48 protein-coding genes and 14 pseudogenes (2 of these 62 running past the window's edge) are annotated in these 57,671 nt (G+C 40.5%); 24 read left to right on the forward strand and 38 right to left on the reverse strand.

The features are described from left to right. The 4 genes and pseudogenes from PN838_RS21555 to PN838_RS21570 form a co-directional block, all read right to left on the reverse strand. A protein-coding gene (locus PN838_RS21555) for a sensor histidine kinase (RefSeq protein ID WP_272181935.1) crosses the window boundary here: on the reverse strand, positions 1 to 279 show its 5' end (the start). It extends 429 nt beyond the left edge of the window; the window shows 279 of its 708 coding nt (coding positions 1–279); its start codon is at positions 277 to 279; its stop codon lies beyond the left edge, outside the window. An 8-nt stretch (positions 280 to 287) separates the two neighbouring features. Continuing rightward, positions 288 to 984, reverse strand: a pseudogene (locus tag PN838_RS21560) (response regulator). A gap of 58 nt (positions 985 to 1,042) precedes the next feature. Next, positions 1,043 to 1,348 (reverse strand): DUF3019 domain-containing protein, encoded by a 306-nt coding sequence (locus PN838_RS21565; RefSeq protein WP_272181936.1) that lies wholly within the window; start codon positions 1,346 to 1,348, stop codon positions 1,043 to 1,045. A 90-nt stretch (positions 1,349 to 1,438) separates the two neighbouring features. Next, positions 1,439 to 2,365: a MipA/OmpV family protein gene (locus PN838_RS21570; protein WP_272181937.1), complete on the reverse strand. Its 927-nt coding sequence runs from the start codon at positions 2,363 to 2,365 to the stop codon at positions 1,439 to 1,441. Positions 2,366 to 2,532: 167 nt separating this feature from the next. Between PN838_RS21570 and PN838_RS21575 the strand changes: the two genes are divergently transcribed. Both PN838_RS21575 and PN838_RS21580 read left to right on the forward strand, forming a co-directional pair. Continuing rightward, positions 2,533 to 3,969: a beta-propeller domain-containing protein gene (locus PN838_RS21575; RefSeq protein WP_272181938.1), complete on the forward strand. Its 1,437-nt coding sequence runs from the start codon at positions 2,533 to 2,535 to the stop codon at positions 3,967 to 3,969. Beyond that, complete coding sequence (locus PN838_RS21580; protein WP_272181939.1) at positions 3,966 to 4,574, forward strand: beta-propeller domain-containing protein; 609 nt, start codon at positions 3,966 to 3,968, stop codon at positions 4,572 to 4,574. The genes PN838_RS21575 and PN838_RS21580 overlap by 4 nt, the downstream gene beginning before the upstream one ends. 85 nt (positions 4,575 to 4,659) lie before the next feature. Here the strand turns inward: PN838_RS21580 and PN838_RS21585 are convergent. From PN838_RS21585 to PN838_RS21595, 3 genes and pseudogenes are all read right to left on the reverse strand, one after another. Beyond that, a pseudogene (locus PN838_RS21585) lies at positions 4,660 to 5,770 on the reverse strand (prephenate dehydratase domain-containing protein). Between the two features lie 437 nt (positions 5,771 to 6,207). Then, positions 6,208 to 7,044, reverse strand: coding sequence for a penicillin acylase family protein (locus PN838_RS21590; protein ID WP_272181940.1), 837 nt, complete (start codon positions 7,042 to 7,044; stop codon positions 6,208 to 6,210). Then, a pseudogene (locus PN838_RS21595) lies at positions 7,008 to 8,483 on the reverse strand (penicillin acylase family protein). The gene PN838_RS21590 and the pseudogene PN838_RS21595 overlap by 37 nt, the downstream one beginning before the upstream one ends. 261 nt (positions 8,484 to 8,744) lie before the next feature. Here PN838_RS21595 and PN838_RS21600 point away from each other — a divergent pair. The 4 genes from PN838_RS21600 to PN838_RS21615 all read left to right on the forward strand — a co-directional run bounded on the left by PN838_RS21600 (position 8,745) and on the right by PN838_RS21615 (position 11,349). Next, the gene (locus PN838_RS21600; RefSeq protein ID WP_272181941.1) at positions 8,745 to 8,984 is read left to right on the forward strand and encodes a hypothetical protein; all 240 of its coding nucleotides are present in this window, start codon (positions 8,745 to 8,747) and stop codon (positions 8,982 to 8,984) included. Between the two features lie 220 nt (positions 8,985 to 9,204). Beyond that, positions 9,205 to 9,480: a hypothetical protein gene (locus PN838_RS21605; RefSeq protein WP_272181942.1), complete on the forward strand. Its 276-nt coding sequence runs from the start codon at positions 9,205 to 9,207 to the stop codon at positions 9,478 to 9,480. Positions 9,481 to 9,781: 301 nt separating this feature from the next. Next, positions 9,782 to 9,958, forward strand: a complete 177-nt coding sequence (locus PN838_RS21610; RefSeq protein WP_272181943.1) for a hypothetical protein — start codon at positions 9,782 to 9,784, stop codon at positions 9,956 to 9,958. Next, positions 9,934 to 11,349, forward strand: a complete 1,416-nt coding sequence (locus PN838_RS21615) for an EAL domain-containing protein (RefSeq protein ID WP_272181944.1) — start codon at positions 9,934 to 9,936, stop codon at positions 11,347 to 11,349. Before PN838_RS21610 ends, PN838_RS21615 begins: the two co-directional genes overlap by 25 nt. A 546-nt stretch (positions 11,350 to 11,895) precedes the next feature. Here PN838_RS21615 and PN838_RS21620 read toward each other — a convergent pair. The 7 genes and pseudogenes from PN838_RS21620 to PN838_RS21650 all read right to left on the reverse strand — a co-directional run bounded on the left by PN838_RS21620 (position 11,896) and on the right by PN838_RS21650 (position 19,018). After that, positions 11,896 to 13,593 (reverse strand): BatD family protein, encoded by a 1,698-nt coding sequence (locus tag PN838_RS21620; RefSeq protein ID WP_272181945.1) that lies wholly within the window; start codon positions 13,591 to 13,593, stop codon positions 11,896 to 11,898. Next, positions 13,587 to 15,005: a tetratricopeptide repeat protein gene (locus PN838_RS21625; RefSeq protein ID WP_272181946.1), complete on the reverse strand. Its 1,419-nt coding sequence runs from the start codon at positions 15,003 to 15,005 to the stop codon at positions 13,587 to 13,589. Before PN838_RS21625 ends, PN838_RS21620 begins: the two co-directional genes overlap by 7 nt. Positions 15,006 to 15,034: 29 nt before the next feature. Beyond that, the gene (locus PN838_RS21630; protein WP_272181947.1) at positions 15,035 to 15,577 is read right to left on the reverse strand and encodes a vWA domain-containing protein; all 543 of its coding nucleotides are present in this window, start codon (positions 15,575 to 15,577) and stop codon (positions 15,035 to 15,037) included. Beyond that, a pseudogene (locus tag PN838_RS21635) lies at positions 15,578 to 16,590 on the reverse strand (vWA domain-containing protein). It lies immediately after the preceding gene. Positions 16,591 to 16,646: 56 nt separating this feature from the next. Further along, on the reverse strand, positions 16,647 to 17,087 hold the full coding sequence (locus PN838_RS21640; protein WP_272181948.1) for a DUF4381 domain-containing protein: 441 nt from the start codon (positions 17,085 to 17,087) through the stop codon (positions 16,647 to 16,649). Positions 17,088 to 17,158: 71 nt separating this feature from the next. Beyond that, positions 17,159 to 18,052, reverse strand: a complete 894-nt coding sequence (locus PN838_RS21645) for a DUF58 domain-containing protein (protein WP_272181949.1) — start codon at positions 18,050 to 18,052, stop codon at positions 17,159 to 17,161. Positions 18,053 to 18,061: 9 nt separating this feature from the next. After that, entirely contained in the window at positions 18,062 to 19,018 is a 957-nt protein-coding gene (locus PN838_RS21650) for an AAA family ATPase (RefSeq protein ID WP_272181950.1), read from the reverse strand. Between the two features lie 261 nt (positions 19,019 to 19,279). On the opposite strand from PN838_RS21650, the gene fadI reads away from it, so the two are divergent. Together fadI and fadJ are read left to right on the forward strand one after the other, a co-directional pair. After that, positions 19,280 to 20,590 carry an acetyl-CoA C-acyltransferase FadI gene (fadI, locus tag PN838_RS21655; RefSeq protein WP_215965107.1) on the forward strand — a complete coding sequence of 437 codons (1,311 nt, stop codon included), beginning with the start codon at positions 19,280 to 19,282 and terminating at the stop codon, positions 20,588 to 20,590. Positions 20,591 to 20,648: 58 nt separating this feature from the next. After that, positions 20,649 to 22,815: pseudogene (fadJ, locus tag PN838_RS21660) on the forward strand (fatty acid oxidation complex subunit alpha FadJ). Between the two features lie 164 nt (positions 22,816 to 22,979). On the opposite strand, the gene PN838_RS21665 reads toward fadJ, so the two are convergent. The 4 genes from PN838_RS21665 to msrA all read right to left on the reverse strand — a co-directional run bounded on the left by PN838_RS21665 (position 22,980) and on the right by msrA (position 25,472). Further along, complete coding sequence (locus PN838_RS21665; RefSeq protein WP_215965105.1) at positions 22,980 to 23,432, reverse strand: transcriptional repressor; 453 nt, start codon at positions 23,430 to 23,432, stop codon at positions 22,980 to 22,982. A 157-nt stretch (positions 23,433 to 23,589) separates the two neighbouring features. After that, positions 23,590 to 24,486: a ketopantoate reductase family protein gene (locus PN838_RS21670; protein ID WP_272181951.1), complete on the reverse strand. Its 897-nt coding sequence runs from the start codon at positions 24,484 to 24,486 to the stop codon at positions 23,590 to 23,592. After that, a complete protein-coding gene (locus tag PN838_RS21675) occupies positions 24,476 to 24,793 on the reverse strand; it encodes a VanZ family protein (RefSeq protein WP_272181952.1) in 318 nt (105 codons plus the stop codon). Before PN838_RS21675 ends, PN838_RS21670 begins: the two co-directional genes overlap by 11 nt. A gap of 142 nt (positions 24,794 to 24,935) precedes the next feature. After that, a complete protein-coding gene (gene msrA / locus PN838_RS21680) occupies positions 24,936 to 25,472 on the reverse strand; it encodes a peptide-methionine (S)-S-oxide reductase MsrA (protein WP_215965102.1) in 537 nt (178 codons plus the stop codon). 164 nt (positions 25,473 to 25,636) lie between these two features. Between msrA and PN838_RS21685 the strand changes: the two genes are divergently transcribed. The 3 genes from PN838_RS21685 to PN838_RS21695 all read left to right on the forward strand — a co-directional run bounded on the left by PN838_RS21685 (position 25,637) and on the right by PN838_RS21695 (position 27,149). Continuing rightward, a complete protein-coding gene (locus tag PN838_RS21685) occupies positions 25,637 to 26,311 on the forward strand; it encodes a DUF2982 domain-containing protein (RefSeq protein WP_272181953.1) in 675 nt (224 codons plus the stop codon). Positions 26,312 to 26,414: 103 nt separating this feature from the next. Next, a complete protein-coding gene (locus tag PN838_RS21690) occupies positions 26,415 to 26,744 on the forward strand; it encodes a hypothetical protein (RefSeq protein WP_215965100.1) in 330 nt (109 codons plus the stop codon). A gap of 201 nt (positions 26,745 to 26,945) precedes the next feature. Beyond that, complete coding sequence (locus PN838_RS21695; RefSeq protein WP_215965099.1) at positions 26,946 to 27,149, forward strand: hypothetical protein; 204 nt, start codon at positions 26,946 to 26,948, stop codon at positions 27,147 to 27,149. Positions 27,150 to 27,302: 153 nt separating this feature from the next. Here the strand turns inward: PN838_RS21695 and PN838_RS21700 are convergent, their stop codons facing one another. From PN838_RS21700 to PN838_RS27640, 7 genes and pseudogenes are all read right to left on the reverse strand, one after another. Continuing rightward, positions 27,303 to 28,592 (reverse strand): putative bifunctional diguanylate cyclase/phosphodiesterase, encoded by a 1,290-nt coding sequence (locus PN838_RS21700; RefSeq protein ID WP_272181954.1) that lies wholly within the window; start codon positions 28,590 to 28,592, stop codon positions 27,303 to 27,305. Next, on the reverse strand, positions 28,579 to 28,926 hold the full coding sequence (locus tag PN838_RS21705; protein ID WP_272181955.1) for a PAS domain-containing protein: 348 nt from the start codon (positions 28,924 to 28,926) through the stop codon (positions 28,579 to 28,581). The genes PN838_RS21700 and PN838_RS21705 overlap by 14 nt, the downstream gene beginning before the upstream one ends. A gap of 26 nt (positions 28,927 to 28,952) precedes the next feature. Further along, complete coding sequence (locus PN838_RS21710; RefSeq protein ID WP_334313550.1) at positions 28,953 to 29,222, reverse strand: PAS domain-containing protein; 270 nt, start codon at positions 29,220 to 29,222, stop codon at positions 28,953 to 28,955. Next, positions 29,138 to 29,518, reverse strand: a complete 381-nt coding sequence (locus PN838_RS21715) for a hypothetical protein (RefSeq protein ID WP_272181956.1) — start codon at positions 29,516 to 29,518, stop codon at positions 29,138 to 29,140. Before PN838_RS21715 ends, PN838_RS21710 begins: the two co-directional genes overlap by 85 nt. Positions 29,519 to 29,672: 154 nt before the next feature. Beyond that, positions 29,673 to 31,733, reverse strand: a complete 2,061-nt coding sequence (locus tag PN838_RS21720) for an insulinase family protein (RefSeq protein WP_272181957.1) — start codon at positions 31,731 to 31,733, stop codon at positions 29,673 to 29,675. Then, entirely contained in the window at positions 31,672 to 31,926 is a 255-nt protein-coding gene (locus PN838_RS27635) for an insulinase family protein (RefSeq protein WP_370661125.1), read from the reverse strand. Before PN838_RS27635 ends, PN838_RS21720 begins: the two co-directional genes overlap by 62 nt. Before the next feature lie 45 nt (positions 31,927 to 31,971). After that, positions 31,972 to 32,336, reverse strand: a pseudogene (locus tag PN838_RS27640) (insulinase family protein); the annotation flags it as partial. A gap of 226 nt (positions 32,337 to 32,562) precedes the next feature. On the opposite strand from PN838_RS27640, the gene sixA reads away from it, so the two are divergent. Further along, the gene (sixA, locus tag PN838_RS21735) at positions 32,563 to 33,045 is read left to right on the forward strand and encodes a phosphohistidine phosphatase SixA (protein ID WP_272181960.1); all 483 of its coding nucleotides are present in this window, start codon (positions 32,563 to 32,565) and stop codon (positions 33,043 to 33,045) included. A 23-nt stretch (positions 33,046 to 33,068) separates the two neighbouring features. Here the strand turns inward: sixA and smrB are convergent, their stop codons facing one another. Continuing rightward, positions 33,069 to 33,668, reverse strand: coding sequence for an endonuclease SmrB (smrB, locus tag PN838_RS21740; protein WP_252736642.1), 600 nt, complete (start codon positions 33,666 to 33,668; stop codon positions 33,069 to 33,071). 95 nt (positions 33,669 to 33,763) lie between these two features. Here smrB and prmB point away from each other — a divergent pair. The 7 genes and pseudogenes from prmB (at position 33,764) to PN838_RS21775 (ending at position 39,152) form a co-directional block, all read left to right on the forward strand. Beyond that, positions 33,764 to 34,698: pseudogene (prmB, locus tag PN838_RS21745) on the forward strand (50S ribosomal protein L3 N(5)-glutamine methyltransferase). Between the two features lie 55 nt (positions 34,699 to 34,753). Next, positions 34,754 to 35,855: pseudogene (gene aroC, locus PN838_RS21750) on the forward strand (chorismate synthase). 27 nt (positions 35,856 to 35,882) lie between these two features. Next, positions 35,883 to 36,338, forward strand: coding sequence for an MFS transporter (locus PN838_RS21755; protein WP_272182683.1), 456 nt, complete (start codon positions 35,883 to 35,885; stop codon positions 36,336 to 36,338). A 189-nt stretch (positions 36,339 to 36,527) separates the two neighbouring features. Beyond that, positions 36,528 to 37,448, forward strand: coding sequence for an elongation factor P hydroxylase (locus tag PN838_RS27645; RefSeq protein ID WP_272181961.1), 921 nt, complete (start codon positions 36,528 to 36,530; stop codon positions 37,446 to 37,448). Beyond that, a complete protein-coding gene (locus PN838_RS27650; protein ID WP_272181962.1) occupies positions 37,414 to 37,674 on the forward strand; it encodes an elongation factor P hydroxylase in 261 nt (86 codons plus the stop codon). The genes PN838_RS27645 and PN838_RS27650 overlap by 35 nt, the downstream gene beginning before the upstream one ends. A 105-nt stretch (positions 37,675 to 37,779) precedes the next feature. After that, positions 37,780 to 38,863, forward strand: a pseudogene (locus PN838_RS21770) (ATP-NAD kinase family protein). Positions 38,864 to 38,873: 10 nt separating this feature from the next. Then, a complete protein-coding gene (locus PN838_RS21775) occupies positions 38,874 to 39,152 on the forward strand; it encodes a YfcL family protein (RefSeq protein WP_215965091.1) in 279 nt (92 codons plus the stop codon). A 177-nt stretch (positions 39,153 to 39,329) separates the two neighbouring features. Here PN838_RS21775 and PN838_RS21780 read toward each other — a convergent pair whose 3' ends face one another. The 4 genes and pseudogenes from PN838_RS21780 to nhaB form a co-directional block, all read right to left on the reverse strand. Beyond that, the gene (locus PN838_RS21780; RefSeq protein WP_272181963.1) at positions 39,330 to 43,202 is read right to left on the reverse strand and encodes an EAL domain-containing protein; all 3,873 of its coding nucleotides are present in this window, start codon (positions 43,200 to 43,202) and stop codon (positions 39,330 to 39,332) included. A gap of 140 nt (positions 43,203 to 43,342) precedes the next feature. Next, positions 43,343 to 44,080, reverse strand: a complete 738-nt coding sequence (locus tag PN838_RS21785; protein WP_272181964.1) for a hypothetical protein — start codon at positions 44,078 to 44,080, stop codon at positions 43,343 to 43,345. A 231-nt stretch (positions 44,081 to 44,311) separates the two neighbouring features. Then, positions 44,312 to 44,842, reverse strand: coding sequence for a disulfide bond formation protein DsbB (gene dsbB / locus PN838_RS21790; RefSeq protein ID WP_272181965.1), 531 nt, complete (start codon positions 44,840 to 44,842; stop codon positions 44,312 to 44,314). 3 nt (positions 44,843 to 44,845) lie between these two features. After that, positions 44,846 to 46,427: pseudogene (gene nhaB, locus PN838_RS21795) on the reverse strand (sodium/proton antiporter NhaB). Between the two features lie 205 nt (positions 46,428 to 46,632). Between nhaB and fadR the strand changes: the two are divergent. Together fadR and PN838_RS21805 are read left to right on the forward strand one after the other, a co-directional pair. Beyond that, on the forward strand, positions 46,633 to 47,346 hold the full coding sequence (gene fadR, locus PN838_RS21800) for a fatty acid metabolism transcriptional regulator FadR (protein ID WP_215965086.1): 714 nt from the start codon (positions 46,633 to 46,635) through the stop codon (positions 47,344 to 47,346). 115 nt (positions 47,347 to 47,461) lie between these two features. Beyond that, positions 47,462 to 47,719 (forward strand): DUF1289 domain-containing protein, encoded by a 258-nt coding sequence (locus PN838_RS21805; RefSeq protein ID WP_215965085.1) that lies wholly within the window; start codon positions 47,462 to 47,464, stop codon positions 47,717 to 47,719. A 125-nt stretch (positions 47,720 to 47,844) separates the two neighbouring features. Here PN838_RS21805 and argH read toward each other — a convergent pair. The 8 genes and pseudogenes from argH to PN838_RS21840 form a co-directional block, all read right to left on the reverse strand. Then, positions 47,845 to 49,476: pseudogene (argH, locus tag PN838_RS21810) on the reverse strand (argininosuccinate lyase); the annotation flags it as partial. A 19-nt stretch (positions 49,477 to 49,495) separates the two neighbouring features. After that, positions 49,496 to 49,705: a hypothetical protein gene (locus tag PN838_RS27655; RefSeq protein WP_370661126.1), complete on the reverse strand. Its 210-nt coding sequence runs from the start codon at positions 49,703 to 49,705 to the stop codon at positions 49,496 to 49,498. 169 nt (positions 49,706 to 49,874) lie between these two features. Next, positions 49,875 to 51,115 (reverse strand): annotated as a pseudogene (locus PN838_RS21815) (argininosuccinate synthase). A gap of 53 nt (positions 51,116 to 51,168) precedes the next feature. Continuing rightward, a pseudogene (locus PN838_RS21820) lies at positions 51,169 to 52,089 on the reverse strand (ornithine carbamoyltransferase). Between the two features lie 16 nt (positions 52,090 to 52,105). Further along, the gene (locus tag PN838_RS21825; protein ID WP_272182684.1) at positions 52,106 to 52,561 is read right to left on the reverse strand and encodes an amino acid kinase family protein; all 456 of its coding nucleotides are present in this window, start codon (positions 52,559 to 52,561) and stop codon (positions 52,106 to 52,108) included. Further along, positions 52,513 to 52,878, reverse strand: a complete 366-nt coding sequence (locus PN838_RS21830; RefSeq protein WP_272181966.1) for an amino acid kinase family protein — start codon at positions 52,876 to 52,878, stop codon at positions 52,513 to 52,515. Before PN838_RS21830 ends, PN838_RS21825 begins: the two co-directional genes overlap by 49 nt. Next, positions 52,878 to 53,935 (reverse strand): annotated as a pseudogene (gene argC / locus PN838_RS21835) (N-acetyl-gamma-glutamyl-phosphate reductase). The gene PN838_RS21830 and the pseudogene argC overlap by 1 nt, the downstream one beginning before the upstream one ends. 112 nt (positions 53,936 to 54,047) lie before the next feature. After that, positions 54,048 to 54,725 carry a hypothetical protein gene (locus PN838_RS21840; RefSeq protein ID WP_272181967.1) on the reverse strand — a complete coding sequence of 226 codons (678 nt, stop codon included), beginning with the start codon at positions 54,723 to 54,725 and terminating at the stop codon, positions 54,048 to 54,050. Between the two features lie 106 nt (positions 54,726 to 54,831). On the opposite strand from PN838_RS21840, the gene PN838_RS21845 reads away from it, so the two are divergent. The 3 genes from PN838_RS21845 to PN838_RS21855 form a co-directional block, all read left to right on the forward strand. Further along, entirely contained in the window at positions 54,832 to 55,287 is a 456-nt protein-coding gene (locus PN838_RS21845) for a hypothetical protein (RefSeq protein ID WP_272181968.1), read from the forward strand. Between the two features lie 2 nt (positions 55,288 to 55,289). Beyond that, a complete protein-coding gene (locus PN838_RS21850; RefSeq protein ID WP_272181969.1) occupies positions 55,290 to 56,921 on the forward strand; it encodes a TonB-dependent receptor plug domain-containing protein in 1,632 nt (543 codons plus the stop codon). Between the two features lie 491 nt (positions 56,922 to 57,412). Then, positions 57,413 to 57,671: the 5' portion of a hypothetical protein gene (locus tag PN838_RS21855; protein WP_272181970.1), read on the forward strand. Its footprint extends 179 nt past the window's final position; only the first 259 of its 438 coding nucleotides appear in the window; the start codon lies at positions 57,413 to 57,415; the stop codon falls past the right edge of the window.

Here is a 57,671-nt window from a genome sequence, read left to right on the forward strand (position 1 = left end):
TTGTGCCATTTGACTTGGTGCAAACGCGAAGTCGTCAATGGAATGTTGACTATAAGCTGCAAATTCACTTTGATTTAATCGAGCCAGTTGTTCTGATGGTGAGTATTCACTCACCAACTTAATATTTCCTGCTGCTAATTGCGCTAGCGCATTAAGTTCTTTGTTTTTAAGGGACTGTTGAGTGCTTTGTAGTTCCTGCCAAACATATTCACTGGCCCAGTTTATAATGAGTAAACCTAAGGTAATAACTATGTATAGGCTAAAGAACAATCTCCGCATGACGACCCTTAATCATTCCAAGCATCGGGGCATAACATGTAACCTTTGCCCCAAACGGTAATAATACGGAAAGGGGTTTTGCAATTGTCGTGCAGTTTTTTCCTAAGTCGAGAGACCCTGACGTCAACTGTACGGTCTAAACCATCGTATTCGCGACCGATCATACGCTTATGAATGTCGTCGCGTTTCATGGGCTCACCCGCGTTTTCAGCTAATAACCATAAAAGTTCAAATTCATGACTGGTGAGTTCCACCAGTTCGTTATTTAAATATGATTTTCGAGTACTTTTGTTGATGGCCAGTTTACCAAATTCTAATATTTTATTTGGCTGGCTAACTTCGCTTTTATTACGCCTTAATGCGACGTTGATACGGGCAAGAAGAACATGGGGATCGATAGGTTTGATAATGTAATCATCGGCGCCTATTTCAAGGCCCATAACATGATCAATTGGACTGTCTTTGGCGGTTAGAAATAATATTGGGTTGTGATAATTGGCTCTTACTTCGCGACAGATAGAGAAACCATCTAGTCCAAGGTAACATTATATCGAGAATGACGAGATCTGGTTGTTGCGCGAGAATGGTTTTGACCGCCTGCTCGCCGTCATGCAATACGGTCACAGTAAAGCTATTTTGCTGTAAGAAATTGGTGACTAGCTTTGCCAAGCGCAGATCATCTTCGACTAATATAATGTGTCGCATTAAAAAATACTCCATTGCGGTTTAAGCCGACGTCGGTATTTGTTGATAAAGTTGATTGTCACTCGTTTGGACACAAGTATTTTTTGTCTTCATTTCGAATCAAGGAAAAGTCAGTGGATTGTTGCAAATTAATTACCAAACGTTCGTTTACTGAATCCTGCTGTTGCCAGCACTTTAACTTAGTATCCGATTGCATTAAGCACAAATCATCAGGTGAACTTGTTTGCCATTTCACTGATATTACCATTTCGCATTCTTGACCAATATACTCTGCAATACACGCAACTGGCTTGAGTTCAAAATTGAGTAGAGCAAGTTCGTCGTTGCTTTTTGCCATCGTTGAGAACTGACATGTAACCAACAAAAGCATAATACCAAATTTAAGAAATGAATTTATATTGAGACTAAAATGCATACAGCAGTCCCATAAAATAGGTATTCGACTCGGCGCTGGTTACTCTAGGGAATGAGCTATTGTGTCATCCAAAAATTCTTTTTTCCAATACAGGATCATGTTTAATTTATTGGTAATGGGTTTTCTCAAACTCATTCGTACGGTTTTGTTAATCGCAGAATCGGTCCGGTATTGATAGCTTTGTAAATGAATGTGGCGTTCGTCAATACCATAAAAGTACTGCGTAGTTTGACGACTTAACATGCTTAAACCAAATTGAAAATTAAATTGCCAATTTGCCAAAAAAGTATTGTCCCCGCGCAATTGGTAGCGATACGAGAAATTAATATCCGCACGCTTACCGTTATGGACGTTTGAAACGTCGGTAAAAATCTTACTGATAATAGAATAGCGATTTGAAATAAACCAATTGTGTTGCAAGCCAAGATCAATGCTCCACTGAGGTTTCGTCAGCTCTAGGTTAGTTTCTATTTTTTGTTGTTCATCATCTCTGCTGTCGAGTGGTTGAGATGGTAATGCGACACCGGTATCGACGTCGTTGACGATATCAGAATAATCTTTGCTTGCTTCGGCATCAGAAAAGTCATTACTAACTGAAGAGTCGAATAAAAATACGTTAAGTGGATGATAGTCGTAATATTGAGCTGAGAAAGGGTTGATCTCTGTGACGACACTTAATGCGTACTTGGGTTTCTCAATAAAGGAATAACCTAGAGTCCCGTTATCAAAGAACCACTTTTGACCATAGTAAGAAACTGTTGGAACTAAGTATATGTTTAGGTCTGACTGGCCTAATATAATATTCTGTTGTTTACCAAAACCGAGGGCGAGTCCAAAGTTCCATTGGCTAACAGATGCAAGTTGAGGTTGTTTACTTGACTCAAGCGTGGCTGCACGAGGGCTTCCAACAAATAGAGTTAGAAAAATAGCGCAACAGAGGATAAAAAATCGTCGGAAAAGTGTCATTACATAAATAGACTATTAATGAATTAGGATATAACGTCAATTTAGCATGCTTTGTTGTCAGTTTTAACTTCGATTACAATTGATTACATTGAGTAGCAGATTGAAACAGCTATTTATTATCAAGCCGTTATTCTTAAACTCACAACAAACTTTAAGGAGTAGTAACAATGACTTTACATTCGTTACGGATTGCACTTATTTTCGCCATAGGAGCGTCTGTTACTGCATGCGGCAGCGATGGCCTTTTTGGTTCGTCTTCAAAAAACAACGTGGACGTGGAAGAATTAGAAATCATCGCGAGTTCAGGAAATCGGTTAGTTAAAGCGTCGAGTTTATTAACTGAACAAGTCGTTAAAAACGGCATGTTATTGCAAGGGAATGTGAATCGATGCAATGAATGTGATTTTACTGCTGAAGCAAGTACTGACGTATCGGCACCAACAACCGGTGACTATTCACAAACCACCACACAGGAGTCTGGTATCGACGAGTCTGACCGAGTCAAATACGACGGCGACCGAGTGTATTTAGCCAGCAATAACTATTACTGGTATGAAACTTTAGACAATGGTACTGACAACGACGAAAGTCGTCCGCATGTTCGTATTTTGCAGAAAAACCAAGATGATAGTTTAACGTCTGTGTCAAAATTAATGTTGACCGATAAAGCATCTAACGTAAATGACCTTTATGTAAACGACAATAAGCTAATGGCCATTTATAACGTTTTTGGCGAGCAGTTGTATAGCCATGGTTTTGTTTCCGACTTGGCAATGACGACAGATATTTGGTATCCCTATAAACAGCAGTTTGGTTTAACGGTGGCCGATGTGACCAACGCCGCGGATATTCAAGTAGACGTGAGTTATACCATAGATGGTTACCCAATTTCGTCGCGACGCATCGGTAATAAAATTTATTTATTAAGTAGTTACAGCAACCAAACTGACTTTGTTTTAGACACTGAGTCTAAGTTTACTGCTCAGGCTCAATATAACGATTTTATCGAAAACAATGAAATCCAGTTTTTACCAAAACTTTATACAGATGGCGCCGAGCAAGATCTAGTTTCGGCAGAAGATTGTTACCTACCAAGTGACAGCACAGAATCGTCTGGTTATTCGTCAGTTGTTACATTAACGACAATCGATTTAACTCAGCCAGACAAACTAGAGTCAATTTGTGTTGTAACACCTATCAATGGATTTTATGCCTCACATGATGGTTTGTATCTTTATTACAGTGGTTATGAGTTTATCGAAAATGAAAATAAGTGGGTATCGAATACAGCGGTTCACAAATTTGATTTTGAAGGCTCGACGGTTAATTACAGTGCCTCAGCTGAAGTTGATGGGGATTTAGGTTGGAGTAACCCACATTTGCGATTAAGCGAATATAACGGCGATTTACGAATTGTGACTTCGAGCAACAATTGGAACGGAACCGATGTCGAACACAAGCTGTTTGTATTGCGTCCAGATGAGGCTAATGCACAATTCAATGTGATATCCACTTTACCAAATGCCCAACAGCCAGCCAAAATTGGTAAGCTAGGGAAAGTATTTATGCTGTGCGATATTATGGTGATAAGGCATATATCGTGACGTTTGAGCGTCGAGATCCACTTTATGTCGTCGACTTGTCAAACCCAATATCACCAAAACTGGCAGGGGAGTTAGACATCCCTGGATATTCAGCCTATCTACATCCGATTAATGAAAACTTTATCGTTGGTATTGGCATGCAGGTTGACCCTAATGTAAATACCCAAAGTGCTGATCCTAATTTTGTTAGTGGCGCTAAAATAGAATTATACGATGTCTCAAACCCAAATGAGCCAGTAGTTGTCGACACCTTAGTTTATGAAGATGGGTACTCAGTCGTTGAATGGGACTACCACGCGCTATCGGTATTAAAAGACTCTGATTCACATTATCGTTTTTCGTTTCCTGTAAACTCATGGCAAACGATAGAACAGCAAGATGGCTCGCAAATTTGGAATAATAATAACAGTTTAAAAATGGTCGACATCGATTTACTGCAAGGTGGGTCAATGACTCAACAAGGCTCAATTAACGTTGATTCAGGTTATTACGGTTCATTTGGTGATCGGTCGATATTGCACGGAGACATCGTTTATTATATTCGTAACAATTCTATTTGGCAGAGTTATTGGTCGATGCCTGACGTGTTAAATGGTCCTTATTAGGATCTGCTGTTGGAACGACAATTAATTTAAGCTTACAAAAAAGCCAGCTACTAAGCTGGCTTTTCTATGTGTAATCCCTTTTGATTTAGTTGCCTAAATCAACCTGAGCAGGTTGAATGTCTTCACTCGGATAACATCCTAATACTTTGAAGTAGCGCGTAATCGGTTTTAATTCATTAATTGCATTAATCAAGTTCTGATCACGTAAGTTCGCTTCTACATCTACGTAAAACATCTCTTCCCACGGATTGCCGTTAATTGGACGGGACTCTAGACGGCACATGTTCACGCCGTGTTCTTTAAGAATAATAAGGGCGTCAACTAACGCATCAGGTTTTTGCTCAGTTGACATGATCCAAGTGGTTTTTGATGGAATTTGAGTCGATACCGATACTGAATTATTGGCTAATACGATAAACCGACTGAAATTTTCTTTTGATTCGCTAAGGCTTCTGCAATAACTTGCAAGCCATATAGGCGCGAACCTTCGCCACTGCCTAGCGCTGCAATTTCACCGGTTGTATCGTGTTGCACTGCTTCAAATGCCGCTGATGAAGCGTCACAGATTTCAATTTCGACATCTTGAAATTGTGCTAAAAAGTTACTGCACTGGGCATAAACTTGAGGGTGGGCATAAAGTTTTTTAATTTTATCTGGCGTTGTTTCAACGGCAGTGACCATACAATGATTTACCGGATGAGTTAGCTCACCAACTATTGATAAGCTGGTATGTTGCAGCAAGTCGTAAACTTCATTGATGCTTCCTGAGGAAGTGTTTTCAATTGGCAATACACCGTGGTCAGCTTGGCCTTGTTCGACCTTGTCGATGATCTCTTTAAAACTTGTGCAGCCAATTTGTTTTAATTCTGATGCATGACGAGAGAAATATTTTTGTGTCGCTAAATCGCTATAAGATCCCTGCGAGCCTAAATAGGTCACGCGATTTACCGGTAACTCTCCAGTCGCTCGATTTGTATGTTTTTGCAATAACGCCTGTTGATGTAAAACGGAGTCTTCAATAACCGTTTGAAACACTTGTTTGACAAAATAAGCATCCAAATTGAGTGATTTACCCCCTTAATTAACTCGACCAACATTTGCTCTTCGCGTTTAATGTCACGGACAGGTTTATTTTGAATGATTTTAGCCTCTGCGACTAAATTCGAAACGCGGCGACGTTTCGCCAATAAGATCATTAATTCGTTGTCAATTTCGTTAATGTCTTTTCTAAGTTGAGATAGCTCGGTCAAGGTCGTGTCCTCGTGCAAAAAAAAGCCTTCCGCTGGTGGAAGGCTTTTAAGATCAGTTTGCTTTATCTACTGGTCACCGCTGCCTTCTACACTGAGTGTGGAAACAGAAAGAAACAAAAGTAAGCAAATCGAAAATTCATATTCATGCTGCCAATCTATTTTTGTTTGGCTCATAAGTCAATCAAGAATTAAAGTTTTTACTTTAAATTTTCGCAATCTTAAATTGCTGTATTTGGGATCATCTGCAATTTGTATTTTGTTGCTCCTAAGTAGTGGGGTTGCTCTAGCCTTCAATCCATTCTTTATGGCCTTGTTGAAAATATGGTGATAGTGGGTGACCTGCTTGACCAGAAGGCATCTGCATGATGCCCTCAGCCTCGTTACTAAGGCGATACAACCATACGTTGTGACGAACCAAAGGACTTGCCTTGAACTCTTGGCATATAAGAATCGCCTGCAGCTTTAAGCCTTGGCATATCCAGTAAAAAGCTTAATGCTGGAACCGCTTTAGCTAATGGATGCTGAATATGGGTATTGTTATAGTTTCCCCATGTGGCTTGGCTCAAATCGCCAAATTGGGTAAGTAGTTGACTGTGAGTCCGGATAATCATTTGCTCTAAAAACATGTTCCAACTCGGATAACCACTTGGAATCAAGTGGGCCGGTTGTTGCGTTATCATTTGCCACATAGGGACTTCCAACTGATGGCGAATGAGGCTCAATTTGGCACGTTTGTTTAAGCTTGCATTATCTAAGTTTTCCTCTAGCGAACTAAATAATTGGTCACGAACTGTTAGCCTAAATTGGCGCACAAACAAATAACCGACAGAGTCTATGTCTGCACTTGCGCCCCAGTTGTTTAAATAATCAGGCAATTGCGTTAGCTGGTGGTTTTCAACGAAATCCGGTGTTAAAAGTTCGGTTGTCAATAATTGATGCCAACGGCTCAGAAAATCCGCTTTAGTGTCGTTTTGAATGGCAAATAGATCGGCTTCAGAAAATGACTCTTTTTCGAATAAACGGTGTTTAATCTGTTGGCTTCTTGCACCGAGTGCATACCCACCATCACCTATGATGTCAAAAAACTCACCACCGACTACACGACTATTTGCCGTCCAAATTCGGTGATCTTTGGGGTTTTTAACAACTGGGTATTTGTTCGATGCGATATAACCTTGCCAGCCTAGGTCACCATTACTCCAATCTTGGGGGTTAACCAACTGCGTTCTAATTTAGGATTATGGTCAAACTTCGCTGGCATCACACCGGCAATGGTCCATGCAATATTACCAAGCTTGTCACCTATCACTATGTTCTGGGCCGGAATGCCGGCGCCATTTGCGACTGCAATAGCATCGTCAATGGTTGTTGTTTTCTCAAAGTCGAGTAAATCAAAGTTTATCCCTTGAGGATCATGTGCGACCCAACGAAGGGCGATTAACGAACCATCATGATCGCGACCTATTACCGGACCCCAAATGGTTCTGCGGATTTCAATGCGTTCTGGTTTATTGCCACTGACTAAGATTGTTTCAGTTTCGATATCAAAATTGCGATAACCTTCTTTTGTTTTATATTGAGTTCCTGAGTCGTCGAGTTGCAATTTTACAACGTCATTCCAGTCACCGTAGCTATTGGTAAATCCTCAGGCGATGTGACGATTTGAACCAATTACAATAGAAGGCGTGCCGGGCAAAGTAACGCCGTCGATAGCAACCGAATAATCACGTTGAGTAGATTGAGCAGCAGTCGTATTTGCTGGGTTGTAGCGAAGGCTTGCACGATACCAAATATTTGGCACGGCTAAACCTAAGTGCATATCGTCGGCGACAATAGCCGCACCATTATAAGATAATTGACCACCCACAACCCAGTTGTTACTGCCTTTTAGGGCTTCATGGTCATTATCAAATAACTCAAAACTGGTGGCGTTATCTGTTAACAAATTAAGAATAGGCGCAAGTTCTATAGTGTTACTTGGTACCGGTGATGATGTGAATGTTGTGCCATCAATACTGGCATCCCAACGTGAACCTTTTGGCGTCAGAAATTGATAAACATCAGGCAGTAAATTACGTTGAAGATGGCCTAGCAACCTTTCTCGTTCACCGTTTGCGTATTGGAGGTCCAAATACATACTATAGATAACGAGCAGGCTGTCGGCAGGACGCCATTTCTGAGGGGTTTTATTAAGCATCCAATATTCAAGTGGTCGCGATGTTAAATCGTCAATTCCTTGATTCACCCCGGCGGTATATTGCGTCAATATAGCGAGGTGTTCTGGCTTTAATAATTTAACATATTGCTCTGCTCGATTTCTAAATTGATGGTTACGAACATTGGTATCGTGTGATAATGCAAGCGGGCCAAATAGCTCAGAAAGTTCACCCGCGGAATTACGGCGTAATAAATCCATTTGAAATAATCGTTCTTGGCCGTGTAAATATCCGAGTGCATAACTAAGATCTTTTCGATTTTGTGCCATAATAGTTGGAATACCAGCGCGGTCGCGTTCTATTGTGACTGTATCTGAAACCGGTGAGTGAACAGTGCCGTCCAACGTTGCAAGACTATTACTCAAAGTAAAGTAAACAGTTATTGCAGTAATAATAAGTAACGTTATGATTAACTTTGAAATATAAATCAAAAATTTTGTCACTGTTTTGGCCTATGTATTTTTATTTATGGCTCATCATGACAGATAAATTTGGGAAATTTAATACTATTTCGTTTAGCTAGTCTGATATATTGGCTAATTTAGCGCATAATCAATCGAATTCAATTTTTGGAAGGGTATTAGTGGGTTTATTTAAGTTTCGCAGTCTGACCTTCAAGATAAGCTTAATCGTGCTGATAGTCGCAGCTATGCTTGGCAGTTATTTTTTAGTGAATTTGAATAAACAAATTCACCAAACAGCGATTGAACGATGGCAAACAAGCCCTAAATGAGGCGGCAATTCGTCAACAAATCGATCTTCAATACGCCTTTTCCTTTCTAAGAAAAAATATCGACAGTTTAGCAAGTGTGTTTCAACGTCAGTTGGAAAAAGCTTCCTATGATCAGAGTTGGGAGAATATCGAAGCCGCTTTAACCTCCAATGTTGAACTCACTTATTATGTAGGCGAGGATCACACTGTATTTTCCAGCGATAAAACCTAGCAACAGGAAATTCTTACGGATCTTGATTTAGATAACAATATTTTTTATCGAATTGCCCGTGATCCCATAATAAGAAGAGGACAGTGGTCACAAGTTTATAGAGACGACATTTTGGATATGTGGGTCGTCTATTACACGGTACCGATCTATAAAAGGGGAGTTTGTTGGGGTATTTGGCGGGGCAATAGATATCGACCCAATAATTGAAAAACTAGAACTAATGTATGACAACTCTATAGGGCAATTTTTCATTTACGACAACCGCCTGAAAATGATATATCACCCAGATTATGGCTCTCGTTTGATTAGGCAGGAAAACAATAACTTAAGTGCAGGATACATTCGCGACTCACTCAAGTCGTATATTGAATCAAAACGGCCTTTTGGTAGTTTAACTGAATTCATTGATTGGAATAAAAAGTTTATGCCATTAGCAATAGAATTGACTCTATTAACTGGACAATTGTCACTTATCAAAATGAGACAGGCATTTTAAAAGGTGAGGATGAACGCTTTTATAAATACTTAATTTGGATTACTTTTAATATTTCACTTTTGTGCAGTGTGGTTTATTTTTCCTGCAAATTGTTTATAGCCAGAAAACTGACCCAGACGGCACAGGCTGTAGCAAATGTAGACCTGAATAATCCGCAACTTAACTTCAAAGGTCATATTGAAAGTGAAATAGAGGATTTGCATTCACAATTAACGTTATTGGTAAAAAATTCGAATACAAATTAAACGACAAAAATAAGAACCTTGCGTTACTTAAAGAGGAAGTTGAGTCGAATAAAGCCTTGGCTCAAGCCGTAAGTTATTCAGACAACGCAGTGATCATTCTTGAGTTGGATTTTGCTATTAGTTATGTCGACTCCAAAGCAATCGCGATGCTTAAATGTGACCGTGAAACCTTATTAGGTAGTCGTTTTTCAGTTTTATCCATGAACATATGGCATTTATTTCAGAACAAATAGTAAATGAAATTCGTCGTAAGAAAAGCTGGCATGGTGAGCTTGTTTTGAAGGAACAGTCAAACGGACAACAGGTCTGGGTGAACAGTACGATTACGCCGATGCGGGACGAAAATAGTAATGTCACTAAATACGTATTGTCGATGCAAGACATATCGTTTATCAAAGACTCGCAAAACAAAATAGAAAAACTCGCGTATACCGATGAATTGACTGGATTAGCGAATCGCACGTTTTTTATTGCTCAATTAGAGAAACTTGTGGAAATCAGTAAACGTGGTCGTTATGAGTTTGCCTTGTTCTACTTTGACGTTGATGACTTCAAACGCGTAAATGATATTTATGGTCATGAAAATGGTGACTTGCTGTTAGTAGAAATTGCGAATCGATTAAATAAAAATTTACGAAATGAAGATGTATTGGCGCGAATGGGCGGCGATGAATTTGCACTTATTATGGGCGGTGCCCGAAACGAACAAGATGCACTAAATATTGCCCACGATATTTTAACCGCAGCCAACCGTCCGTTTGAACTGCGCGGCGAAGAGGTTGTATCGGGCACAAGTATTGGTATTACACTCTCAACTAAAGACACTAAAGAGGCCGAAACTTTATTGCAACATGCTGACTTGGCAATGTATGAAGCTAAGGCTACGGGTAAAAATACCTATCATTTCTATACCAAAGAGCTAAACGAAGCCGCAAAAGAGCGTCAGGAAATAGAATCGGCTCTGAAACTCGCAATTCTTAATGATGAACTAGAGTTGTATTATCAGCCTAAAGTACATAGCTTAACGAAAGATTTAGTGGGTTTTGAAGCTCTATTAAGATGGAGCAACGATAAATTGGGGTTTGTCTCACCAGCTAAATTTATTCCTATTGCCGAGCAAAGTTCTCTTATTCTGCAAATTGGCAGCTGGGTTATGCGTCAAGCGTGTACGTTTGCAGCAAGTGATGATATTCACGTCCCTGTTTCGATTAATTTAAGTGCCTGTCAGTTTGAGTCTGGTGATTGTATTAGCGAACTCAAAACTATTTTACAAGAAACTGGTGTATCGCCGTCACGTATTGAATTGGAGATCACAGAGTCACACCTCATGTCGGATGTTGAAGATGCAATTAGGCAACTTAATGCGATTAAAGAATTGGGTGTTGCCATTTCAATCGATGATTTTGGTACAGGTTATTCTTCGCTGAGCTACTTAAAACGTTTCCCTGTTGATACGCTAAAAATAGACAGGTCTTTCATCAAAGACATACCAGAGGATGTAAATGATCTCGAAATTACCGGAGCGATAATCGCTATGGCGCACAAGCTAGGGTTAGAAGTCATCGCTGAAGGGGCAGAGACGCAAGCGCAAGTCGACTTTTTGGAAAAAATGGATGTTATTTAGTTCAAGGGTATTTCTTTAGTAAGCCAATCCCAGCGACTCAAGCACGGGTTTGGAAATACACAACACCAAGCCAAGTTGAACCTAGTTAGTGTCTTAATTTCAATTTAGAGCTCTACGGTGGCGGTAAAATTAGTCACATATTTTCCTAAGATAAGCCGTTCGGCTTTGTCTCCTGAGTCGCTTAATCTGCTGCCAATAAATAGTAATTTATAGAGGAAATTAGGTTCGCCTTTTTCCTTTATGAAATACCTGCCACGCTCCTGAATGAGTGTGGTTATATCTGATTAGTTGTAATCTCCTGTGATAGAGAAACCATTATTATTGTATTAAAGCGCTTTGGTGTGGATACGTCGTTTGAAAGCTATTCGTTCTCGTTTAATAACCAATACATTGTGGAGATAGGTCTAATACAAGCAAATCCCCGTTAGTGTGAAAAAATGCAATAATTTGAATCAAATAATTGTTTAAAGAAGATAAATTCGACGTAAAAAAAACGCTTAGTGGCGTTCGTCACTAAGCGTTTTATGATGCGCTAAATAAGCCGAGTTAGTTTAGAGGAGGCAGGTCTTCTTTATCGGTATTTTGTTGTGTTACCGTGCCGTCAAATTGCACTATCGCCTTCCACATGCCATCACCTTGCCAAGTTGTTCGTTCAGTCGAATACTGACTCAGATTTAGTCGACGGATCTCTCTTTGCAGATTAGCGGGGACTTTGTCATGCAATTGGTCGAGCGTTCTAACATCACTAAATTTATACTGAGCCCACGCCAATAAATTAATGCGGGCGAGTTTAGGATCGTTGTTTTTACAAGCCTGTTTCAGTTGGTATATATCAAAACGTTTCTCTGTTTTTTCCGCGGATACAACCGATGCTGAGCGAGTACGATTTATCAACCAAAGCGCTACTGTTATTAACCATAATAACCAGCCCACAACGGCAAAGGATGTATTTTGATACCATTTAGGCTCTGTTAGTTCCGCGGCGGGGCCGGTTTCAGCTTTGCATTCAGCGGCGTTAATCGTTTCCATTTGGTTAGGTAAGAGGTTAGTAACACCAGATTGCTCGGACTGCCCAGAGGCCGCAACAACGGTAATTTGCTTTTCCGGTAATATCGCAAACTCCTGACGTTTCATTTTGGTATTAAACCAACTGATCTTAATCTCAGGTAGGGTATACGTACCGGCTTTATTTGCGACAATTGCTTCTGAACTCACGCGTTGTGCAACTAAGGCATTTTGACGTAAAACTTCGTGGGCTTCAGATTGGTCAGGATAAACTTTAAACGCATCTGGGTATATGCCATTAACGGTGGGTAGCTGTTCTTCATTGACATTTAAAGCGGTCAACGTGAACGTACGAGTTATGGCTTCACCTACTTCAATTGTTGAGTTGTTTGGTTGCCATTCTTCGTTTAATTGCACTAACTCACTGGCCAGCCAAGTTCCTGTATAGGACTCAGGAATAGGATTAACTGTGATTGAAATGTCTTCGCCAAAAGCAGTTACGGGCTTGGTTTGACTAAAGCCCGAGAAGAACCGACGACGGTTACCAGTGGCTATTTCACCATTAAATGCTGGCGATTTAATGACAAATTGGCCGCTGGCCTGCGGGGTGACCGTATATATTCGTTCAATAACGCGATACCGAACACCCATTATTATTTCACTGGTCTCGTTGTCTTTTCCCTGTTGCTTGATAAATGCGCCTTCAAGCACAGGTTCGGTCAAACTGCCGCTTTGCAGCTCGACGTTCGGAGAAAAATACAATCGACTCACAAGCTTTACAGTTTGTTGTAAATAAAGATCGGTGGATTCAATATTATTCTTAAGAAAAATAGGTTCGTTGTTCTGGCCTGTTTGTTTACTGGCTTTTATAACACTAATTGCAATAGGTTTGGTGCTTAGATTATTAGCAGATAGGGCGGGAATAACATATTCACCGGCCTGTTTGGCTGTTAATACCACAGTCCAAGTTGTCGTTTTGGAAATGCTGCCATTAACAATTTGTGTTTGACTGCTCGTTGCTGTGCGTCCAACGATAAAGTCGGTTTTATCGAGCGGATTTAGGTTTAGGTCAGAGCTGTCGAGGGAGTCATTTGCCACAATTTCTAACACAAAGGCTTCCCGTTCCATTACTGGATTACGGTCGACGCTGGCTGATAACTGTGTGGCCGCCTCGCTATACATTGTCCACATGAATAAAATTGAGGTTATCAATATGAGTTTTAGTGATTTACTTACCACGACTTTTTCGCTCCCTTAGGTGCACGGTTAGACTGCTGTCGTTTACGATTTTCCAAGATCATCTTATTACGTAATAAGGTAGCTGGATCGTCAGATACTTTTCGTAATAATTGTTCGATTTTTTGCTGCTGTTCTTGTTCTGCGATTTGCTCCGCGGTTAACGGTGTCATAGCCGCTTCTTGTTCAGATTCTTCGCCCTGTTGTTTTTCCTGCGCTTCTGCCGCTTGAGCTTCTTGTTGCTCTTGTTCAGATTCACTTTGTTCAGCTTGTTGCTGTTCACTTTGCGAATCCTCCTGTGGTTCGGCGGACGGCTCCGATTGTTGACTATTTTTTTGCTGACCTTGCTCACTCTCAGAATCGGACTCTGATTGGCTATCACCTTCAGATTGCTGTTGGTCATCAGACTGTTGTTGCTGATCAGATTGCTGCTGCTCGCCATCTTGTTTTTGATCAGATTGTTGTTCCTGTTGTTCTTGCTGTTGCTTCATTTGCTCTAACAGGGCTTTGTTTTCTTTTGCCTGTTGATGATTTGGCTGTATTTTTAATGTGTTGTCATACGCCTCAATCGCTTCGTCAATTTTTTGTAATTGCGCTAATGTATTACCGCGGTTGTACCATCCGCTAGCCGATTCATCTTGAGAGAAATAACTTAAAGCGGTTTCATAATCTCCTGCTTTATAGGCCGCACTGCCTTTCCATTGTGGATCTTTAAAATCGGTGGTTGCCTGTAAGTAATTTTCTTCGTTATAGGCTTCTTGACCATGTTTATCTGCGGTTTTAAAAAGCGTGTCATACCAAGGGCGTGGTGGCGGGAGCGTAATAGTAGCGTCACTATCAATTTTATTAGATTGCCCAAGCCCTCCAGAAACGTCGCTTTCGGTGGGGTTTAAAGTGTCTGCTGTTACTTGATTTGGGTTAGCCAATAAACCAAAGACCAACAAAGCAGAAAACACGGAACCTCGACGGAACTTAGAAGCGAAAAACGGTAGGATTAGTAATACTAGATAGGGCCCAAATTCATGCCAGTCATCGCCGGTTAACTTTTTATCAGGATCGTCTGAGTCGCCGTTTTGGTCCTCTTTTGGGGTTACAGTTAATGACGCCAACGTTTTGATGTCGCGGTCATTTGCCGTTGTGGTAACAAACAATCCGTTGGTCATATCTGCGATTGTGATTAGCGGTGCCGTTGCCAATTTAGGGATGACAATGCTGCCTGTTCCATCTTTTAGTAAACTGCCATCAGCGAGTTTAATCGGAGCTCCTGTGCTGGTTCCTAAGGCGATAATGTTAATTCGATATGCCGTATTAGCCGCAAAGGTTCGTATTTGCTGAAGATCAAAGTCGTCGATTCCATCGGTAAACCAGAATATATCACCGGTAAGGTAACCTGCTCTGGACCAGTAATTCAGCACTACGTTCTAAACCTAACAAGGGGTAACTGCTAAGGTTCAGGCATAATTTCCGGGGTTAAGCTTGGAATTAATGCTGTTAAATTGCGAGCGTCAGGGGTTAATGGAGAAATTGTAAATGCGTCACCAGCGTAGGCTACGAGAGCCACTTCGCCATCACCTATCGCTTCAGCGAGATCAATTGCTTTAAATCGAGCACGGCTCAGTCTATTAGGTTTGATATCGGTGGATCGCATAGAAAGTGACATGTCGAGTAAGATGACACTCGCACGTTTAACCTGAAATACCGGCTTTTCAATTTTTTGCCACGTAGGCCCGGCCATCGCGATAGCGGCGATTAACCAAAAGCCGATTAATACTTTACCTCGTCGGGCACTGTTTTTTGGGGATTCCGAGCTGTTTAGTAACACCTGGGCCAAATGAGGCGGTAGTACGTTACGCCAATGGGATTGTTTATTCATTTGATTGCGTAACAACCATACTGCAACGAGCAACAGAATTGACCACAACCATTGCGGACGGATAAAGTGAAATTGATGTAATTGACTAAAACTCAATTGTAAAAAATCGTCCATTTATTGGTCCTCCCTGCGAATTTTGTTGATCCCCAATTTAGCTAAATAATGCTGTAATAAAGGGAACAATGTGGTTAAAAATGAAAGTAACAAAGCCAATCCCAACGGAAAATGGAACAAGGCTTGCTGCGGCCTAAGTTGGATCGGATCGTCTTCTACAGGTTCAAGTTCATCCAATAGCTCGTAGATTTTTTGTAACTCTTCGGTGTCACGAGCCCGGAAATATTTACCACCCGTTTGTTCGGCAATTTGAGTCAACAAGTTTTCGTCAAGGTCGGCAGAAGGATTTACTTTGCGGGTGCCAAAAATGCTACGCACCATCATTTCGTCGGCGCCAATACCTATGGTATAAACGCGCACTCCAGCTTCTTTTGCAATCTCAAGGGCTTCTAAAGGCTCTATATTGCCAGCGGTATTTTGACCGTCTGTTAATAAAATAAGAATACGGTTGGATTCGCCTTTTTCATTAAATCGTTTTGCTGCTAATCCAAGTGCGTCACCGATGGCGGTTTTTCGCCGACCAAACCTAAAACGGCTTCATTTAATAGCTGTTTTACAGTCGCACGGTCGTAAGTCAAAGGGGTTTGAACATAGGCTGTGTCGGCAAATAATATTAAACCGAGTCGGTCACCAACTCGTCGCTCAATAAAGTCGTTTAACACATATTTTAGCATGGTGAGTCGGTTAACTTGTTGTCGACCAATAACCATGTCTTTTTCATCCATAGAACCAGATAAATCGACCGCCAACATCATTTCACGGCCTTCCTGTGGGATGGTAATAGGGTCACTCAACCACTGAGGTTTTGCGGCGGCGGAGACTAACAATATCCAAATTAGATATGTGAACCATGGAAATCCGCCACGAGAAATTGGCTTTACAGAATCGGCGACTAAACCAAATGTTGGTAAATAAAGAGGCATGTCGGGACTGGCGTTTTTGGCTTTAATTAATCGAGCGATAAACGGCAACACTAATAGGGCAAAAACCCAAGGTAAAGCAAAACTAAACATGGTTTACCTCACGTGTTTGATTATTATCAGTCACTTTTGGCAGAGGTAAATTGTACTCAATCCAAGGCACGAGCCTGTTGTTGATAACGTTCAGAATGTGCTTCGTCACAGGTCGCTTTGTAGGCTAGGGTCAATAAATCTGAATCTATAGTATGTCCTTTGGTGCCCTGACTATTTAACCATTCAGCCCATTGAGAACCGGTTAAGTTGGCAACATCTTGTCTTGGCGCATAGGCTAATACTACGCGCTTTAATATATTGTTGATCACGGTAACCTGTTGCAATGGAGTTAACGTTTTATCCATTGCGGTTAATTCACGAAGTGCTTGTTTTTTAGCTTTAGATTGCTCAAATTTTGTTTTTATCAATTTAAAAAGTATAAACGAAGCGGTCAGTAGCAATATTAAAACCAGATACCAACCCCAGGCTAATGGCCACCATCCGATAGGATCCGGTGTTTGTATGTCGTTTAATTGAGATAATAAATCGGGTTGCATTGTTGTTCTCTATAACTGTTCGTGCAGTGGTGTGCCAGCACAAATGGGTAACCAACGAATTTTGAATTGAGTTAAATTCTGTTTTTGTTGGTTAAACCTACTTTTGCAAGATTCTGATACTGTTCAAGTTGCGAGTCAGAGTCGATTTGCTTAACCAATTGGCCATCGGTAACGGATATGGAGCCAGCAGCAAGTTTAGGTAAGCTATGTTCAATAGGGTCATTAACCCAACAGGCAACAACTTCACAGTGTTTTTGCAACTGAAATAAATGTTGCAGGGCAGTATCGTTGACATGCTGAAAGTCACTGATTAGATAAACTAAGCTACCAGTGTGGGCTACCCGGCGTAAGTGAGCACATGCTTCGGTAAACTTGGTTTCAAGCTCTGTCTGATCAAAAGCGTGTTTGTGATCAAGTGGCAGTAAGTTATGGGTTTTCTGCAAACCGTCCAACCATTTTAAAACCGCTTGCTGTCGACTTTTTGGTTTACTTTCCAGTAGGCCGTTTTCAGACAGCACTAAGCCACCGATTTTGTCGCCATTTTGCATTGCTTTCCAAGCTACCAATGCACTTAAATGGCAGGCCTGAACAGACTTAAATAGTAGCTGACTGCCAAAGCGCATACTGGGTAATAGGTCGCAAAAAACAAAAATAGGTCGGTCTTTTTCTTCCCTAAATATTTTTGTATGGGTTTTACCTGTGCGGGCGGTGACTCGCCAGTCGATTGTACGGACATCGTCGCCGGGTTGATAATGCCTAGCTTCGTCAAACTCCATACCTCGGCCTTTAGTTTTAGCCATGTATTGCCCAGACATGTGGTGTTTCACCTTGCTGCCGGGTTTATTGTTTAACAAGTGGGTGTATTTTTGATACATCACAAGTTCAGCAAAAGATAGCTGCCAACCGCTTAGTTCGTTTTGTTTTAGCCAGTCTAAATAGTGGCTATTTACATCTACGGATGCCATGTTGCTTTCCTAAGGTACCGCGACTAATTCGAGTATCCGGGCCAATATTTGATCAGCAGAAATGCCAGCCGCTTCGGCTTCATAACTTAATAGTATGCGATGTCTTAAGCTATTAAAAAATACACCTTGAATGTCGTCTGGTGTGACAAAGTCGCGACCATCTAGCCATGCTGTAGCGCGTGCGCATTTGTCTACCGATATTGTTGCTCTAGGTGACGCACCAAAACTGATCCATTTTGCTAATTGCTCGTCGTACTTTTCAGGTTGGCGCGTGGCAATGATTAAATCAACTAGATACTGCTCAAGTTCCGGAGCTAAGTGAATTGATAAAATTTCTTTCCGCGCAGCAAAGATATCCGCCTGACTTAACGGGGTTGGTTTAGGCACTTGTTTATCTAACGCCTCACCACGGGTTAAGCGTAAAATTTCAATTTCTGTTTCGGCGCTAGGGTAGTCAATATTCAGATGCATTAAAAAGCGGTCTAGCTGAGCTTCAGGAAGCGGGTATGTACCTTCTTGTTCCAGCGGGTTTTGGGTGGCCATTACCAAAAATAATTCTGGTAGTTCGTATGTGGTTTTACCGACCGTAACTTGGCGTTCCGCCATAGCTTCTAATAAAGCTGACTGAACTTTTGCCGGCGCTCGGTTAATTTCATCGGCTAACACTATGGTTGTAAAAAGAGGTCCTTTTTCAAAAACAAACTCACCAGTTTCAGGGCGATAGATATCTGTACCTGTTAAATCGGCTGGGAGCAGGTCTGGGGTAAATTGGATACGGTGAAATTCACCTTCTAATCCGTTTGCCAATGCGTTTATTGCGCGGGTTTTTGCAAGACCTGGAGGGCCTTCTACCAATAAATGTCCATCTGCCAACAGGGCAATCAATATTGCCTTAGTAAAATCGGGTTGGCCAATGACTTGTGAATCCAAATATTTTTTTAATTGTTCGAATCGCGATACCGACATTTGTCCTACACTTCCTATTAAGATTTACTGGAGTTTGGGATTAACACTTTTTAATATAAAAGTGTTATTACGCCCTATACGACTAATCTGTAGTTATATGGTTCCATATAAAAAAACAAGTGATGTTTTTTCGACCGAACGGAAATTAAGCAATAAATAACGGTATTCGTTAAAAAATATGAGTTTTCTCTTTTACTTTTGAAAAGATATGGTTAGAATCTGCCTTAACTAGAGGTCTGACCAGATAAAATTGGATATAACATGACAGCAAAAAGATTAGAAACAAGAAACGGTGACCGCATAGCGGTTGTTGCAGGTTTACGTACGCCATTTGCAAAACAAGCAACGGCTTATCACGGAGTACCCGCATTGGATCTTGGCAAAATGGTTGTATCAGAAATGTTGCAGCGCTCAGAACTCGATCCTAAAGCAATAGAGCAATTAGTATTTGGACAAGTTGTGCAAATGCCAGCTGCACCCAATATTGCCCGGGAAATAGTGTTGGGCACAGGTATGGATGTTCATACAGATGCTTATTCAGTGTCTCGAGCATGTGCGACGAGCTTCCAGTCAACTGTTAATATCTGTGAGTCAATTATGGCTGGCCATGTTTCTATTGGTATTGCCGGTGGCGCCGATTCCTCGTCAGTATTGCCAATTGGTGTGAGTAAAAAGCTAGCCCGTGCATTAGTTGATTTAAATAAGGCGCGAACACTCGGTCAACGCTGGAACATCATTAAAAAAATTAGATTTAAAGATTTGGCTCCTGTGCCGCCAGCGGTAGCTGAATATTCAACGGGCTTGTCAATGGGACAAACAGCTGAACAAATGGCAAAAACTCATAACATCAGCCGTGCTGACCAAGACGCTATGGCTCATCGTTCGCATTCTTTAGCGACTAAAGCGTGGGAAAGTGGCGTTATGCAAGATGAAGTTATGACAGCACACCCAGAACCGTTTAAACAATTTATCGACATGGATAACACCATTCGAACCAATTCAACGGCAGATGGATATAGCAAGTTGCGCCCAGTTTTCGACCGTAAACACGGTACTGTGACAGCAGCTAACTCTACCGCGTTAACTGATGGCGCTTCCGCTATAATGTTAATGTCAGAAAGCAAAGCAAAAGCCCTTGGTTATGTGCCACTTGGTTACATTCGTAGCTTTGGTTTTGCCGCTATTGATGTATGGGAAGACATGTTAATGGGTCCTTCATACGCAACACCAATTGCATTAGAGCGTGCTGGCATGAACTTGGGTGATTTAGACTTAATCGAAATGCATGAAGCATTTGCAGCGCAAGCATTAGCAAACATGAAAATGTTTGGAAGCAAAAAGTTTGCGGAAGAGAAGTTAGGTCGTAAATCGGCAATTGGCGAAATTGATATGGCGAAGTTTAATGTTAATGGCGGTTCATTGGCTTATGGTCATCCGTTTGCTGCGACAGGGACACGTTTAATTACGCAAACTATTAATGAATTGCGCCGCAGAGGCGGTGGTGTTGGTCTAACGACAGCATGTGCAGCTGGTGGTCTAGGCGCTGCAATGATTGTAGAAGTTGACGGCTAACAGATTTAATTAGAACAAATTCGAGATTCACCAAATTCGAGAACGAATAGGAACTCACATGACAGAACAAAATTCAAAATCCGCGTTTAACTTAGAAGTGTTAGACAACGGAGTTGGCATCATTCGTATCGATGTGCCAAACGAGTCAATGAACGTTTTAAAAGCAGAATTTGCCGAGCAAGTAGAAGCAATATTTGCTGAAGTAAAATCAAACAGTGCGGTTAAATCGCTAGTACTAACGTCTGGCAAAGACAATTCGTTTGTTGCAGGGGCCGATGTAAAAGTCCTTGATTCTTGTTCAACACAAGACGAAGTCAAAGCGATAGCGCAAACAGGGCAACAACTATTTGATCAAATCGAAGGCATGAAAATGCCAATCATTGCGGCTATTCATGGTCCTGCATTAGGCGGTGGCTTGGAATTGGCAATGGCGTGTCACGGACGTGTTGTTTCTGATTCGTCTAAAACGGTTTTGGGGTTACCTGAAGTGCAACTTGGCTTGCTTCAGGCTCGGGGGAACACAGCGTTTACCTAAACTTGTTGGATTGCAAAAGGCACTTGATATGATGTTAACTGGCAAGCAATTACGTGCTAAACAAGCCCTTAAAGCCGGTCTTGTTGATGATATGGTGCCTGTCAGTATCTTGCTCGAAACCGCAATTGAAATGGCACTTAAAGGTAAACCTAAACGTAAACCAGTAAAACGCGGTTTAATGTCGACTTTGTTAGAAAATAACCCGTTTGGCCGAAAGGTCGTATTTGACCAAGCAGCTAAGCAAGTTATGCGTCAAACCAATGGTAATTATCCTGCGCCGATTAAAATTATTGAATGTATTCGTACGGGTATAGAAGTCGGTTATCGACAAGGTTTAGATATTGAAGCGCAACGTTTTTCTGAACTTTGCATGACGGCTGAATCAAAAGCATTGCGCAGTTTGTTTTTTGCGACCACAGAAATGAAAAAAGAAACCGGTGTTGCTGGTGTCGAGCCATTAGTGATTCAAAAAGCAGGTGTGCTAGGTGGTGGGTTAATGGGCGGCGGTATTGCGTTTGTTACCACGACGAAAGCTGGCGTACCGGCTCGAATAAAAGATATTGCCCACGAGGGGATACGCAACGCATTTAAGTACAGTTACGACATTTTAAATAAAAAGGTTAAACGTCGTTTTATGTCATCTTCGGAAATGCAAAAACAACTGTCGTTATTATCTGCAAGCACTGACTTTGTAGGTTTTAAAGACAGCGACATTGTTGTAGAGGCTGTGTTTGAAGATTTAACTCTAAAACAGAAAATGGTTGCAGATATCGAAGAGAACTGCAAAGAGTCAACCATATTTGCATCTAATACATCTTCATTGCCAATTCGAGAAATTGCGGCCAAAGCCGCGCGTCCTGAAAACGTAATTGGTCTACATTACTTTTCGCCGGTAGATAAAATGCCACTGGTTGAAGTCATTGCAACAGATAAAACTTCTGACTTAACCATTTCTACTACCGTTGAATTTGCGCGTCGTCAGGGTAAAACACCAATTGTTGTAAAAGATGAGGCTGGATTTTTTGTAAACCGTATACTTGGTTTATACATGAACGAAGCAGCAAACATTGTGATGGAAGGTGAGCCGGTTGAGAAAATCGACAAGGCGTTAACTAAGTTTGGATTCCCTGTGGGCCCTATGACTTTGCTTGACGAAGTTGGTATTGATGTTGGCGTGAAAGTATCAAGCATTCTATTTGATGCCTTTGGTGAGCGCTTTACGCCGCCAGCGGCGATGGAAAAGCTTATGGCCGACGACCGTAAAGGCAAAAAGAACCAAAATGGGTTTTATCTTTACGGTAAAGCAGCCGCACCTAGCTTAGTGGATAAGTTAACGTTTAAACGTAAATCGAAACAAGTTGATGAATCGGTATACCGTGTCTTGGGAATTACGCCGTCGAGTAAAATGTCATCTGAAGACATTGCAGAGCGCTGTGTCATCCAACTGTTAAATGAAGCTGCACGTTGTTTAGATGAAGGCATTGTCCGTTCAGCACGAGATGGCGATATTGGCATGATCTTCGGAACCGGTTATCCGCCATTCCAAGGTGGTCCATTTAAGTATATGGATAGCTATGGCATCGACAACTTAGTCGCGACGTTGAAAAAACACCAAGAACAGTTTGGTGACCGTTTTGCGCCATGCGATAGCTTGGTTAAAATGGCCGAAGAAGGTAACACCTTCTACTAAAATAAAAGCGATTTAGTGAGCTGTTGGTATTTTAGTTACCAGACCTAAACATTAAATTTGGTTAAAGCTTACGACATAAAAAAGGTCAGATACCAATGTATCTGACCTTTTTGCATTTGTCATTTGACCTTTTGCAGTTCAGCTTTAGGTCATACTTCGCACGTTTATTGGCACTTTTTACACAAACCTTTTAATTCAATTTGTTGGGTTGTTAATACAAAACCAGACCGTTCGACACTGCTTTTAAGCTGTTCCATTACAGAGTTTTCAATACCGACCTCCATAACGGATTGGCAGTTTTCACAAATTAAAAATTGTGGGCTGCGGTGGCTGTGGGAACAGGAGATATGAGAGCATGCGATATACTTATTGGCGGACGTAAGTTTATGGACTAACGTTAACTCCACTAGAAAATCCAGGATACGATAGACCGACATCGCCGGCATGGATTGGCCAAAATTTTCCTTGTAGATCTCAGCTAATTCGTAGGGAGAGACGGCTTCGTCTGAACTGATAATACATGCTAAAACATTTTCACGCTTACTCGTTAGCTTAACACCTTGTTCTGCACAGGTTGTTTTGGCTTTTTCTAATATTGGGTTTGGATTTACAGTCAAAATTCACCTACAGAATGGGTTGAGTTAGATACATTGTATTGTTTTCTATTTTAGATACAAATTTTGTGTTTTACACGATTGTTAAAGTCAATTGTATCCTTGAATTGAAGTTGCGTGTACTAATTATGTCTAACAGATTAATTGTTATTAAACTTAGTTAACCACCAAGCTTTTGTATCTGCCTCACTAGCGCCTGATTTACAGGGACATCAATTTTATATTGATTTGCAAGCTTGCACACATAGCCATTAATAAAATCAATTTCGGTTTTTCTATTATTTGTTAAATCTTGATACATCGAAGAGTAATTTTTAGCCGTTGACTTAATGACGCTGTTCACAAGATCGATCATGGTGTTTAAGTCAAAATCTACACCATCAAAGCGAGCAACGTTTATGACCTCTTCAACGATCGTATTAAGTTGTTGCTGAAACGTTTGAGCTGCAAGTTCACCATTGGTAACACGGTTGATGGCCGTCAGCGGGTTAATGGCGCAATTTATAATTAGTTTTTGCCACAATATCGTTGGCAACTCCTCGGCTTGTTCAGCAACTAAAAATAGTGATTTAAAGTCGTTGATATTGAGAGCGCTGTGAGGAGAATGAGTAACAATTGACTGCCACTGACTTTGGCCGATAGCGGCTAAAATAATGTTGTTTCCTTGATGATTGACGCCACTGCTTGTTGTGCAAAAGTATACATTGCAGTTTGGTTTAACTTGCAATAGTTCAAGTACGTCCGGAATTGTTCCCATGCCATTGTGACATAGGACGACATTGGCATCGTCAGCTAAGCTGCCTATAACGTCGGCGATGGCGTTTACTATGTCATAGGCTTTGACTGCTACCACTAAATTGTTAATCGTTTCATCGTTTCGTAGACGCCTCGGTAAGGGCAATCGTATTTGTTGTCCCTGCAAGTCGATAAAGGTTTTTTCACTAACAGATGAGCGACGAGTGAGTACAGTAACGGCGTGATTGGGTAAAACATTGACGGCACAAAAAGAACTGATCGCACCTTGACCAACAAAGTGCCAATCTCGATTATTTGGCATTAGCTGGTTTCCAAAATTTACTTACGAGTTTTTCAGCATATGGTTTAAAGACAAAATAATAGACTAGGCAACCTGACATGTCGGCAACAACATCAGCTAGGGATGCTTGTCTATTAGGCAGTGTACTTTGAATAAGCTCAACTAGAATGCCATACACTAAGGCGGCTCCAATTCCCCAGATTTTGGCGAGAGTAAAAGCAAAATCAAATAAAAATGACAAGCCCGAAAAAGCGATGAAATGACCCACTTTATCAATGTGAGGGATCTTGATGCCGGTATCCAAATGGGGATTAAAAAATAAGTACATTGAATAAATGAACGCGATAACAAAGGCGGTTTTAAAAAAGTAACTTTTAGACATGAAGCTCTTTAAATGAGGTAACACAATTTGACTGTATGTTACCCCACATTAAATTTAAATTTAACTGAGTATCTGTACTTAGCAGGTTTTATTTTAAGAAGTCGCTAAACTTTTGTTTAAACTTGTTTAGTTTTGGGTTTACGACCAAAGCACAGTAAGGTTGTTGCGGATTATTCTCGGCATATCCTTGGTGATACTCTTCTGCCGGATAGAAGATGGATATAGGTTCAACTTCAGTTACGATGTCACCATCCCAAATGTCGTGGTCATGAACGTCGCTAATTTTGTTGATGGCAGTTTGGCGCTGAACTTCGTCGTGATACAAGATTATCGACCTGTATTGTGTTCCAACATCATTGCCTTGGCGGTTAAGTTGCGTTGGATCATGAAGTTGAAAAAAGAAATCGAGCAATAAATCGTATGAAATAATATCAGCGTCAAATGTCACTTGGATAACTTCAGCATGCCCAGTTTGACCACTGCAAATTTGCTGATAAGTTGGGTTGTCTACTTGACCGCCTGAGTAACCAGACACTGCTTGTTGCACACCGCGAATTGCATTGAGGGCGGATTCGATACACCAAAAACAACCGCCACCAAAAGTTGCCAATTGAATGTTTGACATATACATTGCTCCATAAATGATTTTTGTTAAAAAACTGCAAGTAGATTAATACAATATGAAGTTACAAACCAATTGTCCAATCTGTCGAATGATGCGCGCTGCTCTTTTGTGGTGTTTAATTTGTTTGGGCTTCTATTTTATTTTTAAACCTTTTTAAGACTGCAATGACCCAACCTATTTTTATTGAATCAACAGACAGCGACAATTCAGAAACCTTCATAAAATTTGGTTTTGGGCTAGCTGGAATTAACTTTGTTGTGCATTTTGGCTTTTTGTCTCAATTGTATATTGCCAATATGTTTTTATATGGGTTTGCGATAGCAATGCTGTTATTAGGCTATCTAAAACGCAGTGAACCACGACATAGATTAAAACTCGCGGGTGATGGCTTAACTTTTTATCACCGAGCCAACACGGTTTTTGTTCCGTGGGAAAACATCCAGCGGGTCGGTATTCCTGCCCAAGATCGCATCGATGGTGGCAAGGAATATGACTTTATAGGCATTAAGGTTAAGGATCCTGAGTTATTTTACGATACGTTTCCATTGCGCTTAGCGTCAAAATTACTGATTGAACAAAGGCCGCTGTGGCTGGCTTTAGCCGGTAAGGGATGCGCAACAGGGCAGTGTGTGCCAGAGGATTTTATTGATTCTGTAGAATGTAAATTAGGGGCTAACCGTATTTATCGAGGACTTATTGCTATGTTTGTTCATCGTTCTGAGAAACTAAACGAATTACTTGGATTTCATTTTTATATCAACAGTAATGGAATTTCTGGTACACCAGCTAACGCATTGAAATTAATACAAGACACTAAAAATGAAAATATGAATCGATAAATTACTGTGTGTCCTTGATCAATTTAGTTCAAAACGCTAGAGTTATATTATAAGTAACATTTTTTGTTTGTTTTTGAAGGCAAACTAGAGGCTGAAGGTAGTTATGTCCGATATCCCATATATTCGAAGTGGTCGGAATACCATTATTCATAAGATCAGAAAAGTCGATCTTATCATTCAGAATGATATAGAGCACCCTAACGTAAAAGTAACGCAAAATGGCGTTCAAGCTTATGATGGCCCTGTACCAAGAAATAGACGTGAAGCGAAAGACGCTTATGTTGAAGTCGTAAACGTATCGAGCCCTGATGTTTTTGGTGAACCAAAAACATTAATGTTTGTGCAATGTCTAAATGGCAAAGAGTACAAAGTTGATTACTCTAAAGCGGGTACACCGCTGTTTATTCGAGTGCATCAGCAAAGCTACATATAATGAAAAACATGTAAGAAAAGCCGCAGATGCGGCTTTTTTATGCCTAAAATTGGCCAAATTGATCATTTGGTTTCAGTAGCTACAAATTTTATATTTTGGTAATAGAAGTAAATACTCTAAAAACGAGGGGTTTCCCTATCGAATTGAAATTACTTCAGCGATATAATTGATCACTTCATAAATATTGACTGGGTTTTAAAGATGTTTGTTTTGCTTATGATGGTTGCCGTTGTTTGTTTTTCTGTGTATTTGTCAATTGAAGCGATGAAAAATGGCATGTGCGAGAAGCGTTGGTTTGTCGCTGGCATGTGTTTTGGTCCAGTTGTTTGGCCTATGTTTAATGTTAAAAAGCAAATGTTGTTACGCAAGCAACAAGGCATTGACGGCGTAAGTTTACGACTTTAAATCTGATACCTTCATATTTACCGCATGATCAAGGCGTGAATACGCTAACGCGTAAATAGGAGGGGGACTCATCTGTTTGATAAATGCAAATGGGTCCATTGAATACCCTCAATAAAGCTTGGTAGATGAAGCGAGTTTATATCTTGTGAACCATTATTGGGCCTTTTTCAACACAGGTTGTTGATTTGCCGCAAAGTGAGCCAATTCTTTTGAAGATAGTGGTTTAGAGTACAAGTACCCCTGCAGGACATCACATCCCATCTCAGCCATTAGCTTTTCTTGAGTACTCGTTTCAACTCCCTCAGCAACGGTCGACAAGCTTAGATTTCGTGCAATAGTGATAATCGTATCGATCATTGCTCGGCCGACGCTAGTACCTGCATCATCAACAAAGGCTTTGTCAATTTTTAAGGTATTAAGTGGGAACTTGCGCAGGTAAGACAACGAAGAGTAGCCGGTACCAAAGTCGTCCATAGCCAACTGAATTCCTAAAGCTCTAAGTTCATGCATAACTTGAATGGCATGTTGCGGATCGTCCATTACCGTACCTTCGGTGATCTCCAACTCTAGATTGTTCGGGCTTAATCCAGTTTCTAACAATATTGATTCAATTCGATGAATTAGATTGGGTAGGTTAAATTGCCTAGCTGATAAGTTGACCGCGACACGCCCTGACATCAAGCCTGAATCGATCCAACGTTTCATGTCGGCACAAGCTTTTCTTAGGACGACTTCACCAATCTCGACAACTTGCCCTGTCTCTTCGGAGATCGGAATAAATGTGCCTGGACTAACCAAAGTACCACTTGGAGAGATAAAGCGCACCAGAGCTTCCATACCAACTAATTTGCCGGTGCTGAAACTCATCTTAGGTTGGTAATACACATGGAAGTAATCTTCTTTTAATCCCTGACGAATTAAATTTTCTACCTGCAAACGTTTAACAGCTTGTTTATTCATCTCTTTATTAAAGAATAAGTAGCGATTACCTTTTTCTTTGGCGTGATACATAGCGGTGTCAGCATTACGATGCAAGGTTTCAGGTTGTTGACCATCATCTGGATATAAGACAATACCGATACTGGCAGCGACAACAAATTCATGTTGTTCGATTCGGAATGGATTTGAAAGAAGTCGAAGCAACTCTTTGGCAAGAATTGTCACTTTATGAATGTCGTTGGTACCTTCCATTGTAATAGCAAATTCATCGCCGCCAAGACGATATAAAATACATTGACTGTTGGTGAGTGGCTTTAACCGTTCGGAGATCTTCACCAATAATATATCACCAAGTACATGACCTAAAGAGTCGTTAATTTTTTTGAAATCGTCGACATCAAATACCAATATTGCGGTTTCTAATTGTTTGTCTACGCATTTTTGCAAACGCGAGAAGAATACATTTCGATTAGGTAGACCTGTTAACGTATCAGTGCGCGCCATTTTTATGAGTTTGGCTTCCGCTTTTTACGCATAGTCGTGTCGGATACAACCGCGACATAGTTTGTAATCGCGTTTTCATCATTTCGGATACAGTTGACCGTGACAAAAGCGATAAACATATTGCCATCTTTTCCTGACCGGTGACGTCTCCCTGCCAGTTCCCAGTTTTATCGACAGCCGACTTAATATCGGTAATAAGCGAAGGGCTGATGGAGTTAAAGTTAAGCTTTTTACCAATAAGGTCACTAGAACTGAAACTGGTGATTTGGGTATAACTAGGGTTAATATGGATAACATTAAAGTCAGAGTTGAGGATAACCACGCCATCGGTCAAGCTTTGAATGCTTCGGGCAAATATCTCTAGATTGCTTTCGGTTTTTTTATTTGGTGAATATCTTTAAATGCACCAGTCATACGAATCGGGTAACCCGCGGCATTAGACGAAACAACTTTACCTTTGTCTAAGATCCAGCGCCACTTGTCATTGCTGCCTTTGATCCGATACACACATTCAAACTCATTAACTTCGCCATTGAGGTGGAGTTTTAGCTTTTCGACAACTTTTTCGACATCTTGTGGATGAATATGCGGTCTGTTTGGCGGAAAATCAGAAGGGTCGATATTTGGCAGGGGTAAGTACCTGCGCCATTTGTTCTATGAAGGCTGCCCCTGTGGATATTCCAATCCCACATTTCATCGCCACTTGCCCATAAAGACAAACGCAATCGCTCTTCGCTTTCAGTAATTTGACCTTGATATTGTCTGAATCGGTATAAACCGTAGACCAAGTAACCCGTAAGGCATAATGCAAACAGGATAAAAATCGACAAGACTGCTCCATCAGAAAACAGTTTTTCGATTACATTTGAGATTGATTCGGTTTCTAACGCGTAAGTGTTAAAACTTACAAGGCTTGAAACAGCCACAATTTTATTGTTATTTTTTTCAGTGGACTTAGCACAACGACGACTACAGCTAGTTAAACGCTGATTCAAATTACCTTATGGATGCGCTACTGTCAAAGTTTGGATGCGAGTTGGCAAGCTTTTATCGTTAAATATATGATTAATTGATCGAATTTTATTCGGTTGATATTTGGTAGCCAGTGGCGAACTGCTCCAATAGATTGGTTTTTGCCCATTGTTGCAATTCATCTAAAGTTGCCAGTTGCAGTTCTTCTACTATTCGAGACTTGTGATTAAACTCATAATCTTTGTTGCCAACACTAACCCATAATTGTTGACACTTTTGATTTAAATTGGCGGGTTGTTCTTGATATTGGTGAATTACGGCCTGTTTATGAGCGTTAAATTCGTCTAACTCTAAATGATCTAACTCTTTGATAAAGCCTTCGATACAAAGGCCGATATGCCGTTCAAGTTCGCTGTTTTCAACTTCATGTGATTGCACATAGACAACAAGTCCTAGGACATTGCATAAAGGCATATAACCACTACCTGCGAGATAACCTAATTGTTGCTCGGTGCGTAAATAGTTAAATGCATATGGCGCTAAAATTTGTGAACATAGAATAAACCATGCTTTTTCAACGACGTCGGTTTTATCGTCTACGGTTTTGTTGCCCTGTAGGTAGATAATTGCGGCGTTGTCACTGTGTTCAACCGGAACGCGTTGTTTTTCTACACCAATCCTATCAAGTTTTACATTTGCTCGAACATTTTCCTCGACCTTAGTGGCATGGCTAAAACGTTGTTCCACTAAGGCGTTAATATTTAGAGCTTGTTGAGTATTCCAGTTACCATAAATGAGCATCTCTGCATTAACCGCATTAAATAGTGTGCTATGGAACGCTAAGAATTCAGCAAAACTGACATCAGCTAAAATCTCTGCGAGTTCTAAACTATTGGCCACTTTAGGGATTAAAGTTGAATTTAAATGACTAAATAAAAGGCTAATGGGGCGATTCGACTCACTATTGTTCCAGTGTTTTATCAACTGACGTTTAATCTCTTTAAACCGACTCTCGACAAAATTTGGTTTCAACATGGTATCAATTAGCGTTAAAAGTAGCTCATGTTGTCGGTTACTCAAGCCTGACGTATAGATTGTGATGCCACCGTTATGTGCATAGATATTATAATAAAGCCCAGCCATTTCAGCTTGGTAATGTTGTTCAGATACCGAGTCTAAAAATAAGTCACAAAACATCCGCATCATTGTTTGGTTACGTTTGCTAGCGATGCCATTTGGTAAGTCTAGGCCGAGGTAAATATTGCCCTTTGGTACGCGATAACTAACATCTTGTTTAAACCACGTTTTCCAACCCAATTTGTCTTCTATGTTAATAGGGGTAAGACTATTAAAGTCGAGCTGTTCTAACTTTATCTCTCCTCCCAAATAAGGGTTTTCTGGGGGCAGTTGGAAATTAAAATCACTCCAACTTGTGTCATTCAATAGTTTCCTAACGTCCAAATCAATATCGGTAACGGCATAGGGGGTATGGTACCAAGGTGCTTTATGTTGCGTATGGATTGACTGACTTACTAACGTCACACGAAAGTTGTCAGCATTTAAGTAGCCTAAAATTTCCTGCCATTGTTGGATGTTAAAGCCGTCCATCCGATAATCTCCAGACAGATAGTCTACTTCTGGATAATGTTGCATATTGAGGGCAATTTGATTGGCAAGTTTGGTCGCTTTAATTTCTTCTTGGTAGTTAAAACTGACTTGAGTCAAAACTTGTTGTTCGTCATATAAATAGGCTGCGGGCACTGTTTGTTTCAAAAAATTTAGGTAGGCAAAAGTAATCTCTAAAATATCGTCAATATTTTCTTCGCCTAACTCGGTTAATTCCAGAGACAAATTAAAGTCTTTAAAATTATTGCCACTAATGCCGTTCCCAGCGGTTAAGGCGTTTATATATTCTTTGTTGTCTAACGCTTCGTATAACGACCCTTTCCCTTCATAACCAATGATATGCGCCACAAAACTCAGCATCTTTGTGTTGTACATATAATTCATGTCAGGCATCGAGAACGTCACATTAAGTTTGTGGATCTCTTTAACTGGATGGATTCCAATAAATTGATTTAATTCTTGGTCGCGATAAAGTGGTGGTTCAATACCTTGACTTGGCGAACTTCGGATCGTTGGATTTAATTGCAGAAAACGTTGTCGCAATTAAATCACGCATCATTTCTATAGGTTCTGCAGTGACTATCGACACTGTCATATATTGAGCTTGATAATTTTGGTGCCAAAATGAAAATAATTCGTCGGCGACAGGTCGGTCAGGTAAATCTGAAAGAGTATGTTTATTGCCAACTGAAAATTTATGGAACGGATGGTCAGGATTACTCGTTTGTTTATGCACCTGTTGGATACGACGACTGTCATCTTGCAGTTTTAGTTTATATTCTTCATGGATAGCTTCTTGCTCACGCGATAGGGCGTCATGACTGAACAAAGGCTCGATAAACATATTAGCAAACTGGTCGAGAGCAGGGGCAAAAAATTCTGGATGAACATCAAAATAAAAACAGCTGTGTTCTGTGCCAGTCCAAGCGTTACACATCCCACCGTGTTGCCCAACAAAATGACTTAGCCCGTTCACTTCTGGGTATTTTTGCTGCCATTAAACAATAAGTGCTCAACAAAATGTGCAAAACCCGGGCGGTCAACGGGATCATCAAAATGTCCCGTATTCACGACCAGTGAACAGGCGTTTTTATGGCAGTCATCTTGTTCAACTAAAACAATTCGAAGGCCATTATCTAACGTCATAGCCAAATAATTTTTGTTGTCGTTGGGACTAATATTCAATGTTTATATCTCGTTTGGTTCTCGAAATACCGCAGCATTATGTATCTCTTTATCCTAGCTGTTTTTTTCAAGAAATCGAGATATATAAATAAGATACGTGCTGAAACAATTAATTTCATAAATTAATGGTCAATAATTGGTGAATTAATTATAGTAGTCACTAGTGTAGGCAAGACAACTAGTGACAATGGCAATTTATCTTTATATCGTTCGACACGGAGAAGCTGAGTCAATCGCAGCCGAAGATCAACTTCGTGTGCTCTCAGAACATGGCCGCTGGGAAGCAAAACGTACAGCACTGTGGTTGAAAACGCAGCTTGGACAGTTTCAACAAGTCTATGCCTCGCCGTATATTCGCGCCCAACAAACGAAAGATATTATTATTGAACGTGGTCCAGATGCGTTAGATATAGACGTAATTGTGGATTTGATCCCGGAGGGGGATCCAAAAGTCGCAATGGATTTTGTTTTGGCTAGTATTGATAAAAACACCGTTGATGACATAAATATTCTATGTGTTTCGCATATGCCTTTGGTGAGTTATTTAATCGGCGAAATAACAGGTTACACACCCATAATGGCGACGGCGGGCGTTGCAAAGATTAAAATTAACCTCGATAAATGGAATGGTGTGTTAGAAACGCTGATCGCCCCTGAACAAATGTTGTAATTGCAACTTACCAGTCTACTGATTTACCGCTTTAACAAAAACTGCAAATCCTCGCCTAAATCAATAATTATGACAATTGCGCCTTGGCCGCCCCATTCGAGCGGTGCTTGATGTAATGCGGCAACATCAGGGTGTTGCAGTAAATAATGTGGGATTTTTCGTTTTAGAACGCCGCCCCCAACACCATGAACGATACAAGCACTTAATAATTGTTCTGTTTTGCATGTTGTGATCAAGTCAGCTAAATCTCGTTTAGCGCTTTCTTTGGTGTGACCATGAAGGTCTAACACGATATCGGGCTGAATTTCACCGCGCCTAATGAGTTTTGCTAGGTAACTGGGTTGTCCCGGTTTAACAAAACTTAACGTCTGCTCGAAATCGATCAAAGGTTCGTATTCTTCAGAAAAGTGAAAGCGGGTCGCTGCTAGCTTATCGTCCTTATCGATATTCTTTCTATCTTCTTCCTTAAAGTTTGAAGCTAAAGCTCTATTTTGCTTGCTGAGCGCTTTCCCAAAGTGTATTTTGTCTTGCTTGAATGGTTTGACGCCCTGCATCTCATCAGCAAATGTACTTGGCAAAGATGGACTATCATCTTTTTTGTTGAGTAAATCTTTAAAATTCAAATTTTTTCAGACATTTTGCGAGAAAGTTTAAGCAATATAGTGCGGGGTATTGTAAATTAAGCTGGTGAGTACGACCAGATTAATTAGGGTTTTTGATGCAAAAAGAGTTATCTGAGCTAACAATATTGCTCGAAGAAGCAGTAACTGAACTTCAAACGGTTAACGATCTAATTCGTTGGTCGGTAAGTCGATTCAATGAAAGCGACATTTATTTAGGTCACGGAACCGATAATCCGTGGGATGAAGCCGCCCAATTAATTACCTATGCGCTGAGTTTACCACCTACAATGAATGAACATTTATTGCAGGCGCGCACGACATTAAGTGAACGTAAAAATGCATTAGGTCTTATTGAGCAGCGTATATTAACCAAAAACCGGCAGCTTATTTAACCCAAGTATCCTATTTTTGTGGTCTGCCATTTTTTGTCAATGAAGATGTATTAGTGCCGCGTTCGCCAATTGGTGAATTGATCACAAATAATTTCGAAGGGCTCATTTCAAAGACGCCTTTGAGAATAATGGATTTGTGTACGGGGTCAGGATGTATTGCAATTGCGACAGCATTTGCTTTTCCAGATGCAACAATAGATGCGTTGGACATTAGTCCTGAGGCACTTGCTGTTGCAGATGAGAACATCCATAGGTTACAGGTTGAAGATCGAGTATTCCCTATTATGTCTGACGTTTTTGCGTCAGTAGAGGGACTTAAATATGATCTTATTGTATCTAATCCACCTTATGTGGACTTAGAAGATCTAGGTGACATGCCGGAAGAATTTCACCACGAACCGGAAATTGGTTTAGGCAGTGGTAATGACGGTTTGGACATCACACGTATTATTTTAAAACAAGCTGCTGCACATTTAGAAGATAATGGATTGCTTATTGTTGAAGTTGGTAACTCCATGATCCATTTGCAAGCCGAATTCCCAGAAGTCCCATTTAATTGGTTGGAATTTGAAAATGGCGGTATTGGTGTATTTGCCATAACCAAGCAGCAATTAATTGATCATAAAGATTTATTTTAGCCGTTTTTGATAGCGGTTTAATTAAAAGAATAATTTAGAAAAGAAAGAGGGCGTAATGGCTGGAAATACCATCGGTGAAGTGTTTAAAGTAACAACATTTGGCGAAAGTCATGGTAATGGCTTGGGCTGTATTATAGATGGTTGCCCTCCAGGGTTGGCGATATCTGCAGAAGATATCCAGCGCGACTTAGATCGACGTAAACCTGGTACCTCACGTTTCACAACACAACGCCGAGAAGCGGACGAAGTGAAAATTTTAAGTGGTGTTTTTGAAGGGGTTACAACTGGCACTTCAATTGGTTTGCTAATCGAAAATACAGACCAACGTTCAAATGACTATTCGAATATTAAAGACAAGTTTAGACCTTAGTCATGCGGACTATACCTATCACCATAAATACGGTGTCCGAGATTACCGAGGCGGTGGTCGCTCGTCAGCTCGAGAAACAGCGATGCGTGTTGCCGCTGGTGGTTTTGCCAAAGCATGGTTAAAACAACATGCTGGAATCGAAATATTCGGTTATATGGCACAACTTGGTCCAATTGCGATTGAGTCAGTAGATCCGACTATTATAGAAACAAACCCGTTTTTCTGCCCTGATGAAAAAGCCGTAGAAAAATGGGATGAGTATATGCGAGACCTTAAAAAGCAAGGTAACTCGGTGGGTGCAAAAATTACCGTTGTCGCTAAACAGGTGCCGGTAGGACTTGGTGAACCCGTATTCGACCGCCTAGATGCCGATATCGCTAAATCCTTAATGAGCATTAATGCTGTTAAGGGAGTAGAAATTGGTGATGGCTTTGGTGTCGTTGAGCAGAAAGGTTCAGAACACCGCGACGAGATGACCCCAGAGGGGTTTAAATCTAATCACGCAGGCGGTATTTTGGGCGGTATTTCAAGTGGTCAGGATATTATTGCGCACATCGCATTAAAACCAACGTCAAGTATTAGCGTTGAAGGCGAAACGATAGATGTCAATGGCCAAACCCAGCCAGTAGTTACTAAAGGTCGTCACGATCCCTGTGTTGGCATTCGCGCCGTACCAATTGCTGAGGCTATGTTAGCCATTACTTTAATGGATCACTTTTTAAGAAACAGAGCTCAAAATGCGGACGTAGTTGTGACAACGCCGGTTATCCCTGCGTCTGTAAAGTAATTACATGGATAATATAAAACTGAGTTCATTGGTGCCAGCGGCAGCAGTGAACTTTTTTATTATGGCTTTCTTGGCGGCGTGATCTCGTATCTCGCTGTCTTTTTGAGTTCACGTGGATTCACGTCGACCGAAGTTGGAACCTTAATAGCGTCATATACGTTTATCAGAATATTTTCGGGTCAACTATGGGCCTACTTGGCCGATCTCCAACAGAACCCCAAACGATACTTTCAACTTGCGGTCATAATTTCATTTGTAGCTCTGTTACCTGCGGTTTTTATCGATATTAAGTGGGTGACCAACATTTCAATGATTTGTGCCTTTGTCTTTTTTATGGCGGCGGTGTCCCAGATTGAAGTGTTATCGCTGGTGGCAACAAAAAGCAATCCAACTATTTATAACAGAGTCCGATTATTTGGCAGTATTGGTTTTATTGTTGCGGCAATAGCGGTGGGCACAATTGTCGATATTTATGGACCATAGGTGTGATCTTGTATGTGGGTTTAGGGCTTATTTTTCTGACGTATCTAACAAGCTTATACCTCGATAATGGAGATCCGTTAGCCCATGACGAACTTGGCGATAGCGAAGGGTTTTTTAAACGTTGTTGTACGGTTGGTTTTGGCTCGTTCTTGATTGCGTCAATATTACTGCAAATGAGTTTTGCGCCATATGTTGGTTTTTTCACTCAGTATTTGTCACAACATGAATATCCAAGGCACTGCGACTGGCATTCTATTTGCGCTAGGAACGTTTGCTGAAATTTTTATGTTTCTCATTGCCGGTCATCTATTAGCAAGATATAGCCTTAAGTTGCTTATGGTTGTTTGTTTGATGTTAACGGCGCTTCGTTGGCTATTAATGGCCTATTATATCGATTTTGTCATTGTTGTTATTCTTACCCAGATTATTCACGCAGTGAGCTTTGGGTTAATGCACAGTTCAAGTATCCATTTTGTTCGACGTTATTTTCCTAAGCGGATGCAAAATCAAGGGCAATTTATGTACCTTGGGATCACCTTTGGTATTGGTGGCGCACTTGGTGCTTGGGTTACGGGCATGACTTGGAACGAAGGACTTGGAGGCAGTGACACCTTTGTCTGGGCTAGCATGGTTGTCTTGGTTGCAGGATTAGTGATTTTAATGACACCCCGCAAAAATTTCAATTTGAACCTGACAAAGTCCAAGTATAATAGCCATTTTGAGCTGAAGTTAAATTTCGTGAGTGAAGACGAGCCTGTGAAAGAATATGCTGACCTAATCGCCATTTTTGAGCAAACTTTTTTTGCTAAATACAATACTAAACTGGTCTTAGGCGGCAGTGAACCCATTTACTTGCCTGCTAATACGAGTGACCTTGGGCTTGACGCACAGCCCTATGCACAAGTGGTTTTTGCCCATGGCTATTTTACCAGCGCATTGCACGAAATTGCCCATTGGTGTTTAGCCGGAATGCCGAGGCTGAATAAAATTGATTATGGTTATTGGTATTGTCCCGATGGCCGCACTGCAGAGCAGCAAGCCAAATTCCAACAAGCGGAAGTCAAACCTCAGGCCATTGAAATGGCGTTTAGCCTTAGCCTGTGGCATTAAATTTAATGTCAGTTGTGACAACTTATCAGGCGATGAATTTGGTCGTCAACCTGATCACATTGCTTTTGAACAAGATGTTGCTCGCCAATTTAAAGCTTATCTAGCTGATCGCTTTCCACCTCGGGCAGAGTTATTTATCGCGGCACTGAGTCAATTCTATCAACAGGATATTTACGGTCATCAGGAAGCTCTAGATATAGCAAACCGACAAACAGAGGTTGCTTAAAATGACGCAGCTAACAAAAAATTCAGCAAATGATAAAACAAACGCACAAACCAACCCACTGAGAAAAAATTTCGATTAGGGTTAATTATCAATCCTTTAGCGGGTATGGGCGGAACCGTCGGGCTAAAAGGAAGTGATGAATTAACTTCAATTCAACAGGCTGAATCGTTAGGGGCAATTGCCCGAGCAAATCAACGAGCGAAAGTGGCATTGGAGCAATTTTTACAATTTGCTGCAGATGTAGATATTTTTACAGTGAGCGACCAAATGGGCGAAAACTTATGCCAGTCACTCGGGTTCTCGTACCAGGTTGTCTATCAAACAAGCTCAAATACCACTAACGCCCAAGACACGATTGACGCAGCAACACTTATGTCTGACATGGCATTAGACCTTATTTTATTTGCCGGGGAGATGGTACTGCGCGTAATATATGTGAAGCAGTAACCGACAATACGACTGTACTCGGCATTCCAGCGGGTTGTAAAATTCATTCTGGGGTTTATGCAATAACACCAAAAGCGGCGGGACGAATTGTCCATATGTTGATCGCTGGCGAACTTGTTTCAGTGCAAGAAGCAGACGTCATGGATATAGATGAGGCACAATTTAGGCAAGGTGTCGTGCGAGCCAAGCGTTTTGGTGAATTGCAGATCCCTTCAGAGTTACGCTATGTGCAAGCGGTAAAAATGGGCGGCAAAGAAAGTGATGAGTTAGTATTGCAAGATATTGCAGCCAGCGTCATCGACGCAATGGAAAGTGAAGAAACCTACATTATGGGCTCCGGTTCAACAGTTGCATTTATTATGGAAGAGCTCGATATCAAAAATACCTTATTAGGTGTTGATGTGATCAAAGATCACCAACTAATTGCGACGGATGTTACGACCAATCAATTACTACCTTTGTTAGAGCATAAACCCGTGAAATTAGTGATAACGCTTATAGGTGGACAGGGGCATATTTTTGGTCGGGGAATCAACAACTTTCACCGGAAGTCATCAGAACTATAGGTAAAGAGAATATTGTTGTCGTTGCAACAAAACGAAAGTTACAGGCTTTGGCGGGACGTCCCCTCATTGCAGACACTGGTGATATTGAATTAGACAAAATGTTGGCAGGTCATATTAAAGTGACAACTGGATATAAAGACCAAGTGTTTTATCCCGTTGGATATGAAGAAATATAAAAGGATACACATGTTAGATTTAGAACAACTAAGTGATGACGCGCAAGTTTACTTCGACGGTTATGTAGCAACCGGAACAGATGATGAGTTATTTGCGAGTGGCTATTTAAGAGGACACGTAGATTTGGTTTTAGGTGGTGCTTTAATGCAAAACAAAGCGCTAACAATGGACGAGTTTATTGAATTAGTTGAACAAAGCGTCAACAAAGCCATTAAAAATGGTGAATTGGAACAATCTGACGTAATTACGGTTAATAACGTCCTCAATGGCCTCCTAAAAACACTATAACAGCATATTAGCTCAAATAGGCTATCTAGTGGCTGTAGTAATAAATTACTTGCTACGTTGTTTCTAGTTCGTTGTTTTAAACAGGATTACAAGGCATCACGTTAATCTAAAGGCTGTATCTAACAGCCTTTTAATATATAGCTGGTAATGAATTGAGCCGTCTGAATTAATCGCTAGCTAACTGCCAACTGCGTTTTTCTTCGTAATATGTCTTACTGGCAAACTCAAAAACTCTTCGTAAACCAGTGGGCGGCTGAAGAAGTAGCCTTGAATAAACTGGCAACGATAGTTATGCAATATTTGCAGTTGCTCAACGTTCTCAATCCCTTCTGCAACAACTTTTAGTTCCATTGTTTCAGCAAGTAGCATTATTGCTTTGACTATGGCTGCATCGTTATCACTATTTGCAATCTCGATGATAAACGAACGGTCAATTTTTAGTGTATCGATAGGGAATTTTTTCAAGTAGCTTAGCGACGAATACCCTGTACCAAAGTCATCAATCGCAATGGTTATGCCCATGTCTTTAAATTGTTGTAAACGGTCAATATTGTCGTCTACATCTGACATAACCGCGCTTTCCGTAAGCTCTAACTCAAGCAGTTCTGGGGGCAGTCCGCTGCGTGTTAAAGCATTTCTGACGTTGTCGATAAGCGCAGTTTGCTTAAACTGAACACTTGATACATTGACTGAGACTTTACAATTTTCTAAACCTTCATCAAGCCATTGCTTTGCTTGTTTACAGGCGGTGTCCAAAATCCAGTTGCCTAGCTCGATAATCAGCCCGGACTCTTCTGCAATAGGTATAAACTCAGCAGGGGAGATAAAACCGAGCTCTGGACTGTTCCAACGGATAAGCGCTTCAGCCTTGGTAATTTCATTGCTAACAATGTCGACTTGCGGCTGATAATGTAAAACAAACTCGTTGTTTTTAACCGCATAACGCATTTTTTCTTCAAGCTGCAAACGTTCGAGAGCTCGATCATTGAGTTCATTTGAATAGAACTTAAAGGTTCTTCTGCCGTCTTCTTTAGCTTGGTACATAGCGATATCAGCATGTTTCATTAATTCATGAACTGTGGTGCCATGTTCAGGATATAGCGCAATCCCTACACTTGGTGTGACGGTTAATTCATAACTGTCGATCTTAATTGGACGTGATAAGCTCTCGATAATACGTTGCGTTATGAGTGTTGTTTCGGCAGCCGATTCAACATGACTTAAAAACAGCGTGAATTCGTCGCCGCCTAATCTAGCGATTTCATTATTTACAGTATTTACTTCGTAATTTCTTGCAACAAAATCACTGTCTCTAACGCATTCTTTCAACCGCTGTGCAATTTCTTGCAGAACCAAATCACCGTAATCATGCCCCAAGGTGTCATTGATTCGTTTAAATCGATCTAAATCAATGAACATAACCCCAGCTTTATAATTACCGCGTCGTGCAAGGGAGATAAATTTATCTAAACTCTCGTAAAAGCTCTGACGGTTTGGTAGACCTGTAAGTCCGTCAAAATATGCAAGTTGGTGTAATCTACGTTCATGAGATAACTGGCGTTGATGTCTAATCCGCTGGTTTCTTAACAGTTGAAGAAAGATCAAGATCGGGCCAAAAATATAGAATAGTTTGGCGTGGGTTGTCTTCCAAATGGGTGGCATAACTTCAATTGGGATCTGCAGTATTTCACTCCAAACCTCTTCGTTGTTACTACCCCTAACTTTTAGTGTGTAGCTTCCATCGGCTAAGTACGAAAATGAGATATGGTTGCTCGTGCCGATGTTACTCCAAGAAGAACTGAGTCCTTCCATCATATATTGATAACGATTATTTGACGGTTTTGTATAATCCAAGGCCGCAAACTCAAAGTCGATTATCGTATCTTCATAGTTCAGTTCTAATACACCATCAGCACGCAGCATGGTTTGTATCGGCTTTTCTTCGTTTGCGTGTACAAATTTAGTTAATTTAAGTTTTGGTTTATAAGAATTCAGAGGAACTTTATTTGCCTGAAAAGTGTTAAAGCCATTTGTGCCACCAAAAAATAGTCTGCCGTCTTTTGCTTTATAATAAGCGCTGTTATTAAAGTCTGAGCTTTGTAATCCGTGGGTCGTATTGAAGTTATTAATTTCAAAGTTGTTGGGATTAAGGCGCGATAGTCCTTTGGCGTGGCTTATCCAAATATATCCTAAGTCATCTTCTAGCAAGCTGTAGGTGAAGTTACTTGCCAGTCCTCTAGATTGATTAATAATATGTTGGGTTTTGTTATCATTGTCTTCAATCAATAACAAACCCGCGTCACTTGTTGCGAGCCAAACACCTTTTGCGGTTTTTATGACGGAAAATATTTCGTCACTACCAATAAAGTATTTGCCTTTCTGTTTTGTTGAATAGGTCGAGCTTTTATTATTTCTGGTGTCATAGTGAACAAGGCCCCCACCATGAGTTGCAAGCCATAGATCTTTATTATTGTCTTCGAATATATCCAGTATAAAGTTAGTTACAGCAGTATTATTGGTCTCAATATTATATTTATTATGGATAACCTGCTTGGTATTTGAATCTATGAGATTGACGCCACCACCATAGGTTGAAACCGCTAGGTTACCGTCTTTTAATTGAATTATTTTACTTACAGCGTTGTTATTTAATCGATTTGAAAATTCACTGTCTGCGCTGAATAAGACTTGTTCATAGTTCGTTAAATCAATATAAAACAGGCCGTTATCATAGGTACCAACCCATAGCCCAGTATCGCCATCCACCAATAGGCTTGTTATTAAGCTGCTATCTAAGTTTTTAAGTTTGTCGGAAAATGATGAATTAAACGGCGACATTGTCTTAGTATCAAAGTTCAATACGTTGACGCCACCATCTACAGTACCGACAAATAAATTGTTTTTGTTCATCGCAAAACTGGTGACAGAGGCAGAGGTCATAGTGCCAAACGGGTTTTGTTGAGCAATATGAGTGAAATCCGCCAGTTTTGCGTTCCACTTGCTCACACCTGAAACGGTACCAGCCCAAATTACACCGCCCTCATCTTGCATCAAAACTCGGACGTCATCGTTTATTAAACTTGAAATACGGCCAGATTCTTTTTGGTGAGGGATGAAGCGTTCGGTTTCATGATTGAATTCACACATACCATTAGGGGTAGCTAGCCATATATTATCGTTGTGATCTATAAGCACGTCATTTATCACACTGCTACACATAGTTGATTTAAATTGTTGTAAAAATTCACCAGATTCGGAAATAAGTAATAAACCGTCTCCTTCAGTACCTGCCCATACTTGATTTTTTGAATCAATATCTAAGCTGATTACCTTATTTGTCGGCAAAGTTTTTAATTCTACATTTAAAATATTAAATGTTTTTCCGTTGTCTTCACTAAGGTACAAACCGTTATTTTTCGTTGCGACCCAAATAACTTTGTTAGCCGAATAATCTAAGTCTCGAATATTACTATTATCAACAAGTTGTTTGAACTTTTGGGTGCTATCTATAGAACTAAAACGGGACGTTTTTGAATTAAAAACTGTTATCCCTGTTTCGCTGCCAAACCATAAGTTGCCATTACCGACTTCGGTAATTGAATTAAAATTTAATGATGTAATGTTAGGATTAGTTTTAGAACTAAAATTTAGAAATTTATCTTGTTCAGGTATATAAAGATGAATACCACCGTTACTTGTAGCCCACACTCGTCCTTCAGAGTCAGCATACATTTGCCAAATCCAATTATTATTTAAACCTTCTTCATTCGCCGAAACTGCAGTATAAATAGATGAGTTTGTACCATTAAATCGTGCTATGCCTCCTTGAGTAGCAAACCAGACGAACCCTTCTTTATCTTGAATAATGTCCATTATAGTAGGGTGTGGTAAGGTTGATTCAATATCGAGATGCTGAAAATGGATAGTATTTCGAACAGGGTCGAATAATGGATTAGCAGAACTAGAAATTGTGAAGAGCAATAAAGAAATTGATAGAGTAAATAATCTAAAATATTTCAGAGATAAGATTCTGCCTCTACCGTTGTGCATTTAGAAACCATTATTATTTTTATTATTATTATGGGGACAATTTATACCACATCTATTCGCAGAGTCACAGGCTCAGTAAAATAAAAAAGCCCAATTTTTTGAAAATCGGGCTTTTAGAAATTTAATGTATATTTAGTAGCCTAAGCTATGTCAGAACGTCCACCGTGACGACCCCAGATAACACCGGCGGTTTCAACACGTCCACCGTGACGACCCCAGATAACACCGGCAGTTTCAACACGTCCACCGTGACGACCCCAGATAACGCCGGCAGTTTCAACACGTCCACCGTGACGACCCCAGATAACGCCAGCAGTCTCAGCACGACCACCGTGACGACCCCAGATAACGCCGGCAGTTTCAACACGACCGCCGTGACGACCCCAGATTACGCCAGCAGTCTCAACTCGACCGCCGTGACGACCCCAGATAACCCCAGCAGTTTCAACACGACCGCCGTGACGACCCCAGATAACCCCAGCAGTTTCAACACGACCACCGTGACGACCCCAGATAACACCCGCAGTTTCAACACGACCGCCGTGACGACCCCAGATAACGCCCGCAGTTTCGTCTTTTGACTCAGCTTTAACGTCTTTATTTGTAAAACGAACTAAAGGGTTCATTTCGGAAATTTGTTTAACTTGATCTTCGTTTAGTTCCGCAGAGATTGCTTGGATCACAGAGAAGTTGTGGATAACTTCACCACCAACGTTTTGAACTAGTGATGTCATTGTTGCATTACTAGCGCCTTGAACTAAATACGCAGCTTCGTGCTGTGATTTATTGTTTTGTAGCGCATTTGCTGTTGCTGCTAAAGTGAATAGACTTGCCGTTACAACTGTTATTGTTTTTATTTTTGTTAGTAAGCTTTTCATCAGAAAGACCCTATTTCCATTAGTTTGATTTAAGGACTCTTTTCAAAGCAGTATATGTGCCAATCTATATCTTGTTGTTTTATAAGGGTTATAAGTGCGTGTTGCGGCAATGGATTGCCGGTGGCGGAAAAATGACGCCGCTTATGTTTTTGTAATATTGGCTTTTTTGGAAAGAAAGTTAGATTAGGTATAGTTATAAAAAAGCCGCTTAAGCGGCTTTAATTGAAAGTGTTAAATCTTTTTCTCGGTTATTAGCCGATTGATTAAAAATATCAGGAAGGTGAGTGAGTAGAAACTAAATATTACTGTCATCCACTGGGGCATCGACATTGCCATAAATGACCAATCAATGTCACCACACATGCCACGTGCTTCAAAAAATGCTGGGATCCATTCATGCAGCGCTAGCCAACTTGGAAAGTTTGGAAATGCGTCGCAACTTAATAGCAACATAAAGTTGTCAGGATCTTGCATAGCAACATGTTGCTTCGCGATGATCAAACCCCAAATACTGGCAATTCCCCAACCACTAAAGCTTATTAATCTAGCGATCAAGCTTGTAGGTGCGTAGGTAGCAGGTAAAGCCGCAACCATTATGGCAAATACCGCGGTACGCTGGTATATGCACATTACGCAAGGTTCTAAACCCATTCCATACTGAAAGTACAAGGCGATAATTTCGAATGTAAAAGCACTGAGGGCTAATAAAAGCCATGGCCAGCGAAGTGCTGGCCATGAAGATAAAGATTGGTTATTGCCCATTGATTAATGACCGGATTCAGTTGCACTACCAGCAGCAGAGTGGTGTTCAATTAAATTCATGTCGTATAAAGTTTGAGTCCAGTCCATCAACCCGTAATACGTCGCTATTAAACCGACAATTGACAATACGATAGTATAAGGAAGGGCCATATAAACCATCTTGCCATAAGATAATCGAATTAATGGTGCTAACGCTGAAGTTAATAAGAACAAGAACGCAGCTTGACCATTAGGCGTTGCAACACTCGGTAAATTTGTTCCTGTATTAATTGCTACAGCCAATAAATCAAATTCATCACGAGTGATGATGCCTTGTTTTAATGCGGCTGCCACTTCATTTATGTATACCGTACCGACAAACACATTGTCACTGACCATAGAAAGTAAACCGTTGGCGATAAAGAACATAACCAACTGCATTTTGCCTTCAAAAGTGAGAACCCATTGAATAACTGGAGCAAATAGCTGCTGATCAATAATTACAGCGACGACTGCAAAAACACACATAACAAAGCGGTAAAGGGAAGGGCTTCTTCAAATGCTTTACCAAGTTGATGTTCGTCAGTAATACCGGCAATTGCTGTTGCCAAAATGATGATCGATAAACCAATCAAGCCGACCGTCGCAAGGTGCAATGCTAGACCAACGATTAACCAAATCGCGATGAATACTTGTGAAAATAGTTTAACTTTGTCGCGTTTCGTCATTTTTGAGTCGCTTTCTTTATCATACTCGACAAGAATGTGACGGACTGTGTCTGGCAGTTCCGCGCCATAAGAAAACCACTTTAGTTTTTCAAGTAATACCGTTGTTATTAAACCAGCAATTAAAACCGGAATGGTCACAGGTGACATACGTAAAGCAAATTCAATGAAATTCCATCCAGCACGTTCTGCGATAACCAAGTTTTGCGGTTCGCCAACCATAGTACAAACACCACCAAGGGCAGTACCAACACCAGCATGCATCATAATGTTACGCATAAAGGCGCGGAATTCGTCCAATTCACTGCGCGTTGGCGTGTCAAAATGTTCATCCTCAGTGTGGTCGTGATCTGTATGATTACCGGGCTTACCTGATGCTACTTTGTGGTAAATCATATAAAAACCAGTGGAAACGGTAATAATAACCGCAACAACCGTTAAGGCGTCTAGAAATGCAGATAGAAAAGCGGATGCAAAGGTAAACGCTAGTGACAGCGCAATTTTTGATTTAACTTTTATCAGTAGTTTTGTAAATGAAAACATCAACAGGTCTTTCATAAAGAAAATACCCGCGACCATAAAGATCAATAACAAAACAACACTCAAGTTTTGAGATATTTCTGCTTCGATATGACCGGGTGAAGTCATTCCTATTGCAACAGCCTCAATAACAAGCAGACCGCCGGGCTGAAGTGGATAACACTTAAGTGCCATCGCTAATGTAAATATGAACTCTAATACTAATGCCCAGCCAGCGACATAGGGATCAAGTGCAAAAAGCATTGGGTTGATAATAAGACAAGCGATGATCGCCAATTTGTACCATTCAGGAGAGTTTCCTAAAAGTTCTGATAAAAAGCATTTACAGTAGATTGCTGCATACTTTTATTACCTTCCTTAAATTATTGTTGGGTGATGGATTCACTCTTATTTTGTTGAGCTAATGTACTAAAAAACTATCTTAATCCTATATAAATACTGTGAAAGTTCAAATTATTCCAACTAAAAGTTATATAAATAGGTGGTTGTGCATTAGGACTTATCTGGTACAATCAGTCCAGTCACCCAATAGAAGCAGATAGCTGAATGAAAATAATAAAAGCACAAAGTCCGGCCGGTTTTGCAGAAGAATACATTGTTGACTCAATTTGGAACAATCGATTTCCTCCAGGGTCTATTTTACCAGCGGAGCGCGAATTATCAGAATTGATTGGCGTGACACGCACTACATTACGTGAAGTTCTCCAAAGACTAGCCCGAGATGGCTGGCTTACAATTCAACATGGTAAACCAACTAAGGTTAATAACTTTTGGGAAACCTGTGGCGTCAATATTCTATCAACACTTGCAAAGCTTGATATTGATAGTGCTGCAGATTTAATTGACCAACTGTTGTCTGCTAGAACAAATTTAAGTGCAATTTATATTCGAGCTGCGATTAAAAACAATCCTGAGAAAGTTATCGAATTAGCACAAAAAGCCCAGACTGTATCAGACCACCCGCAAGAATTTGCGGATATGGATTATTATCTTAATCACGAATTAGCCCATGCGTCAGGTAATGCCATTTATGTCTTAGTTCTAAATGGATTTAGAGGGTTTTGGTCAAAAATTGCCGGCTACTATTTTTCTACAGATGAAGCCCGCGTACTGGCCAAAAACTACTATAAAGAACTTGAAATGTTTGCAAAAGAAGGCAAACACGATGAAGCAATTTACTTAATTAGAAAGTATGGTATTGACTCAGGTAAAGTATGGAAAGAAGTTCGTGCTTCATTTCCTACAGACCTTATTGAATAAATCCACATTGGATCATCAAAACCCGCACTAGCGGGTTTTTTATGTCTAATGAATGCGAATATAATCGGTGACGCAATCCCTTGCGTAGGCCGCGTGTCTAAATTAAACTCTGTGTATGCCACAATTAGAGCTTTTCCACATCCCCAGCCCATGCATCGGCGTTTGTCAAAATGGCACAAACGGCTTTTGCAAAGGGTGTTTTCGTAACCGCGATGAACGATATCAGTGGATGCAGCTTAGTGATGAAGGAAAACGTCACGTTATTAAGTTATGTAAATCTCGAAAAATTCGCTGGATTAAAAAGCAGATTGAAATTCGCCAGCAACAAATTCCCGTTACGGTTGATCCAACCCCTGATTTATTTGGTGATTAGTCACTAATAGCAACTTGCTTAGACAATTGGCTCAGAACTTAATTTTCTAAAATCAATGTAAAAAAAGAGTATTAAACTTATGTTTAATACTCTTTTTTATGAGCTTTATTTAGTTGAGTTTGATGTTAAGACTCAACAAAAGCCGTACGGATTGTTCCGGTTTTCATATCCAATGGCACTTCAGTAAAACCTACCGCATATTTACCAATATTGAGTTCCATTGCAAATTCATCGCAATTATCTTTACGCGGACACGCTTCGCAGTCTTTTAAAACTTTTTCAGGAAGAGATTCTTTTGCTGTTGGGACAAAACCTTGTTTGCCAAAAAACTCTGGTACACGGGTTAGAACGATTACTTTATTTAATCGGATCGCCTGAGCATGACGCAATATTCGGCTAATTAGTCGTTGACCAATACGTTTGCCCTGTGCTTTTGGCGTAATACCTACAGAACGGATCTCTGCAAGACCAGTTTGATAGATGTACAAACTCGCACAACCAATAATTTTTGGTTCATCTGGATTTGAAAGATCTTCTGCGACAACAAAATCTTGAATATCATGAATGATACTGTCTTTTGTTCGTGGCAGAGTATCTCCAGCTTCCGTCCAAACGGCAACAATGTCATGAATTTCGTTAACGTCAGTCATTCGTGCGTCACGGATCACAACTTTATCAGCTTGAGTGATTTGAGTTTGCCAGAAGTCAACTGCATTACGAACTTGATTAACCGCAGTACCGCCAGTGACGTTACGCTGATTAATCGCGTTGAGCGGATCAAGCCAAGGGTATAAATCATCGGCAATTAAGTCGCTAAATTGTTGATATTGCTCGATACTTAAAGCTTCTAGCGTACAGTTTTGTTCAATACAAAAACGAACAGCTTCGCCAACAACGTCATGCGCGTCTCTAAACGGCATGCCTTTAGAAACCAAGTAATCGGCTAGTTCAGTGGCGTTACAGAAGCCTTTTAATACAGCTTTGTACATATTGTCTTTATTAACTTTAATGTTAATTAAACATTGGTTTGCCATAACTAAACAGTTTTGCCAAGTTGTTAATGCATCAAATAAACAAGGTTTGTCTTCTTGCATGTCTTTGTTGTAAGCCAGTGGCAAAGATTTAAGTAAAAAGGCGATGTTATTTAATGCCCCTAATACTCGGCCTGTTTTACCACGAACAAGTTCCCAACCATCTGGGTTCTTCTTCTGAGGCATCAAAGATGATCCTGTTGTAACGGCATCACCAAAGCTTAAAAATGCTGCTTCCTGAGTATTATAGAAGATGCAATCTTCTGCCATACGGGACAGGTGGATCATGCTTAAACTTGCCGCACTGATCAATTCAAAAACAAAATCACGGTCTGAAACGGCGTCTAAACTGTTTAATGTTGGCGCATTAAAACCGAGGTTTTGAGCCAATGATTCACGATTAATTGGATAGGCTGTTCCGGCGAGAGCACCTGAGCCTAATGGTGAGAAATTCAGACGATATAAAGCGTCACGTAAACGGCTTAGGTCGCGCGAAAACATTTCTACGTAGGCCATGCACCAGTGACCGAAACTAATTGGCTGGGCACGCTGTAGATGCGTGTAACCTGGCATAATAGTATCAGTATGATCATTCGCAATGGTAATTAACGTTTGCTGAATGTCTTTTAAGTTGTCTTGCAGCATTTCACCTGTGGTTTTACACCACAAACGCAAATCTGTACTGACTTGGTCGTTACGGCTGCGACCGGTATGTAATTTTTGCCTAACTGACCGACCTTTTCAATTAAGTTTCGTTCAACCCAACTATGAATATCTTCATCGGTATCATCAGTGATTTTTTCTGGCCTGACCTTACTTCACTCAGTAATTCATCAAGCGCAGCTTTGAGGTCTGTTAATTCAGCTTCTGAAATAACACCTGCTTCACAAATGGCAGTCGCCCATGCTTTTGAGCCGACAATGTCCTGCTCAACTAACTGATAATCAAATGGCAGAGAGTCATTAAATTGCTTAAAAAGGGATCTAAATCCTCAGTAAATCTGCCGCCCCATAAACTCATACATTACTCCGAAGATTGGGAAACTAATTTTATATTAAACTAGGCTTACAATAACAAAGCAATATGACAGTGAAATTAACCCTGTCATATCGCTTTCATCTAAATTACTTTTGGCTGTTTTTGGTCATCGCTTTAATACGGCTAGACAAGCTATATAAACGAATAAACCCTTCAGCATGTTTTTGGTCATAAACATCATCCGCACCAAATGTCGCGAAGTCTTCTGAATATAAACTGTTTGGAGAACGACGTTTAACGACTGACGCTGTTCCTTTATACAATTTAACCACGACGTCACCGGTGACGTCTTGCGCTAATGAAGTTGCGCCGGCAAGGATAGCTTCACGAAGCGGTGTAAACCAACGTCCATCATAAAGAAGGTGCGAAAATTCATGGCCAAGTGACTCACGGTATTTAAGCGTTTCTTTATCAAGAATTAACGTTTCTAGGCCTTTATATGCTTTGAATAGGATTGTGCCACCAGGCGTTTCGTAACAACCACGAGACTTCATACCAACTAAACGGTTCTCAACGATATCGATACGACCAACGCCATGTTCTGCACCTAAGTCGTTTAGCACTGTAATTGCATCAACACCTGAATATGCTGTGCCATTAACTTTTGTTAGCTCGCCATTTTCAAAACTTAACTCAACATATTCTGCTTTGTCAGGTGCTTGTTCTGGCGATTTTGTCCAAGTCCAAACGCCGTCTGTTGGCTCCTGCCATGGATCTTCTAACTCACCACCTTCGTGAGAAATATGCCAAAGATTAGCGTCACGGCTATAAATTTTAGTAACACTTGCCGTGGTAGGTACATTTTTTCAACAAGGTAAGCCAACAAATCTTCACGGCTTTCCATGTCCCATTCACGCCATGGCGCAATAATTTCTAGTTGTGGTGCTAACGCAGCTACTGTGCTTTCGAAACGAACTTGGTCGTTACCTTTACCAGTACAACCGTGTGCAATCGCGTCTGCACCTAATTTAAGGGCAAGTTCAACCTGAGCTTTCGCGATCACTGGGCGAGCAAGTGATGTCCCTAGTAAGTATTCACTCTCGTAAATAGCGCCAGTTTTTAAAGTTGGGAAAATAATATCGTTAACAAATTCGTCACGTAGGTCGATTACGTGGCATTCACTTGCACCTGATGCAATGGCTTTTGCTTCGATGCCTTCAAGTTCTTCATCGCCTTGACCAACATTTGCTGCAAATGCAATGACTTCAACTTCACCGTTTTCACCTTCGTAGTTTTCTTTTAACCAAGGAATAATCGCTGAAGTGTCTAGTCCACCTGAGTAGGCCAATACGATTTTGTTTACTTTTTTGTTTTGCTTAATAGCCATGTTAAATATCTCTTTATTTCAAATTTTGTTAGCTCTTAACTAAGAACTGATTTCTATTTTACAATTAGTGTATGCAACAATGCGTTTTGTGCCCACATTCTGTTCTCAGCTTGTCTCATTATTATCGACTGGCTAGAATCTAAAACGTCTGCTGTCACTTCTTCATCACGGTGAGCAGGTTGGCAATGCATAAAATACTGTGCGCCAAGTTTTGCCATTAATTCAGACGTTACTTGGTACGGTTGGAATACATCGATAATATCTTCTAACGTTTTGTCGTCGCCCATTGATACCCAAGTATCGGCGTAAATTGCATCGACTTTTTCTATCGCATTTAAGTCAGAAGTTACCGTAATAGTTGCGCCATTTTGAGCGGCAATCTTCTGCGCTTGCGAAACGATTTCGGCATCAACGGTATAACCTTCAGGGCATATCGCCACCAAATTAACGCCAAGTTGTGCGCCGGTCAACATCAGTGAATGTGTTACATTATTACCGTCACCGATATAAGCCAAGGTTAAGCCTTTAAGTTCACCAAATAATTCATGCAAGCTCATGTAATCCGCTAAAGCCTTAGCATGGGTGATATAGGTTGCACAACGAATTGACAACAGGAACAGATGCCGCTTGTTGCAACTGAACCAAAGTGTTGTGATCCATTACGCGTGCAACGATTGCATCACACCAACAAGACAAATTAGCACCGAAGTCAGCAACATCTTCGCGTTTGCCCATCGCACCGTTTTGTTGGTCTAGATAAACGGCGTGACCGCCCATTTTGTGAACGCCCACGTCAAAACTGACACGAGTTCTTAATGATGGTTTTTCGTATATAGTTGCAACAGACTTTCCTTTTAGGGCATCACCGTATTTTTCCGGTGTTTTTTCATGTCGATTGCAAGGGCGATTACGTCTGCTGCTTGTTCTGCTGTTAGGTCTAAGTCACCTAATACTGATTGTACTTTATTGCTCATAATGATTACCTGAATTCTAAATTTGGATCTGAGTGCCTAGGGTGATTTCACCGGCCTCTGAAATTTCTTTGAGTGCAGAAGAGTCCTGCCAACTTCCAATATTTACAGGTCGTCGTAAACTTAGAGCGGCTTGATGGGCAGCGTTAACTTTCACTACCATGCCGTCACTAATTACTCCTTGAATTATCAGCTTGTCGAGTTCTTCTCGATTTAATGTTGCAAATTTTTGTTTGTTTTGGTCTAGCACGCCCGGGACATTAGACAATAAACATAAATCACCATTAACCACTTGTGCGGCGGCAACAGCAGCGTCGTCGGCATTAATATTTAAGCTGTCGCCACTGTCGTTACATCCTATTGAATTTAATACGATAAGGTGACCACTATTTAATAGTGTTGTGAACGTCTCGTTGCTTTTAGCTTCTACTTTTCCAACTGCACCAAGTTTTTGTCTTTTACTGTCGCTGTAAATGAATCGCCATCGGCAAGGCTTAACGCAACCGCATTAAGGCCATTCTTTTTACATGCGGCTAGTAACTGCTGACTGGCAATACCTGCTAACGCGCCAATCACATACGGAAGGTGTGTTAATGGAGTCGCGCGAACACCGTCAACTTTTTCCGTTGATAAATTGGTTGCTGCCATTACGTCTTCAACCTGCGGACCGCCGCCATGAACAATGATCACTGGGCGGCTTTTTTGGATGATTTTGACTTGCGTTAAAAATTCATCCAAAGCCAATTGATTAGTAAGTGCTTCACCACCAATTTTTAATACTAAAGGTGTCATTAGTTACCACCTACCTGATTTAAAAGTCCAGTTTCCTGCGGCAATTCCATCAAAATATTAGCACATTGTATGCCTTGGGAAGCCGCGCCTTTTAACACGTTGTCTATTGCACTAACGACAATCAGGTCATTGCCTTTTTCTGCCAGTAAAGGTCGCAAAACGGTGTGTATGCCACATCCTTAATCGTCGGAATTGTATCTCTTAATCTAACTAAAGGTTGGTCGTCATAGGCATTTGAAAACGCGTTATTTATATCATCATTAGTCACGTCGTCTTTTAACTGCACCGTAATCGTAGCTAAAATACCACGTTCAAAATTAGCGACATGTGGCGTGAATATAACTTCTCTACCAACACCTTGTTCGATTTCTGGCGTATGACGATGAACAAACAAGTTATAAGGTTTTAAGCTCAATTCGCAAAAGCTGGTGCCAAGATTGGCTTTTCTGCCGGCACCACTTACACCGCTAATTGCATTGATTACGGGTTTGCAGGTGTCAGTTAATAACTGATTTGTCGTCAATGGCAATAAACCAAGCTGCGATGCTGTTGGATAACACCCTAGCAATGAAATGAGGTTTTTACCGATTAAGGCTTTTGCATTCCATTCAACAAGCCCATAGGGAATTGCTGGGAGTTGTTCGCTGAATTTGTGTTCAAAGCCATAATACTCAGGATATAAAGCTTTATCCTGCAGGCGGAAGCCACCAGATAAATCCAATACGATTACATTTTCACTCGCGAGTGATGTTGCGATGTCGTGACTAAATTCGTGTGGTGTCGCTAAGAAAACAAATGCTTTGGTGTGTTTGTTTAATTCTGTGAGATGAGTTGCAATTGATTCATCGGTACCTGCAACTAAAACGTGATCGATAATACCAGTATACTGAGGATACAAAGAAGACAAGGTTTTACCTGAATCAGCACTATTAGCAGACACAAAAAGTGAATGAAGTTCAAGTGCAGGATGACCGTTTATCATGCGCGCTAATTCAACGCCAGCATAGCCGCTAGCGCCAAAAACAAGGCAAGGTATTGTAGATTTGTTTTTCGTCATAATATTACAAATTAGGTATTTTACTCTAAAGGCGCAATCATCACAGAAACATTAAAAAATATCAATCATAAATATGCTAAAAAGTGAATAAGTACGCATTGTGGGCGTTTTTTCACAACGCGTCTTCTAAATCGGGTAATTCGTTTTTAAAGGTCTTTGGTTTGTACTGCTCAAGTGGTTCATTAATTGCCCATGATGTTACTTTTCCTTGATCAAACTCAATGTTAATCCATTGCAGTAGTGTCATGATACCAGTTGGCTTTGCTGACGAGTAATGGCCTGAACGAGTCGTGGTTTGCCCATCCATACCAATGGTATTGGTATTTATCAATTGGACGAGCGTAACAAGACTATGAGAATTGATATCGCCGGTTATATTTTTGTGCTCCAAAGAAGTTGCAATGCCAACATTGACCGCGGCAGCCAGAGCGGTGCCACATGTGTCTGAAGACAAAGCACAAGTCAGCGCTAGCAATGAAATTAGCGAACCAGAGAGAATATTTAGGTCTGTAAGTCGTTGGTCTAACCTAATCTGCTGCTCAATGAATACCGTAAAATGGCAAATACCAGATGCATAACATTCCCGCTCTAATTCTGGAAACAAGGCGTTAACTTGATATGTAGTCATACCAACCTTTAAGTGGCTTAATGACTTTTGATAGATTTTTGTTATGTCTGGAATATCTTCAACTTTGCTTACTACGATAATGCTTTTAGGGGTAATGGCGCATGAAACCAATGCCAAGCAGAGGAGGATAAGTGAAAATAAATACAGTGAATTACGTGACATATGATTTTTATAAATTAGGATTATGATCGAATTAATTACTAATACCGTACTCAAGGTACAATGTAAATCGATGTATATGCCACGCGACTAATTATGGGAAGAAATCGTGAATAAAAGTGTAGTAGGAAGAAGCATTAAACTAGCGGTGTTTGGAACAACAATCTGTTTGTCTTGGGCACTAAGTGCAGAAGAAGCAGAGACGGAAGTTGTTGAAGAAGTTGAAAAGATTCGGGTCATTGGCTCTAAAGATTCAGGTTTAGAGCTAAGTTCAGATAAAATATTAAAAGTACCAGACGCAGGTAATGATCCCATTAGAGCAGTAGAAAGCTTACCTGGAGTTGTGTTGGCGAATGGGTTTGCCCCCGCCGTTAGAGGCAGTTCACCGTTTGATATGTATTATCAATCGGACGATGTGCCTATTGGTAATGTTTTCCATAATGACAGTGTGAGTACATTCCATCCTAATTTAATTAAAAGCTTCGAGTTAAAAACAGGGGCATGGGAGTCTGATTTTGCTGACGCTATTGGTGGTGTTATCGACACCAAGTTGCGTGAACCATAAGCATGACGGATTTTACCGCGACGGTGGACTTAAGTTTTCTTCGCACGGGTATTTTGGTTGAAAGTCGTCTGTCAGACAAGTCCGCATTTTATTTTGCCTATCGTCAAAGTTTAATTCATCTTTATATCGAAAATTTTTTGGATGACGAGGATTTTCAGTTCACGCAAGCCCCAATTAATAACGATTACCAGTTTAAATATCTTTATAATGTCGACGGCAACAATAAGCTCGTCGTTCAGGCGACAGGCTCTAATGACGAAGTCGGAATTTTGTTTGCTGATGAGTCAAAAGAAGTTAAACAAAACCCAGACTTAGTTGGTGGCATTGGCGTTGAACAGTTCTACCATAACCAATCTGTTATCTGGACTAATTATTCTGACTACGGTGAAACTAAGTTTATTGTTAACCGCCTTGAACGTAACGGAGACTTAGCCATTGGCCAGATAGTTAATCTCGACGCGGTAACCATAGATTATCTAGCGAAGGTCATTAATAACCAATCTGTCGATTATGGGGAGTTAACCATTGGTGGTGAGCTTCGATCACAATCCGTTGACTATTCGGTATCTGGTAAGTTACAGCCTTGTAACCCGGAGTTTGAAGTGTGTCCGCCAAGCTATTATGCCGATTCGGTACTCGAAGTAGCCAAGATAGACGTTAATTTTGTTAATTTATTTGCCGACTACGATTGGGATATTGCAGAAGATTGGGTACTTAAACTCGGTGCTGCCGCAAGTACTAACGACTATACAAACGAAACCTTTGTTGAACCGAGATTAGCGGTTCGATATCAGCTAAATAACGATTATCGAATGAAACTCGCTTATGGTGAACATCACCAGTGGTTCCGTGAATATAAATATCTTTCCCAAACCTTTGGTTCTCCAGATCTAAAACTGGCTAAAGCAAAACATTATGTTTTTGGTATCGAGCATGAAGGTGAATCTGACTGGGCGTGGAGTTTAGAAACCTATTACAAAAAAATGGATGACTTAATTGTCAGTAATCCACAATACCAAGTTAACGAATACGGCGACCAGACAGAAGGTGGCGACGGCAACAATTATGTTAATGAAGGACAGGGCGATGCTTACGGTATTGAATTCCTACTAAATAAAGCTATTTCCGCTAAATGGTATGGCTGGTTAAGTGTTGCGTACAGTAAAACCGAACGTAACAACAATATAACGAATGAGAGTTTTCGGTATGTCTATGATTTACCTTGGATAGTCAACATGGTTGGGAACTATGAAATCAATAACGAATGGCAACTTGGGTTGCGCTGGCGTTTCCAAAGTGGTTCCTTGTATACCCCTATAAACGGTGCAACGCCCGTTTATCCGTTAGATGAAAATGGTCAACCGGATGAAAGCCAAGAACCGATATTCTACGATCCAAATGAAGGCGACTTTAATTCAGAACGCTTAGAAGCGTTTCATCGTTTAGATATTAGACTTGATTACGAAACTAAGATGTTTGGTAACGACACCAATATTTATTTTGAAGTTTTAAACCTATATGGGCAAAAAAGCCTGTCGGGATATGACTATAACGAAGATTACACAGAACGGGAGCCCGAGTATCAATTTCCAGAAATTCCTATCCCGTCCTTTGGTATTCAAATGGTCTTTTAGGTTAAGTTAGAAAAAGAGCTTTAGACGTAAAAAGACAATAAACAACCGGGGCGTTTTTACAACGCCTCGGTTTTTTTATGGGTCATAAAAAATTTACAGAAGTTATCTATATGGGAACGTTTGATCGAATTGCAGACATTGCGCTAGCCTACCTTGTTTAGTAGTATTATGTTGAAATTTTATAATGACTCTTTATTTATAGGGATTTGGAATAACAAATGATGAGAACTGTTTTATTGTTTTGTACTTTAATAATTACCACATCAGTAAATGCAAGGATGCCATCCTATTTCAATGAAGATATCAATAACGAGTACAAAGAACTGCTTAGGCATGCGGACAACATGCTCCCTAAGACGGACAAATAACTCGCATATCTCCCTTCGTTCTTTCCGTTTAGTTTGTTAGATATTCGCCCAACAAAATTGGTTAATAATGACGACTTGCAAGCCTTTGCAAATTTTAATTTTGGCGTATTAGGAAGTCGGTTCTTGAATTTCAATCAGAAGCAACTTTCCAATTTGCCTAGTATTTCAATATGCAAAAAGTCAAAATGTAAACAACAAAGAATTGAGCTTATTAAGCAGTTTTTAGCAGGTTCAAAGAGTGAAATTCAAATGTTGAGACAAAATAAAAATCTGTATATTGTCCAACAAACAGAGCTACATGTATTTCGTATCAATAATACGTTTTATAGTCCTGCTGGGCTAATTACCTACTATCCATCTAAACAAGCCGGTTTTGTCCCGT

This window comes from Psychrosphaera algicola (genome assembly GCF_028401425.1).
In the GTDB taxonomy this organism is placed as follows: domain Bacteria; phylum Pseudomonadota; class Gammaproteobacteria; order Enterobacterales; family Alteromonadaceae; genus Psychrosphaera; species Psychrosphaera algicola.

Bases quoted from the DNA above. Each gene is read 5' to 3' on its own strand.
- PN838_RS21570 (WP_272181937.1), bottom strand. From the start codon at position 2,365: ATGACACTTTTCCGACGATTTTTTATCCTCTGTTGCGCTATTTTTCTA.
- PN838_RS21575 (WP_272181938.1), top strand. From the start codon at position 2,533: ATGACTTTACATTCGTTACGGATTGCACTTATTTTCGCCATAGGAGCG.
- PN838_RS21605 (WP_272181942.1), top strand. From the start codon at position 9,205: ATGTATGACAACTCTATAGGGCAATTTTTCATTTACGACAACCGCCTG.
- PN838_RS21615 (WP_272181944.1), top strand. From the start codon at position 9,934: ATGGCATTTATTTCAGAACAAATAGTAAATGAAATTCGTCGTAAGAAA.
- PN838_RS21630 (WP_272181947.1), bottom strand. From the start codon at position 15,577: ATGGACGATTTTTTACAATTGAGTTTTAGTCAATTACATCAATTTCAC.
- PN838_RS21640 (WP_272181948.1), bottom strand. From the start codon at position 17,087: ATGCAACCCGATTTATTATCTCAATTAAACGACATACAAACACCGGAT.
- PN838_RS21645 (WP_272181949.1), bottom strand. From the start codon at position 18,052: ATGGCATCCGTAGATGTAAATAGCCACTATTTAGACTGGCTAAAACAA.
- PN838_RS21650 (WP_272181950.1), bottom strand. From the start codon at position 19,018: ATGTCGGTATCGCGATTCGAACAATTAAAAAAATATTTGGATTCACAA.
- fadI (WP_215965107.1), top strand. From the start codon at position 19,280: ATGACAGCAAAAAGATTAGAAACAAGAAACGGTGACCGCATAGCGGTT.
- PN838_RS21670 (WP_272181951.1), bottom strand. From the start codon at position 24,486: ATGCCAAATAATCGAGATTGGCACTTTGTTGGTCAAGGTGCGATCAGT.
- PN838_RS21675 (WP_272181952.1), bottom strand. From the start codon at position 24,793: ATGTACTTATTTTTTAATCCCCATTTGGATACCGGCATCAAGATCCCT.
- msrA (WP_215965102.1), bottom strand. From the start codon at position 25,472: ATGTCAAACATTCAATTGGCAACTTTTGGTGGCGGTTGTTTTTGGTGT.
- PN838_RS21685 (WP_272181953.1), top strand. From the start codon at position 25,637: ATGACCCAACCTATTTTTATTGAATCAACAGACAGCGACAATTCAGAA.
- PN838_RS21690 (WP_215965100.1), top strand. From the start codon at position 26,415: ATGTCCGATATCCCATATATTCGAAGTGGTCGGAATACCATTATTCAT.
- PN838_RS21695 (WP_215965099.1), top strand. From the start codon at position 26,946: ATGTTTGTTTTGCTTATGATGGTTGCCGTTGTTTGTTTTTCTGTGTAT.
- PN838_RS21700 (WP_272181954.1), bottom strand. From the start codon at position 28,592: ATGGCGCGCACTGATACGTTAACAGGTCTACCTAATCGAAATGTATTC.
- sixA (WP_272181960.1), top strand. From the start codon at position 32,563: ATGGCAATTTATCTTTATATCGTTCGACACGGAGAAGCTGAGTCAATC.
- PN838_RS27645 (WP_272181961.1), top strand. From the start codon at position 36,528: ATGTTGGTTTTTTCACTCAGTATTTGTCACAACATGAATATCCAAGGC.
- PN838_RS21775 (WP_215965091.1), top strand. From the start codon at position 38,874: ATGTTAGATTTAGAACAACTAAGTGATGACGCGCAAGTTTACTTCGAC.
- PN838_RS21780 (WP_272181963.1), bottom strand. From the start codon at position 43,202: ATGCACAACGGTAGAGGCAGAATCTTATCTCTGAAATATTTTAGATTA.
- PN838_RS21785 (WP_272181964.1), bottom strand. From the start codon at position 44,080: ATGAAAAGCTTACTAACAAAAATAAAAACAATAACAGTTGTAACGGCA.
- dsbB (WP_272181965.1), bottom strand. From the start codon at position 44,842: ATGGGCAATAACCAATCTTTATCTTCATGGCCAGCACTTCGCTGGCCA.
- fadR (WP_215965086.1), top strand. From the start codon at position 46,633: ATGAAAATAATAAAAGCACAAAGTCCGGCCGGTTTTGCAGAAGAATAC.
- PN838_RS21805 (WP_215965085.1), top strand. From the start codon at position 47,462: ATGCCACAATTAGAGCTTTTCCACATCCCCAGCCCATGCATCGGCGTT.
- PN838_RS21830 (WP_272181966.1), bottom strand. From the start codon at position 52,878: ATGACACCTTTAGTATTAAAAATTGGTGGTGAAGCACTTACTAATCAA.
- PN838_RS21840 (WP_272181967.1), bottom strand. From the start codon at position 54,725: ATGTCACGTAATTCACTGTATTTATTTTCACTTATCCTCCTCTGCTTG.
- PN838_RS21850 (WP_272181969.1), top strand. From the start codon at position 55,290: ATGACGGATTTTACCGCGACGGTGGACTTAAGTTTTCTTCGCACGGGT.